This window comes from Pannonibacter anstelovis, from assembly GCF_036881715.1.
Taxonomy (GTDB): Bacteria; Pseudomonadota; Alphaproteobacteria; order Rhizobiales; family Stappiaceae; genus Pannonibacter; species Pannonibacter anstelovis.
The window spans coordinates 55,096-110,204 of the sequence record NZ_JBAKBF010000013.1 but is presented as its reverse complement, the minus strand read 5'-3'; the positions used below and the strand labels follow the sequence as shown (position 1 = coordinate 110,204).

The window sequence follows — 55,109 nt, the reverse complement described above, 5'->3', positions numbered from 1 at the left end:
AACCTGGCGTGTGACGCCAGGATCTGCCGGGACAGCGGGATAGGTCTTCAGCATGGGACAACCAGCCTCAATGGAAGAGTGAAGGGAGCCAGAGCGACAGTGCAGGCACGTATGTGACCAGCATCAGCACGGCGAGAGCAGCCCCGTAGAAGGGCCAGATGGTCTTGATCGCATCCCAGACGGAGATCCGCCCCACGGCACAGCCGACAAAGAGCACGGCGCCCACCGGCGGTGTGCACAGGCCGATGCCAAGGTTGAGGATCAGGATCACGCCGAAATGCACCGGATCGACACCAAAGGCGGTGGCCACCGGCAGGAAGATCGGCGTTGTGATGACGATCAGCGGCGACATGTCCATGAACGTGCCGAGGAACAGCAGGGCAACGTTGATCAGCAGCAGGATGACGATGGGATTATCGGAGATGCCGCGCAGCAGCGCGACCATTTCCGCCGGCACCTTCAGGAAGGCCATCAGCCAGCCGAAGGAGGCCGCGCAGCCGATGACCAGCAGCACCATGGCCGTGGTGCGCACCGCCGCAAAGGTAGAGGCGGTGAAGTTCTCCCATGTCATCGTCCGGTAGGCCAGAACCGTCACCACCAGCGCATAGACGGCGGCAATACAGGAGCTTTCAGAAGCGGTGAAGACGCCAGAGCGCACGCCGAAGAAGATGATGCCGATGAGCAGCAGTCCCGGAATGGCATTGGCAAAGAGCCAGCCAAGGGCCGCCCAGCCGGGGAAGCTTTCCGTCGGATAGCCGCGGCTGCGCGCCACCCACCACGCCGCCATCATCAGCCCGAGTGCCAGCGCAAAACCTGGGATTATGCCTGCCGTAAACAGATCGGCGATGGAGATGCGCCCGCCCGCCGAGATCGAATAGATGATCATGTTGTGCGAGGGCGGGATCATCAGGGCGATGATCGAGGACACGACGGTGACATTGACCGCATAGTCGACGCCGTAGCCGCGTTCCTTCATCTGCGGGATCATCAGCCCGCCGATGGCAGATGCATCCGCTGCCGCCGAGCCTGAAATGCCGCCAAACATGACGGAAGCTGCGATGTTCACCTGGCCGAGGCCGCCACGCATGTGCCCGACGGCTGCCCCCGCAAGGGCAACGAGGCGCCGGGCGATATCGCCGCGCACCATCAGTTCACCGGCAAAGATGAAGAAGGGGATGGCCATCAGCGCGAAGACGGAAACGCCCGAATTGAGCCGCTGGAACACGATCACCGGCGGCATGCCGAGGTAGAGCACTGTCAGCAGCGACGAGATGCCGAGACAGAAGGCCACCGGCGTACCGATGAGAAGAAGAACGGCAAAAGAGCCGAAAAGAACCCAGAGTTCCATCTCACGCCTCCTGCATGTCGGTTTCGCCGAAGCGTGAGGTTGGCAGGCCTGCTGCACGGCGCGCGATGCGCTCAAGCGAGAACAGGAAGACGAGGACGCCGCCGCCGACCAGCGGCATGAAGTCATAGGCTCCTGAAATGCCCAGCGAGGGCAGTTTCACATCCCATGCAGACAGAGCAAGCTGCAGCCCGTACCAGAACATGCCAGCCCCGAAGAGGGCGACCAGTGCATCCGATACGGTGTAGAGCGCCAGCTTGACTTTTTCCGGGATGACATAAAGCAGCACATCGAAGCTGAGGTGATAGCCCTCGCGGATGCCGACCGCCGCTCCAAAGAAGATGAACCAGCCCATGAGAATGACGGCGAGCGGTTCGCTCCAGATGAGGCTGTCGTTCAGAATGTAACGGAAGAATACCTGAGCCGAAATGATGGCGGTCATCAGGACGAGACCGGCGCCAGCCAGCCAGAGAGCGAGGCGAGCGATGAGGCCCAATGCCTGCGCGATTGATTTCATGGTGTCCTGCACCTGACGTCTCCACGCAAAAAGAAGGCCCGTGCCGCAGGGTGCGGCACGGGTTCGGGCTTCACATCACTCGGTTGCCTGAATGCGGGCGACCAGATCCTTCAGCTTGTCGGACGTCACGTGCTTCTCGTAGACCGGCTTCATCGCGTCGATGAAGGGCTGCTTGTCGATGTCCGTGATGATCTTGGCGCCAGCGGCGCGCACCTTTTCCTCGGAGGCCTTTTCACGGGCAGCCCACATCTCGCGCATCAGCGGTACGGAGTCCTTGGCGGCCTGACGGACGGCGGCCTGATCTTCGGCGCTGAGCTTGTCCCAGGATGCCTTGGACATCACCAGAACTTCCGGAACGATCAGATGCTCATCCAGAGTGTAGTAGCCTGCGACCTCGAAATGGCCTGAGGATTCATAGGACGGCCAGTTGTTCTCTGCCCCGTCGATGACGCCGGTCTGGATCGAGGAATAGACCTCGCCATAGGGCATCGGGGTCGCGTTGGCGCCAAGGGCAGACATCATGTCGACGAAGATGTCCGACTGCATGACACGGACCTTCATGCCCTTCAGGTCGTCGATGCTCTCGACTGGCTTCTTGGCATTATAGAAGCTGCGCGAGCCGCCGTCGTAGAAGGCGAGACCGACATAGCCATGCGGCTCGAAAGCCTTGAGGATCTCTTCCCCGATCGGGCCGTCCATCACCTTGTGCATGTGACCGGTCGAGCGGAAGATATAGGGCAGGGACACGACCTTGGTTTCTTCAACAAGGTTGTTGAAGGGGCCCATCGAGACGCGGTTCATGTCGATGACGCCGAACTTCGTCTGCTCGATGGTGTCCTTTTCCTGGCCAAGCTGGGCGGAATGGAACACTTCAACGCAGAGTTTGCCGCCGGTGCGCTCCTCAAGCAGCTTACCCATGGCCTTGACGGCCTCAACGGTCGGGTATCCGTCCGGATGGGTATCAGATGACCGGAGCGTTGTCTCGCAGGCCGTTGCAGCCCCGGTCATCATCACACTTGCCAGCAGTGCGGTCTTCGCAATCTTCATGAATGTCATTTGGTTCTCCTCCCAAGTGAACGGCCCTCCTCAGAGCCGGTAGGCTTGCTTGGCAAGCCTGTAGGACAGGTCATAGGCGACCTCTCCCGCCTCGTCCTGGTCCAGCCGCCCTGTGGCGACCAGATGGGCGAGGTAAGCGCAATCCACGCGCCGGGCCACATCGTGGCGGGCGGGGATGGAACAGAAGGCACGGGTGTCGTCGTTGAAGCCGACGGTATTGTAGAAGCCCGCTGTTTCCGTAACCTGCTGGCGGTAGCGCATCATGCCTTCCGGGCTGTCGAAGAACCACCAGGCGGGGCCCAGCTTCAGGGCCGGGTAAACGCCGGCGAGCGGTGCAAGCTCGCGCGAGTAGGTGGTTTCATCCAGCGTGAAGGCGATGATGGACACATCGTCCCGCATGCCGACCGCATCAAGCAGCGGCTTGAGCGAGCGCACGTAATCGGTGCGGCTCGGAATATCGAAGCCCTTGTCGCGGCCGAAGCTGTTCAACACCGGGCCGGAATGGTTGCGCGAGCTGCCGCAGTGGATCTGCATGACGAGTCCATCGTCAATGCTCATGCGGGCCATTTCGGTCAGCATCTGGCCGCGGAAGGCATCTGCCTCCTCTGCAGTGCATGCGCCGCGCAGCGCCTTGTCGAAAAGATGAGCGGCTTCCGCTTCGCTCAGATTCTCGGTGCGTGCGGTGGCATGGCCATGATCGCTCGAGGTGGCGCCGCCCTGCTCCTTGAAATAGGCGCGGCGGATGCGGTGCGCTTCCAGATAGCCGGACCACGTGGTGGCATCGGTGCCGCACAGCTCGCCCAGCTTCTCTACGGTCTCGGTGAAACCGGCATACTCCGGGTCAACAGCCTGATCGGGGCGGTAGGCGGTGACGACACGGCCCTTCCAGCCGCTTTCGCGGATCATGCGGTGCCACTTCAGGTCGTCCAGTGCGCCTTCCGTAGTGGCGATCACCTCGATGCCGAAGCGCTCGAACAGGGCGCGGGGGCGGAACTCGGGGCGCTGCAGGCAATCAGCGATCTGGTCATAGATCTCGTCCGCCGTTTCGGCCGACAGGCGCTTGGTCACGCCGAACACGTCCTGGAACGCATGATCCAGCCACATGCGCGACGGAGTGGCGCGGAACAGGTGATAGTTGGTGGCAAAGATCTTCCAGATCTTGCGGCCATCAGTCTCGGTCCAGCCGCCGTCAGCGCGTGGCACGCCGAGGCTTTCCAGCTTGATGCCCTGCGAGCAGAGCATGCGGAAGACGTAGTGGTCCGGAGTGACGAAGAGCTGGGCCGGGTCCGGGAACGGATTGTTTTCGGCAAACCAGCGCGGGTCCGTGTGGCCATGCGGGCTGATGATCGGCAGATCCTTCACGCCTTCGTAAAGGCCGCGCGCAATGCTGCGAACACCGGGTTCAACGGGGAACAATCTGTCAGAATCCAGCAGCGCCACGCTTGCTCTCCTCCCGAGTAATGACATAAGCCGGAGAACGGCTCTTTTCTTAGCGTATTTCAGCTAATATGCTAGTATCCAAAAGGAGTCAATGGGAGGACAAAATGCCGGATTCGCTTCACCTGCGAGCGCTTGAGCCCGTCGGAAGGCCACTCGTTGCCGATGCGGTCTTTGAACAGCTGCACCGGCAGATCCTGTCACTTGAGCTGCCACCGGGAGCCAAGATTTCGGAGATTGACGTAGCCAAGGCGATGGGCGTTTCCCGCCAGCCTGTGCGCGATGCCTTCTACCGTTTGTCCAAGCTCGGTTTCCTGCACATCCGGCCGCAGCGGGCCACATCCGTGTCTGTGATTTCCGAGCGCGCCGTCTTCCAGGCCCAGTTCATCCGCACCGCCATTGAGGCGGAAACCGTGCGTGTTGCCTGCGCCCAGCTGACAGAGGCGGACCACCAGGCGCTTGCAGATATCATTGAACAGCAGCGCGAAGCCGTCACTGGCCGGCGGCCGCTGGATTTCCATGCTCTGGACGATCTCTTCCACAAGGAGATCTGTGAACGCTCCGGTCACGCCCATGCCTGGGAGATGATCCGCGAGAACAAGGCTCATATGGACCGGGTGCGGTTTCTGTCGCTCGCCTTTGCCTCACAGGATGCCTTCGACGATCACTGCAAGCTGCTGGAGGCGATCCGCCAGCGCGATGCGGATGCCGCCACCGCCTTGATGCGCAGCCATCTGGCCCGCATCCGCCATCAGCTGGAACGCATCCGCGCCGGTCACATGAAATATTTCGCCCATGAGACGGGGGAGTCTTGAGGCTTCAAGCTAATAATGGAGAGGCCGCAGGGCCCTTACAGGCCCCGGCGCAAGGCCGGGGCGGTGCGGAGGAGGAGCTGTACTGCTTCCCTATGTTGGGCTAACGGCCTTGATTGCCTCTGGAAACAGACAAGATGTCCACGCCGTCCCGGCCTCCGTGCCGGGACCTGTGAGGGACGTGCCGCCTGACGATCAGGTTATCCCGTCCGCAATTCCGGCGGGATAAAACATCGGTGACAGACCCCGGCTCGGGCTCCGCTTCGCCGGGTGACACGGTGCCTGCTGCTAGTGTGTGCTCCACAGTACCGGCCTTTCGCCTCTCCTCCCGCTTCACCGCAATGAAAACGGCACGATACCGCGCGAGTCCCGTTCCACCTGGATCTCCTTGTCGAGAGCGGGGAAGGCCCGCTCCGGGCAGCTGGCGCGCGGGCAGATGCGGCAGTTGATGCCGATCCGGGCCGGATTGACCCGGTCGGTCAGGCCCAGCTCGTCGCCATAGACAAGCATATCCGCATATTTCAGCTCGCAGCCAAGGCCGAGGGCATAGCGCCGCTCGCGCTCGCCGAAGCGGGTGGCTGGCTTGGAGATGCTGCGGGCCAGGCAGAGATATTGCGTGCCATCCGGCATCTCGCCCACCTGCGCCGAGACGCGGCTCTCGTTCAGCTCGAAGGCCTCATGCACATTCCACACCGGGCAGGAGCCGCCGTAGCGGGCAAACTGGAAACGGGTGGCGCTGTGCCGCTTGATGACATTGCCGGCCCGGTCCACTTTCAGAAAATAGAAGGGCACGCCCTTTTCGCCTGACCGCTGCAGACTGGAAAGCCGGTGGCAGATCTGTTCAAGGCTTGCCCCTGTCGTCACCATCAGCCGGTCGAGGTCGTGCCGGTAGGATTTGGCGAGGGACAGGAAGGCGCCGTAAGGCAGCAGCAGGGCACCCGCGAAATAGTTGCGCAAGGCGAGGCGGCAGATTTCCCGTGCCGCCAGCGTCGAGAAACCGGCCTTCTCCACATGACTGGAAATGAGCTTTTCCGCCGTCAGGTCCGCGACGATACAGCCGAGCTGGAATTCCATGGCCGGGCGCGGCAAGCCCCGGTCGAGGGTGACGAGCTTCGCTCTGGCATCGAAGGCGACAATGGCACCATCTGCGGCCTGCCGTTCGGTGATGTCCACCCGCACGCCGTGGGTGTCCCGCAGCCAGGCGCTGAGCCGGCCGAAGCGGTCCGGCGTCCAGGCGAGTCCCAGCTTGCTGGCCAGTTCCTCAGCGCTCACATCCAGCGCATCGACGTAGTTGTCGATGTAGTGGAAATGGTCGCGTACCTGATCATAGGGCGGCGTCATGCGCGGGGCGCGGCCGCTGCTTTCCCCGTGAGCATCGATGGCATCGTCCAGCGAGGCCTGCTGTTCGCTCATGCGCCGGAGGGTGCCGTAGAGATCCAGAAAGGCGCGGGCGAAGTCCGGCGTGTGGGTGGCGACGCTCTTCAGGTCCTGCAACCCGACGCTGCCGTCATGAAAGCGGGTGTCTGCCAGCGCCTCGCCAAGGTCGGCCACCAGCCGGTCAAGGTCGCTTGCCTCGAAACTGGCAAGATCGGCGCCGAACTCGCGGCTGACAGCGATCAGCACGGAGGCGGAAACCGGGCGGATGTTGCTCTCCAGCTGGTTGACATAGGAAGGCGACAGATCCAGCCGGCTGGCGAAGGCCACCTGCGTGAGACCTGCCCGTTCGCGAAGCTTGCGCAACACGTGTCCGGCAAAAAGCTTTCTGGCCATCAGTTTCTCAAATTGCGAAGATTTTACAGTTTAACATAACACACTTTTGCATATCGCAGAAGGCCCGCCAAATGGCTATGGTCCCTTCATCACAAAGGCCCGGGAGGAGGTGGCTGCCTGGGAGGCGCCGCCGGACGGGTCTGAAACGAAAGGGAGCGAACATGCTGGATCAAGTCGTGGAGAGCTGGCACCACCCGGTCGAACTGCATCCGGTGATGCCGATGCCTGTTGCCGGGTTGACGGTTTCGCAGGAGCGGGTGGCCCTCCTGACCGAGCGCCAGAAGGACGTGATGCGGATGCTGGCCGACGGTCTCATCAACAAGCAGATCGCCCACCGCCTTGATATCAGCGTCGCCACGGTCAAGACGCACATTGCCGCTGCCGTCCGGCGCATGCGCGCCAAGAACCGCATCCATGCGGTCGCGATGCTCATCCGCGCTGAATCCGGCTGCTGAGCCTGCCGGGCAAACATCTTCTGGGAGGAAGCCGCCGCTCATCACTGATGGGCCGCGGACATCGCGGCGAGTTCCGCCGCGAAAAGAGGCCGGAGGGCGCTGGGCTCAATGAGCTCGGCGCCCGGGCCCAGCCAGCGCAGCAGCGGGAACAGCCGGGCCTGCGTTGTGTCCGTCAGGGTGATTCTCACCTTGCCATTTCCCGCCGGTGAAAAGACCGCGTGGCGGTAGTACCAGTCGCGCGCAAGTGTGCGGGCCTGTTCCTCATTTACCAGTATGACGCCATGCGGGTCTTCCGACTGCCAGCGCCGCACGGCGCGTGACAGCCATGCGCCATTCAACAGCGCCTGTACGGAGAATTCCTTGGGTGGGCGGAAGCGCAGGCCACTCACCTCCATGTTCAAGATACGGTCGGCCCGGTAGATCCTGAGGTCATCTGCCTCGACTGAGCGCCCAGCCAGATACCACAGGTCCCGGTCAAAGATGACGCCCAGCGGCTCCACCTCATGGGCCCGTGGCTCCTGCCGGCTCGGGTTACGGTGCTCGAAGCGCACGCGCCGGCCTTCCAGAAGCCCTTCCATGAACCGGTCCAGCGCTTCCTGCCAGCCTGCATTCGGCTCGATCGAGGGCGAATCATGAAAGATGTCCGGCGGCAGCGGTTCAACACCGACGATTCGCTCGCCGTTGGTCAGCAGCTCCTGCGCCGGGCGGGGCAGGGAGGCGATGAGCTTACGCTCCGCCGTCTCCAGATCGGCGGCCAATGGTGTGGTGCGCAGGCCGCGCGCCACTGAGAGCACGATCAGCAGCGCTGCTGTCTCGCGGCGCGTCAGGGCAACAGGGGGCTGTATATAACCTTTTGCAAGCCGGTATCCGCCTTCCGCCCCGCGCTCGGCCTCTACCGGAACACCCAGAGCAATCAGCCGGTCCACATCCCGGTAGATGGTGCGCAGCGACACCTGAAACCGCTCGGACAGAGCCGTTGCCGTCACCAGCTTGCCGCTGCCAAGCAGCAAGAGGATGCCCAGGGCGCGTTCGATCGGGTTCATCGGGGCCTGCCGGTTCTCAGGAAACAAAAAAGAATCAGAATGAGAACATAACAGGATCAAACCTGACTCGCAGCTGTCAGGATTGGGCTGGCATCCTTCTTTTTACGGGCCCTGCAGGAGGGGCTTGAAAGGAGGCAGGATCATGAATGGAAATGGCACGTCAGACCGCAAGGCATCCGCAGCATCAGGGCTTCTGCCATTTCTGGCAAGCCTTCTGGCACAGACCGGGAACTGGCTCCACGAGGAGCGCCTGCGCCGCAGACGGCGGCGGAATATCGCTCACTTGGACGAGCGGCTGCTCAAGGATGTCGGGCTCACCCCATCGGGGCACTGGATCGAGCCGCGTTCCAAAAAGCACAGGGGCGTCAAATGACGCCCCTGCAAAACTCAACCCTGTTGCGCAGCCCTTCGGGCCACCCGGAGTCTTTTATCTGCGTGGCCGTTCAGGCCACCCAGATCCTTTCCCTGCGTGGCCCTTCAGGCCACGCGGTGGGCATCATACTGCCCGTGCTCGCGGAAGCGGGTCAGGTAGGACGGCAGGATGGCCGCCAGTGAAGACGGGTTGATGCTGAGACCTGCCAGCGTGCGGCCTTCCGATTCGGCGGCAGCCGAAACAACGTTGTCCACACGCAGCATCCGCACCTGATCCACGGTCAGCGGCGGCTTGGGCAGCAGCTGCAGCATGCGGGCCTGCATTTCGGCCGCGCCGAAGGGCAGCGGCAGCAGCAGGCGCTTGCGGCGGGTGATTTCCAGCATCAGCTCAAGGCATTCCTTGAAGCTCTTCACTTCCGGGCCGCCCAGTTCGTAGATGGCGCCCGGCTTGCAGCCCCCATCCACAGCCGTGGCAACCGCATTTGCAACATCACCAACGTAAACCGGCTGGAATTTTGTGACCCCGCCGCCGACGAGCGGCAGAACCGGGGACATGCGTGCCATTGCGGCGAAGCGGTTGAAGAAGTCATCTTCAGGGCCGAACACGATGGACGGGCGCAGGATAACGCTGTCCGGGAGCGTTTCCAGAACACCAGCCTCACCCGCTGCCTTGGAGCGGGCATAGGCGGCAGGAGAGGCTGCATCCGCGCCGATGGCGGAGACGTGGACAATGCCATTCAGTCCGGCAGCGCGGGCGGCTTCCGCAATGGCGCGCGGACCGAAGCCCTGCACGGCATCAAAGCTCTGACGGCCGGACTGATAGAGAATCCCCACCAGATTGACGACCGCATCCGCCCCCTCGACGGCGCGGTCCACAGACCAGCGGTAACGCAGATTCGCCTGAACCGGCATGATCTGACCAACGCCGCCCAGCGGCTGCAGGTGCTCGGCCAGATCCGGACGGCGCACGGCCGCGCGAATCCGGTAGCCGCGGCGTGCCAGTGCAAGCACCACATGGCGGCCGAGAAAGCCGGAAGCACCGAAGACGGTAACGAGTTTTCCATTGAGCGCCGAATGCATGGCGGCCGGCTCCTTGTCGCGTCACTTGAAGCAATGGGCCGCCTGGATGGCGGCGCACCAAGGGTTCTTAGCCCTTTGATCCCCGCCTGTGAAGGCGGCATGTGTGCAAATGCATTTTTCTCTCAAAAGGATGATTGACAAGCTCTCGGAGCGCCCCTAAAAGCCCTCCTCACAGCCCAGGTGGCGGAATTGGTAGACGCACTAGTTTCAGGTACTAGCGCTCACAAGGCGTGGAGGTTCGAGTCCTCTCCTGGGCACCAAATTTCTGGATCACTACCAAGGTCCAGATCGAAAAGGTCCGCGAAAGCGGGCCTTTTTCGCATTCTGGCGCCCCTTGATACGATCCCGGATCTTGCCCCCTTCAAGGGAATGTGCTGAAAGAACCCGACGCAACTTCAGGATTTCCGCTCATGACCATCCGTTACCACAAGAACGACCTGCCTGACCTTTCCCACTATGAGGGGGTGGAGGCTGTCGCAGTGGACACGGAAACCCTGGGCCTCAATCCGCACCGCGACCGGCTGTGCGTGGTGCAGCTGTCGCCCGGTGATGGCTCCGCAGATGTTGTGCAGATCGCCCGCGGCCAGAAGTCGGCCCCGAATCTCGCCCGCCTCTTCACTGATCCGGCCAAGGTGAAGATCTTCCACTTCGCCCGGTTCGATCTGGCTGTACTCTATCAGTATCTCGGCATCACCGTGTCGCCGGTCTGGTGCACCAAGATTGCCTCCAAGCTGGTGCGGACCTACACGGACCGGCACGGCCTCAAGGACATCACCCGCGAATTGGTCGGCGTGGACCTGTCGAAGCAGCAGCAGAGCTCGGACTGGGCCGCCGAAACGCTGACGGATGCGCAGCTTGCCTATGCTGCGTCCGACGTGCTGCACCTTCATGCGCTGCGTGCCCAGCTGCAGATGATGCTGGAGCGTGAAGAGCGCACTGGCTTTGCGCAGGCCTGCTTCGAGTTCCTTCCCACCCGTGCGCGCCTTGATCTGCTGGGCTGGGAAGAGCAGGATATTTTTGCACATAGCTGAACAGGCGCTTCCGGCAGCCTGATTGGGTACTGCGTTGCATCTTTTTAACGTTCGGCGCATACCCCATATACGCTTGCGTGTTTGGAAGGCAGTGCGGCGCAATTCCCGTATGGCGTGCAATTGCGCAAGCGTGGTGCGATGAGCCTGTGGGCGGCCATGAAAACGGCTTAAGCCTGCGTCAGGTGAATGTGCCCAACCCCTTGCGGGCGGGGCTCGCATGACGGTGTGACGCGGCCGTGCGCCGGGAGAGAAGATGGATCAGACGACACAGCGCTCCGTAGATGCGGCAGATGGGCGGGTTAACAAGGCCCGTGCAAACGCACGCCGCCATTCAGGCCGTGTCCGCGCCCTCCGCATCCTGCTGCCTGTGCTCGGGCTTATCGTGCTGCTGGGCATGGGCGGTCTGATCTTCGTCTTCAATCTCCTGAATAGCCTTGGCATCGGCAATGTAACGCTGACGTCTGACGGCCTGGTCATGGACCGCCCTGAACTGTCCGGGAATGACGGTGAGCGCACCTACCGGGTTGTGGCGGAGCGGGCCATCCAGCGCCTGACAGATCCGCGTATCATCGACCTGGAAATGATCACGGCCGAGATTGTTTCCAATCCGGAAGACAAAGCGCAGATCACATCCGACAAGGGCACCTATGACAGCAGCGCAGAGACGCTGAAGCTCTTCGAGAATGTCAGGATCAACTGGAGCGGCAAATATGCCATCGAGTTCCAGAGCGTCGATGTTGACATGAAGACTGGCGCCGTCGTGACCGACAGGGCGATGCAGGTGCAGTCGGATGGCGGCGATATTCAGGCCAATGGCTTCACATATGATCAGGAAAATGGCATTGCCCGTTTCACTGATGGTATCAAGATGGTGCTGCGACCCGGCGCCGACAAAACGGAGAACCCGCAATGAAGGGTATCAGGACTTTGCTGACCCTCGCCGCACTGGCGATTGTACCCGTCGGGGCCTCCGCCCAGACCTTCAACAACGCGTTCCAGGGCTTCGGCCAGGACAACGACCAGCCGATCCAGATCGAGGCAAAGGAGCTTCAGGTCGAGGACAATTCCAAGGTGGCAACCTTCACCGGCGACGTGGTCGTGGTGCAGGGCGAGACCACATTGAAGACCCAGCGCCTGAAAGTATTTTATGATGGCTCGGCCACTCAGGGCGCCCAGCAGGATATTTCGCGCCTCGAGGCTTCGGGCCGTGTTTTCATTACCTCGAAAGACCAGACGGCAACGGGCGATGAAGCCGACTTCGACATGGCCACAAACATGATGGTGATGACCGGCCGTGAGGTCGTGCTGAGCCAGGGGCCGAATGTGGTTGTCGGCAACAAGCTGACGGTCAATCTGACCACGGGTCAGGCGGATCTCGAAGCGCCCAAATCCGGCCGTGTGAAGGTCCTCATTCAGCCCAACAGCCTGAATAACACTCCGCCGGCCGGAAACTGAGCTTTTCATCCGCCGCGATGGGAGAGCGGCGGATGGCTGGCCCGAAACGTGTGCAAGAGCTGTCTCTTACCGTCAGGATGTTTTCCGCGTGAAATGGTTGCCTTTCCCCTTCTCCGGCCGTGACGCCGCCGGACCTGAATCCGACGAAGCCTATGCCGGCGGCGCATTGACGGTCGAAGGCATCGGCAAAAGCTACCGCAAGCGCCAGGTGGTCAAATATGTCTCGCTGACGGTCAATCCGGGTGAGTCTGTCGGGCTGCTGGGACCGAACGGGGCGGGCAAGACGACCACGTTCTACATGATCACGGGCCTGATCCGCCCGGATCAGGGGCAGATCACCCTGTCCGGCTTTGATATCACCAGCTTGCCCATGTACCGCCGCGCCCGCCTTGGCATCGGTTACCTGCCGCAGGAAGCGTCGATCTTCCGCGGCCTCAACGTGGAAGACAACATCCGCGCCGTGCTGGAAGTGGTGGAGCCCGACAAGCGCCAGCGCGAAGCCGATCTGGATGAGCTTCTGGCCGAGTTCGGCCTCACCCATCTGCGCAAGTCTCCCTCCATCGCCCTGTCGGGCGGCGAGCGCCGCCGCGTGGAAATTGCCCGCGCGCTAGCAACCCGTCCGTCCTTCATGCTGCTCGACGAACCCTTTGCCGGTATCGATCCCATCGCCGTGGGCGATATCCAGCAGCTGGTCCGCCATCTCACTCAGCGCGGCATTGGCGTTCTGATCACCGACCATAATGTCCGCGAGACGCTTGGTCTGATCGACCGCGCCTATATCATCGCGTCTGGTGAAGTGCTGACCGAAGGCGCGCCGCATGACATCGTGGCGGACCCGGATGTGCGCCGTCTTTACCTCGGAGAGCAATTTACGCTTTGAACAGGGCGCTGGTGCTGGGTTATAAGCAAGAAACGGACCAAAAAGCACCAGGATAGGAAACGCCCCCCGCCCATGGCAATCTCGACCAAGCTTGAGATGCGGCAAAGCCAGTCGCTGATCATGACGCCGCAGCTCATGCAGGCGATCAAGCTGCTGCAAATGTCCAATCTCGATCTGGTTGCCTATGTGGAGGCGGAGCTGGAGCGTAACCCCTTGCTGGAGCGCACGGAAAACGGCGACGGCTCCGGTGCGGCAGACGGGCAGGGCGGCGATCATGACAGTGCTCATGATGCATCCGGTGGCGATGATTTCGAGGCTGGCGGCGGCGAATTCAGCAGCAGTGACGGCGCTCCCTCCGAATGGCTGAAAAGCGACCTTGAGCCGCAGGCCGAGGCCATCGCGTCGCAGATGGACACCGATCTGGGCAACGTATTTCCAGATGAGCCCGGCGTGTCCGCAGCGCCGGAACCGGCCTCGCTTCTGGGTATCGACAGCCACCGGGCCAGCAGCTCGGCCTCCTCCGAGGACTATAATCTCGAAGCCTTCGTGGCGGAGGAAGAATCCCTCATTCAGGTGCTGATGGACCAGATGCATCTGGCTTTCGCCGATCCTGTCGACAAGATCATCGGACAGCACCTGATCAACAGCCTTGATGAGAACGGCTATCTGCATCTCGATCTGGAGGAAACCGCTGCGCAACTCGGCATTCCGGCAGCGCGCATCGAGGCCGTTCTTGCCGTGATGCAGGGTTTCGAGCCTTCCGGCGTCTTTGCCCGCTCGCTGGCCGAGTGCCTCGCCCTGCAGTTGAAGGAGCGCAACCGCTTCGATCCAGCAATGGAAGCCATGATCGCTCACATCGAGCTGCTGGCGCGGCATGACTATCCGGCGCTGCGCCGCATCTGCGGGGTGGATGAGGAAGACCTTGCTGACATGATCGCAGAGATCAAGGCGCTGGACCCGCGGCCCGGCCGGGCCTATGGCTCCTCTATCGTGCAGCCCATGGTGCCGGACGTGCTTGTGCGCCCTGCCTCGGACGGGGGCTGGACGGTTGAGCTGAACACCGACACCTTGCCGCGTGTGCTGGTGAACCAGACCTATTTCGCCTCTATTACCCGCAACGCCCGCAACGAGACCGAGCGCAGCTATCTGACCGATTGCCTGCAGACAGCCAACTGGCTGGTGAAGAGCCTCGATCAGCGTGCCAAGACCATTTTGAAGGTGGCGACAGAAATCGTGCGCCAGCAGGACGGCTTTCTGACCTATGGCATCGAGCACCTGCGGCCGCTGAATCTCAAGACCATTGCCGATGCCATCGGCATGCATGAATCCACGATCAGCCGCGTGACGTCCAACAAGTACATGTCAACGCCGCGCGGCATCTTCGAGCTGAAGTATTTCTTCTCCTCCGCCATTTCGGCGACGGAAGGCGGCGATGCCCATTCGGCCGAGGCCGTGCGCCACCGCATCAAGCAGATGATCGACGCCGAATCGCCGGACGATATTCTGTCCGACGACACGATCGTGAAGCGCCTCAAGGACGACGGAGTGGACATCGCCCGCCGCACTGTCGCCAAATACCGCGAGGCCATGCACCTCGGCTCTTCCGTGCAAAGGCGCAGGGAAAAGAAGGGCTTGGCCTGAAGACAGCAAAAATTAATCGCGCTCTCTTCCAGGTGGTGCTCACAAAGCGGATTTGTGCTCCTATATGAATCAGACGGGACGGTTGATCCGCCCGGCTATCGAGGCTGTCAGAGCCGCCAATTGACTTTACGGGCAGTGCCGCCTATAGCACCGCCCGCGAAAGCAATGTCAGGGGTATGGCGCCGAAGTGCCGTATGGGTCATGCTGTACCGTCCGGGGCGAAAGCTCCGCGAGCCGGCTCCGGCCGGCAGGAAACGGCCCATGAAACAAGAAGAGGTCCCCCATGACATTGCGGATTTCGGGTAAGAACGTTGATGTTGGCGATGCAATGCGCGTCCATGTCAACGACCGGATCGCCGACGCGCTGTCGAAGTATTTCGACGGTGGTTTTAACGGGCATGTCACGTTGACCCGCGAAGGCGCGGGCTTCAAGACGGAATGCTCGTTGCATCTGGACACGGGGATCGTGTTGCAGGTGTCCGGAGAGGACCATGACCCGCGCGCGAGCTTTGACCGCGCTGCGGACAGGATTGAAAAGCGGCTGCGCCGGTACAAGCGCAAGCTCAAGGCGCATCACAGCGTGGCCAATGGCGCGCAGCGCGAGTTCTACGAGGCAGCGTCCTACGTGCTGGCCTTGCCTGAGGAGGAAGAGGAAGTTCCGGCGGACTTCAATCCGCTGGTCATCGCCGAGACCTCGGCACGGATCAAGACCCTCACCGTCGGTATGGCGGTCATGGAACTGGATCTGTCCGAAGCCCCGGTCGTCGTCTTCAAGAGTGCCGCAAATGGCGGCGTGAACGTCGTCTACCGGCGCCCTGACGGCAACATCGGCTGGATTGATCCAGCCTTGATTGGACAGCAGGCGGCCAACTAGGCCATCTTGTCTTCAAGTTCTGCACTCCCGGCGGGGCAACCTGCCGGGAGCGTTTTTGAGGACCAAACGGAAAAGAATGATGGATCTGAGCGATCTGATATCTCAGGAAGCGGTTGTCGTCGGGTTGAAGGCGAGCAGCAAGAAGCAGGCTATTCAGGAGCTGGCCACCAAGGCCGCGGAACTGACCGGCCTGTCCGAACGCGAGATCTTCGACACGCTGCTGCAGCGTGAGCGGCTCGGGTCCACCGGTGTGGGGCATGGCGTCGCCATTCCCCATGGCAAGCTGGTGAAACTCGACAAGCTGGTTGGATTCTTCGCAAGGATGGAGAAACCGATCGACTTCGATGCGCTGGACGACCAGCCGGTCGATCTCATCTTCCTGCTGCTGGCTCCGGAAGGGGCGGGCGCAGATCATCTGAAGGCCCTGGCCCGGATTGCCCGGCAGCTGCGCGACACCAAGATCGCGGGCGGTCTGCGCTCAGCACCGGATGCAGATACAGCCTTTGCGCTGCTGACTCAGCCGCAGTCGTCTTCGAACGCGGCCTGACCGGCCGGAAAACCGGCGGCAGGCGCGTCTGGCGTCTGGCGCAAGGACCGCAGAGTTTTCAAACACCCTGCCTGGGCATGCCCGGCAGGGTGTTTTCGTCTGATTTTCAGGCTGAGACATATTTTCCGTCATCAGAGCCTGTGCGAACTGCTCCAGTCTGTGCGAGCCTGCGTATGAGAAACAAGACATGCAAACTGCAGGACAGGCAGCAATGACAGCTGATGAGGACGCCGGGAACGGGCAGCAGACGGCCACGGCGCTCTGGTATGTGGACAGCGGTGTCTGCGAGTTGCGCCGCGAGCAGCTTCCGCCTGTGGAGCCCGGCAGGGCGCGGGTACGCACACTGGCAAGCGGCGTCAGCCGTGGCACGGAGCGGCTGGTTCTGGGCGGACAGGTTCCTGAGGCCGAGTGGCAGCGCATGCGTGCGCCACTGCAGGGCGGAGACTTTCCCTTCCCGGTCAAATATGGCTATGCCGCCGTGGGCCGGGTCGAGGCGGGGCCGCCGGAGCGGCTTGGCCAGACTGTTTTCTGTCTGCATCCCCATCAGGATGTTTTTGATGTGCCGCTTGAGATGCTGGTCCCGGTGCCGCAGGGCATTCCTGCGGAGCGGGCCATTCTGACGGCCAACATGGAAACGGCGCTCAATGCCCTGTGGGACGGAGCGCCCGCACCCGGTGATCACATCTGTGTGGTGGGCGGCGGCGTTCTCGGGCTGCTTTGCGTCTTTCTGGCCGCCGGCATTCCCGGCACCCGCGTGACGCTGGTGGATGTCGATCCTTCCCGCGCGAAGATTGCTGCCTCTTTCGGGGCTGGCTTTGCCTTGCCCGGTGAGACGCCCAGGGACCAGGATCTCGTTATCCACGCCAGTGCCTCGCCCGCAGGCCTTGCCACCGCGCTCAGCTGCGCCGGGGATGAAGCCACCGTGCTGGAGCTGAGCTGGTATGGCGCAAAGCCTGTATCCGTGCCGCTTGGGTCTGATTTTCACAGCCGCCGGCTGGTGCTGAAATCCACGCAGGTCGGGCGCATACCAGCTCAGCGCCGCAACCGCTGGAGCTTCCGCCGCAGGCTGGAGACGGCGCTGTCGCTGCTGGCAGATGACCGGCTCGATGCGCTGCTGCACCCCGTCCTTTCCTTTGCCAGCCTGCCCGGGCGCCTGCCGCATGTGCTGTTGCACGACCGTTCAGCGCTGGCGCCGCTTGTTGTTTATGACCAACCGGAGTGAGTGAATGTTTGCCGTTGAAGTCCGCGACCATGTGATGATTGCCCATTCCTTCAAGGGAGAGCTGTTCGGCCCGGCGCAGGCGCTGCATGGGGCAACTTTCGTGGTCGATGCCGCCTTTCTGGCGGACCGCCTGGATGCCAATGGTGTTGTGATCGACATCGGCCGTGCCCATGATGCACTGAAGGAAGTGCTGTCGCCGCTGAACTACCGCAATCTCGATGAAGTGCCGGAGTTCGCCGGGATCAACACCACCACCGAGTTCCTGACCAAGCATGTGCATGACCATCTGGCACAAGCTGCAAGGGACAACCGGTTGGGCCGTCCGGGCAACGAAATCCATGCAATCCGTGTGACCATCTCCGAATCCCATGTGGCCCGAGCCTGGTATGAGGCGCCTGTGGCATGAAAAGTGAAGCCTCTGCCCCCAAAGCCCCCGTTGTCTTTGCTTTCCCGGGCGATCTCGACACGCCGACCGGCGGGTATGGCTATGACCGGCGCATCATCGCCGGGCTGAGGGAACTTGGCAGAGACGTGAAACTGCTGGAACTGGGGTACGGTTTTCCCTTTCCGGAGCAGGAGGTGCTTAGCAACGCTGAAAGGGCCCTTGAGGCGCTGCCGGACGGCACACTGCTGGTGGTGGATGGTCTCGCTTATGCGCTGCTGGGTGCCGCCGCCGCGCGCCTCGCGCCACGGCTGACACTCGTATGCCTGCTGCATCATCCGCTGTGCCTTGAAAGCGGTCTGGATCCGCAGACTGCCAGCCAGCTTGAGGCGGCTGAACGCGACGCCTTGCGCCATGCCCATGAAGTGATCGTCACCAGTCACGCAACGGCGGAGCGCGTGCGGGTGCTTTTCGCCGTGCCATCAGCGCATCTGCACGTGGTTGAGCCTGGTACGGACAGGGCACCGCAGGCCATGGGCAGTGGCGGGCCGGTTCTGCGTCTTCTGGCCGTTGGCTCCATCGTGCCGCGCAAGGGGTATGACGTGCTGGTGGAGGCGCTAGCCGGGCTGACGCAGTTTGACTGGCAGCTGGAAGTGGCCGGCGGCATTCTGGATGAAGCCTGCCACGCTGCAATCCTGCAACAGATCGCGGCATATGGGCTGGAACAGCGGATCACCCTGCACGGCGCATTGTCCAGCACCGTGCTGGAGGCAGCCTATGCTGCGGCTGATCTTTTCGTGCTTGCCAGCCGCTATGAGGGCTTCGGCATGGCCTTTACCGAGGCGCTGGCCCGTGGATTGCCTGTCATCGGCAGTGGCGGCCCTGCGGTCGAGCGCAGCTTGTCCGGCGGCGGCGGGATCTATGTGCTGCCCGGCAGCGTAGAAGATTTACGTGAAGCACTGCGCAGGCTGATGACCGGCAGTGCCTTGCGCCAGCAGTTGGCCGCAGAAGCGCGCGCTGCGGCAGAGCGGATGCCGGACTGGACGGAGGCTGCGCGGCAGTTCTCGGATGCGCTTGATGCAGCCGGGATCCGCATCCCGGCGTGATCAGGAGAGAGGAAAGACGGATGGCCGGATTTTCGGCTGAATGGCTTGCTCTGCGCTCCCCCGTCGATGAGGCGGCGCGCAACACCGCCGTGGAAGCGGCATTTCTCGACGCCCTGCCGCAGGGGCGCCCGCCGCATCTGACGGATCTGGCCAGCGGCACGGGTGCAACCGTCGCCGCGCTTGCGCCCAGGCTTGCCCAGGGTCAAAGGTGGCTGTTGACCGATCATGATCCGGCCCTGCTGGCACAGGCCAAGATCCGGCTGGCGGGTCTCGCCGGAACTGCCATTGACTGTAGGGAGACGGATCTGGCCGCAGGTTTTGGCGTTCTGGATCTGGCAGCAACGGATGGGGTGACGACATCGGCCTTTCTGGATCTGGTCACGGCCGCCTTTGCTGATGCCCTTGCCGCTGCGGTCAGCGCTGCGGGCAAGCCCTTTCTCGCCAGTCTCACCTATGATGGCCGTGCGGTCTGTTTTCCGCCCCATCCGCTGGATGAAACCGTGCGTCTTGCAATGAATGCGCACCAGCAGACGGACAAGGGCTTTGGCCCGGCGCTGGGCCCGGATGCTGCGGCCTATACGATTGGCGCCTTCGAAAGGGCAGGCTACCGGGTGGTGCAGGGCACGTCCGACTGGCAGGCCGGGCCAGAGCAGGGTGCTTTTCAGGAAGAGCTTGTGCGCGGCTGGGCAGACGCCGCCCGCGATATGGGCATTGATGCTGCCGGTCTGGCGGGCTGGCTCGCCTTCCGTCTGGCTGAAATCGCTGCCGGCCGCTCAACTCTTCAGGTCGGCCATCTCGACATTGCCGCCTTGCCTCATTGAGAGCTGGTCAAGCCCGTGCTGCACATGAGCAAGTTCAAGGCATGAGGCACGAGCATCAAAGGCCCTGCTATCAGGAATAGACCGGGCAGGACCGCAGGTCGCAATCGAGCAACACCTCGTCTCCGGCCTGATGGGGCGTCATGCGCGGACGCAGGGCCTCCTGCAGGGTCTGGATTGGCGAAAGCTCCAGCCCCATTTTCCCCGCGCCGATGATCATCGGCGCTATGAGCAGGTGCAGCCGGTCGAGGCTGCGTGCGGTGATGAAACGTGAAATTGTCTGGCTGCCACCCTCGATCAGGATACGGCGCAAACCCGCCTTTGCCAGAGCCTGAACTATAGCCGATGGACAAAGCCCGCCACAGGCAAGCCGGGGCAGGCGCAGCACTTCCACCCCTTCGGGCCAGTCTCCCTCTGTGCCCACGGCGGTCACAGCCAGGTGCCGGGTGCCGTCATCTTCAAACAGGCGCAGGTCGCGCGGCACACGGCCATTCGGATCGATGATGGCCCGAGCAGGGTTCGGCCCTTCCACAAGGCGCACATTCAGCTGCGGATCGTCGGCGATGGCCGTTCCGGCGCCAACCACCACCACATCACAGACCGCACGCAACCGGTGCAGATGTGACAGGCAGCCGGGGCCGTTGATGTATTTTGAATGACCGCTGACCGTGGCGATGCGTCCGTCGAGGGATTGGCCAAGCTGGCCGACCACGCGCGTTTCATCCGGCCTCATGTGGATCAAAGGGCCAAAAAGGCTCTCCCACCGTTGCGGCAGGGGTTTTCCGGGCGCGCGGGCTGCGGCCAGCACTGACCGCCAATCCTCGTCTTCGGCAAAGGAAGTCAGGCGGAGCGCTGGATCCCGCTGGGGCCGATGCTTTGCCGCTTGCGTCGTTTGGCCTGCTGTCAGTGCCGCTGGCATCCGTGTTGACCTCACTTCGCGCCTCTCCACCCTCTGGTTTCAGGGCCAGTGATGCTGCGGCATTCTGGCCTGAAATACTCAAACACCGCCTGGCGCACCCTGGCCTGAAGTTCGCCCTCGAACCAATTTTAGCAGGGGTAAATAGGGTTTACCCTGTCTTTGTCGATTTTACGCACGCAGGAGGTGTTCCGATGCAGGCCTCACGTAATCGTGACAGGCCTTGCCTTCAGCGCCATGCATGCGATCCTGCGTGGCATAAAGGCAGCAGGGAGAGGCCGTGATGGGAAGCGATACGTTCCGGTATGGTGGCGGCGCCCGCCTGTTTCACTGGGTAACGGCGGGGCTTGTTCTGGCCATGGTGCCGGCGGGCTTCATCATGATCCGTGTCGGCCCTGGCAGTCTGCAGAACAGTCTGTTCGACTTTCACCGCTCGGTTGGCGTCGTGCTGATGGTGTTGACGCTGGCGCGTCTCTTCTGGCGGCTGCGCCATCCGCCGCAGCCTCTGCCTGCTTCCATTCCCATCTGGCAGCGCCGGGCGGCAGAGACGGTCCATGTGCTGCTTTATGGCTTTCTGCTCCTCAATCCATTGATCGGCTGGGTGGCGACGTCTGCCTATGGCGCAGCCATTCAGGTGTTCGGCCTGTTCACCCTGCCGCCGCTGACAGGGCAGGACCGGGAACTGGCGGCCAGTCTCTTCCGCCTGCATATGGTGCTGGGGCTGGCCTTCACCGCCCTCGTCTTCCTGCACATTGCAGCGGCGCTGCATCATCATTTCGTGCTGCGGGATGACACGCTGCGCCGGATGCTGGTGTAGGGCAAGGCAGCTTCCGGTCCACAAGCCCATGCAGACACGCTGCCTTGGCGGTTTCCTAAGGGAAAAGACCTGAGAACGCAGAGTAAGTTTATCGCTGGTTAATGAAATCAGACGAATTGCAGTCTTGATTTAACTGTATTGTATCTTTGCGCGTGCCATGATCCCCACGATTGCCTATCCTCGCTGCCAAGTTCCATCACTGGCTGGTGCGCAAGGACATGGCTGGCGTTGTTTGGGGTTGATAATTCATGACTGCTACGATCCGTGACCTGATTTCCCGGCATGGCGGATTGCCTGTGCCCGTCGATACGCTGCGCGATGAGGATGATCTGTACGAAGCCGGACTGTCGTCCTTTGCTTCCGTGCAGCTGATGCTGGGCCTGGAAGATGCCTTCGACATCGAGTTTCCCGAGACACTTCTGAACCGCAAGACCTTTGCCTCGATCGCGGCGATTTCTGCGGCCGTTGCCTCGCTGACAGCTGGACAGGTGGCGTGATGAACGAGTTGCGGCCGGTTCGTGCCCTGGCCCTCGCTGAGCGTGCAAGGCGCGCTGCGGCCGTGGCTGGCGCCCATGCGGATGATGTTGACGCTTCCGGCCGCTTCCCGCAGGAGGCGCTGGATGCCATGCGGGCGGAGCGCCTGCTGGGTCTGCAGATTCCTGTGTTTCTGGGCGGCGAAGGTGCCTCCACCGCAGAATTGGCGGAAGTCTGCTCCGTTCTCGGTCAGGCCTGTTCAGCTTCGGGCATGATCTTCGCCATGCACCAGATCAAGGTGTCGAGCCTTGTGGCGCACGGGCAGGGTGATGCGTGGCACGAAGGCTTTATGCGCCGGATCGCGGATGAACAGCTTCTGCTCGCCTCCGCCACCACCGAAGGCGGCATTGGCGGCAACCTGCGCAATTCCATCTGTGCCGTCGAGGTGGCGGACGGGATCTGCCGGCTGCAGAAGGACGCGACCGTCATCTCCTATGCGGAGGCAGCGGACGCCATTCTCGTTACCTCACGTGCGAAAGCGGACAGTGCGCCGTCCGATCAGGTCATGACGGTGTTTCTGAAAGGGCAGTACAGCCTCGACAAGACCCATCACTGGGACACGCTGGGCATGCGTGGAACCCGCTCGGACGGGTTCCTGTTCAAGGGTGAGGCGCCTGCCTGCCAGATCCTGCCCAAGCCCTTTGCCGAGATCGCGGCCCAGTCCATGCTGGTCTATTCGCACATCCTGTGGAGCGGCGTGTGGTTCGGCATTGCAGCTGATGCCTTTGCGCGGGCGCAGGCCTTCGTGAAGGCGGCTGCACGCAAGAGCCCCGGCACTGTTCCACCCGGCGCGCTGCGCCTGGCTGAAGCATCCAACCTGCTGCAACTGGTGAAGTCCAACATTCTGGCGGCCTTGCAGCAGTATGAGGCGGCGCGGGAAGACGAGACGCGGCTGTCTTCCATCAGTTTTGCCGTTTCCATGAACAACGTGAAGATCGCCTCCTCCCAGACGATCCTCGACATCATCAACCACTGCCTGCTGGTCTGCGGCATCATGGGCTACAAGAATGGCACGCCCTACAGCCTTGGCCGTCACCTGCGCGATGCCCATTCGGCGCAGCTGATGATTTCCAACGACCGCATTCTGGGCAACACATCCACGCTTCTGCTGATGAACCGGCAGGACACCAGCCTGCTTGGCTGAGACATTTCAAAAAGCGATTTCCGGGGGACACATGGACATGCAGGCTTCCCTTCTCGACCGGCTGTTTGCCGCCGGTCATCTCATCGACACGGGCGTTGACGGCCTTTATGGCCGCGGCGGCGTGTTCGAGGACGTGATCCAGCGCTTCGATGCGCTTGTGTCGGCCTTCGGGGCAGACCAGCAGGCCGAGGTCATCCGGTTTCCGCCGGGCATGAACCGCGCCCATTTCGAGGGCTCGGGCTACATGAAGAGCTTCCCGCAGCTGGCCGGCACGGTGCACAGCTTCTGCGGCTGCGAGCTGGACCATGTGAACCTGCTGCAGTGCATGGCCGAGGGTGGTGACTGGACCAAGGGGCAGGAGGCAACGGATATCGTGCTGACGCCGGCCGCCTGCTATCCGCTCTATCCCACCGTGGCGCGGCGCGGGCAGCTGCCGGAGCGCGGCGGTATCTTCGATCTTCAGTCCTATTGCTTCCGTCATGAGCCGTCGAAGGATCCGGCGCGCATGCAGCTGTTCCGGATGCGCGAATATGTGCGCATGGGCACGCCGGACGAGGTGATGGCCTTCCGCCAGTCGTGGATGGAACGCGGGCAGGAGCTGATTGCCAGCGTCGGCCTGCCGGTCGCCATCGATGTGGCCAATGACCCGTTCTTCGGCCGCGCCGGGCGCATGCTCTCCAACAACCAGCGCGATCAGAACCTGAAGTTCGAGCTGCTGGTGCCGGTGACGTCTACCGAAAAGCCGACCGCGTGCCTGTCCTTCAACTACCATCAGGACCATTTCGGCAAGACCTGGGGCCTGACCACGGCGGACGGTGAAGTGGCGCATACGGCCTGCGTCGGCTTTGGCCTGGAACGTGTGGCGCTGGCGCTGTTTGCTCACCATGGCCTCGACACCGGCAGCTGGCCGGCCGGGGTGCGCAAGGTGCTGTGGGGCTGAGATGGCCGTGACGGACAAGGTGTTTCCGGCGCTTTCGCCCGAGACCTATCAGCGCCATGCCTTGCATGACCTGTCGCGCGACTGGCCGGAAACCAACTGCTATCTCGACATATGGATCGAGGTTCTGGCTGCGCTCGGCCTGCCGCCTGAGGCAGCGCTGGGCTTTGCCATCACGCAGGATTTCGAGGGCGACCAGTTCACCTTCTTCAAGGTGCCGCTGGAGGATCTGGAAACGCTCTTCGGCCTGCGGGTGACGGAACTTGCCATCTATGACCGGGTGGAGCTGCATGTGGCAGAGCAGATCCTCCGCGGGCGGCTGTGTCTTGTCGAGCTGGACAGCTTCTTCCTGCCGGACACGCAGGGCACCGCCTACCGCAAGGAACACGGCAAGACGACGGTGGCCATCAACCGGCTCGACCTTGAAGCCCGGCAGATGGACTATTTCCATAACCTCGGCCTGCACCGGCTGGAGGGGGAGGATTTCGACGGCATCTTCCACCGCAACGCCGCGCCGGACGCGCTGCCGCTGCTGCCCTATACCGAATTCGTCAAGTTCCCGGTTGAGCTGCCGCAGGGGCCGGAGATTGCGCAGCGCGCCGCGAAGATCCTCGCCCGCCATGTTGCAGCAAGGCCTGAAGCCAACCCGGTGCGCAGCTTTGCCGCTGTCTTTGCCGGGCAGGTGGAGGCGTTTGCGGAGCGGCCCTTCGGTTTCTTCCACCTCTATGCCTTCAACACCCTGCGCCAGCTGGGTGCAAATTTCGAGCTGTTCGCCGCTCATCTTGACTGGCTCGCGGATCACCAACCGGAACTGGCCGGTCTCGCCCCCCTGTCATCTCATGCCAGAACCATTTCGTCCTGCGCCAAGTCCGTTCAGTTTCAGCTCGCCCGCGCCGTGATGCGCAAGTCCTTCGACCGGCTTACGCCTGCCTTGATGCCTGCAGCGGATGCCTGGGATGAACTGGCGGCAGGGCTGGTGGCGGTTTGTGATGACGTGCGTGGCTGAGTTGCCTAACATTTGGCTACAGTGCCCCTCTCCTGCCTTGAGCACATCGTGCAGAAAGACGTTTCAGGGATTTGGTACAAGGTGGCAGCCGTTTTTTATCCGGCACGGCCTATCTGCTCCCCTCCCCTCAAGGGGGAGGGGAAATGAGAGGCCTCAGCCAGAGGAGCGAGAATCTGGAACAGCTCATCTTTTCCACGATCAAATCTGTGTTTAGGGCGCATTCCGACGCCTTGTGTGGATGTTGCTGCCCACCAGGGCGAGGGGAGCGGAGAGGCCGTGCCAAGGAAACGGTCCTTGAGGCTGCCCATGAAGGTTCCGGCGTATGATGATGGCAGGGCGTAAGCTTCTCACCGCAGACTGGCGCATGGTGGTGCTGCCGGTTGGCTCTGCTGCAAGGCCAGAAGAGCTTGCCGGGCTGGAGAGCGTTCCCGCGCCCGTGCCCGGGACGGCGGCGGAGGCCCTTGCGCGGGCGGGGCGGTTTGATCCGGCGGCCCCCACTCCACTGCAGGACCGGGATATCTGCTACAGCGCTGAAGTCACAGTTCAACCCGGGCGTCACCGGCTCATCTTCGAGGGGCTGGCGACGCTCTGCGAGGTCTGGTGGAACGGCACCTGCGTTCTTGAAACGGACAACATGTTCCGCCGCCATGCGGTTGAGGTGGAGGCGCAGGCGCGGAATACTCTGGTTCTCGTCTTTCGGGCGCTGACCGGGCGGCTTGCCCGCAAGCTGCCGCGCGCCCGCTGGAAAACCATGCTCATTGATGAGCCCGCGCTGCGTGGCATCCGCACGGCGCTGCTTGGCCATATGCCCGGCTGGTGCCCGGAGATTGAGGCCGTGGGGCCGTGGAAGCCGGTGTGGATCGAAAAGGCGGATGCAGAAGCGCCGCAGGTGGAAGCCATCTCCGCGCTGCTCGATGAAGATGGCACCGGTCATCTCACTGTCAGCCTGCGGGGGCTTGCGGAAATGGCGGGGGCCATGATCCGCTGCGCCGGTCACACTGCGGAGTTGAAGCAAACTGGCCCCGCCACATTGACCGCGCATCTCCGGTTGCCCGGCATTGCCCCATGGTGGCCCGCACCCTACGGCGCACCGGTCCTGCATGACGTGGTGCTGGAGCAGGACGGCGTGGAGACATGGATTGGCCGCACCGGCTTCCGCCGCATTGAGGTGGAGCGCGGGCAGGACGGCAAGGGCTTCGGCCTAGTCCTAAATGGCCTGCCGGTCTTTGCCCGTGGCGCGGTCTGGACGAGTGCTGACCTGTTGGCGCTGCGTGATGACCGCGAGGCCTGCCGCCCGCATCTGGAAGCAGCCGTGGCTGCCGGGTTCAACATGATCCGCGTGCCGGGCTTGGGCGTTTATGCCAGCGATGATCTGCTTGATCTGTGCGATGAACTGGGGCTGATGCTCTGGCAGGATTTCCAGTTCGCCAATTTTGATTATCCGATGGCTGATGAGGCCTTTGCTGCATCCGTTAAGGTGGAAGCACGGCAGGCGCTGGCCCGTCTCAGCCCGCATCCCTGCCTCACCGTGTTGTGCGGCGGCAGCGAAATGCAGCAGCAGGCGGCGATGATGGGCCTGCCCGCAGAGCGGCGCGCCTGTTCGCTCTCGGGAGAATTGCTGCCGCGCCTTGCGGCGGAAGAGGCGCCGCGCATTCCCTTCATGCCCAACTCCCCCTCCGGCGGCAGCTTGCCGTTTTATCCGGGGGAGGGCATCGGCCACTACTACGGTGTCGGGGCCTACCGCCGCCCGCTGGAAGATGCCCGCCGTGCCAATGTCCGCTTTGCCGGAGAGTGCCTTGCCTTCGCCAATCTGCCGGATGACGCGGGCCTTGCGGGCCGCAAACCGTCAGATGCGGGCTGGAAGGCGCTGGCTCCGAGAGACCGCGGCGCCGATTGGGATTTTGCGGATGTGCGAGATCATTATCTGGCTAATCTTTACCGGATTGATCCGCAGGCTCTCGCGGTGGAGGATCTGGAGCGCTATCTCATGTTGTCGCGTGCTGTTAGTGGCGCCGTGATGGCGGAGACCTTTGCCGAGTGGCGGAGGATTGGTTCTTCCTGCCGGGGAGCGCTGGTTCTGGCTCTGAGCGACCTTGCATCCGGCTGCGGCTGGGGACTGATGGCGGCGGGCGGCGAGCCCAAACCTGCCTTGCAGGCCCTGGCCCATGTGCTGCGCCCTGTTCAGGTGCTGGCGCTGGATGAGGGTACCAATGGCCTCGACGTGCATCTTCTCAATGAGACGGCAGAGCCGCGCCGGGTGAAGCTCACCTTGCTGGCCCTGCGGGACGGGCATGTGCCGGTCGTAAGCGCTTTCCGTGAGATTGAGCTTGCTGCCCGGTCAGGGCAGATCATTCCTGCGGTTGATCTCATTGGCAGCTTCTTCGACATCACCTATGCCTACCGCTTCGGCCCGCTGCCGCATTCGGTCACGGTGCTGCGCCTCACGGATGCGGAGACGGGCGAACTCCTGAGCGAGGCGTTCCATTTCCCCGCAGGCCGCAATTTGCCGCCGCAGGATCTGGGTCTGACGGTGGCGGTAGAGAGGTGTGAGGACGGCAGCTGGGCGCTGGAGGTGACCTCCAGCCGCTTTGCGGAAAGCCTGCATGTGGAGGACCCGTGCTTCATCGCGGAAGACAACTGGTTCCACCTCGCGCCCGGAGCGCCACGCCGCATTCGCCTCAGGCGCAGAGCCTCTGCTCCGGCTGATGCGGCACCGCGCGGCCTGGTCTCGGCGGTCAATGCTCTGGAAGGTGTGCGTTACGAGGGTTGAGCCGCCTTCAGCAGATGATCGAGCCAGACAGCGCGTGCCTCAGGCGGTGTCAGGTTGTGATCGGCCTTGCCAAGGAAGGTGACGGACACGCCTGGAATACTGGCGGCCTTAGCGCCATCAGGTCCAAGCGCCCGTTCCAGATAGGGCAGGCCGGGGTCGCCGGGGCTGTAGATAAGGTCAATCACCTGTCCGCGTTCGCTGACAAGCGCCAGGTCTGCTGCGATCTGCCGCTGCAGGCGGGATGAAGGCGTCAGGCCCATGGCCCAGGGCGCCGTTTTCTCCTCGGCCTTTTGCAGCACCCGCCCAGCCATGTATTTCAGGAGCCGCCGCACCGGCACACCGCCGGACAACAGCTTGCGCAGCTTGTCAGGGTCCAGCAGCTTGCCCGCATAGCCGGCGGCATCGTCATGGCCAAAATGCAGCAGGTCGGCGATATCCTCGCGCCGGTCCCACAGCAGCCGTTGCAGGTTGACGCAGACGGCTGCCTTGATCCGTGTATCTGCCACGGCCCCGCGCAGTGCCAGATAGGCGCCGCTGCAGGCACCTGTTGCAATGACTTGGGAGTAGCCGTGTGCACTCAGCCAGTCGAGCGCATCCGTCACGTCCTGCATCTGGGGCGCGCTGTAATGCACCGGATAAAGCCCTTCGGGTGTGGCCACGCTGTCGCCAATGTCCGAGGCATCCACCCGCAGCGAGGCGATGCCTCGCGCGGCTAGCGCCCGCGCCATGTCCCGCATGCCATGCGCCCAGCCGGTGCGCGGCGTGCCGCCCGCGGAAAAGGCCAGAACCACTGGTCCGGCTGTCTCCGGCGGGCTGAAGGATGTGCACCAGGTTCCGGCCATCTGGCTGTACCGGCCCAGCATGACGGTTTCCTCGTAGAAGAAGGCAGTCGTCAGAACGGCAGGCTTTGCGGGCGCGGGCTCGCGGGCCGGGGCCTCAGCGGGGAGCGCATGTTCCAGCCACAGGGCGATCCCGCCCAGATCATCCAGCGGTGCCAGCGACAGGGTCGGGTCCGTCACCATGGCGTCATAGCCGGAAAAATCGAGCCGTGTTGCCTTGGTGTGCATGGCGGCAAGATCCGAGGCAAAGTCCTCTTCGGCCGTCCGTCCGGGACGGGGCATGACGAGGACGGGCAAGCTGGCCGGGATGTCCTGCGCAGTCATCCGGCGTGAGCGGATGGCGCCCGCCAGCCCTTCGGTCATGGCAATCCCGGCCACATGAAAGGCGATGCCCGGCACCGGCGGCGTGGAAACACCCGTGCGCTCCGCGATCATGGCGGCATTCAGCTGGTTCTCCCGCAGCCAGCTGCGGCCCGAAACGGGCGGGGCCATGAGGATCAGTGCGGCGGCACTCTGCGGCTGACGGGCCACCCGGTCCAGCGCCAGAAGCGCGCCGAGGCCAAGCCCTGCGAAGATGAAACGGTCGCATGCACGGGCAGCGCTCAAGGCTTCGGCGGCTTCATCAAGGGCCGTTGCAGCCTCTTCGAGGCTGCCAATGTCTTCCGGATTGCGCAAGGAGGCGCCCATGCCGGGCAGATCGAACCGCAGCACCGGATAGCCCGCCACGGCCAGCCGCTCGGCCAGCAGCCGCATGCTGCGCCGGGCGCAAAGGCCAGTGTAGCCCCAGTCTTCGATCAGGATCACACCGGTGCGTGCGGGTGGTCCCATGACCAGCGCGGGTTCATGCGTCAGCGCAACCGGTGCCTGCGTGGTCACAGTTTCAGCGTGCGGGGGCATCGGCGGAACCGGTTCCTTTCTGGCTCCCTTCCGGGCCGCGCAGCTGCCACGCACTGGCGGGCGCAAGGGAAGCGCAGGCCGGGATCTGCCCGGTTACGGGATCAAGGATATGGCGCTGCACCACCCGCATCTGCGGCCGCTCGATGCCATGGTCATCGGGCTGGATGGAGAGCGGATAGTCGCCCCACCAGTCACCGGCGGCCCAGTAGGTCCAGCCGATCCAGGTGTCCGGGTTGTCATTGACGAAACCGGCCATGCGGCCGATGGCATCCAGACAATCCGGGCTGGCGGTGCCGCCGAATTCGCCCAGCAGCGCCCGGTTGCCAGTGGCCTTCAGCCAGTCCGTCACCCGGCTGAGGGCCGCAATTGCCGTGTCTGTTGCCGGGCAGGTGCGGTTGGTGCCGGAAAAATCGTGGTCGGGGTACTGGTGGATGTCGAAGGCGAAATTGTTCAGCGGATCAATGACACCGGTCATCACCTCGGCATTGCTGCCGCCGTTCTGTTCCGCGAACCAGTGATAGGCGCTGGTCCAGATGGTGCCGGGCACGAGGATCATGTTGTCCGCGCCATTTTCCCGGATTGCCGCGATAGCCGCATTGACGGAGGGCAGCCAGAAGGCTGCATCCATGTAATCCGGCTCGTTCTGCAGCTCGAACATGACTTGCGGGTCGCCCGCGTGAAAGGCGGACATGCGGCGCCAGAAATCCACGAAGGCGGCGGTTGGCACTTCCGGCGAGCCGATCTGCTTGCCGGCGAAGCGGGCGTTGGTGTGCGGGTCCAGAATGACGGTGAAGCCCATCTGCCGCGCCATGGCGACGCTGGCCAGAAGCGGCGTCAGTTCCCGGTCATCCAGCGGGCCGTAAAGCTCCGGCTGCAGCCGCTCCCATTTGAAGGGAAAGCGGACGATGTTCATGCCCTTGCCGGCCAGATAGGTGAGGGTCTTCTGCGTCGGATAAAAATGGGTGGTGCCGAGCTTGCCGACCGTGTCGCCAAACTCTGCCCCCGCCACATTGGCGCCGCGCAGGCAGGTGAGGGTCTGCGCTGATGCAGGGGAAGCCGCAGGCAGGCACAAAATGGCGGCCAGCAGACTGGCGATGAGCCTTGCGGGCGCAGGCCCGGAAGCTGCGCGTTCTGCCATCACTGCCCGTCCCCGGGGCCGGGAGCGGAGCCGGTCACGCTGCCCTGGCGCCAGTTGCGCAGCACGGTGATGATGGTGCTTGCCATATTGTCCACCCCCATATGCTTCAGCGACCAGTTGCGGCAGAGGTAGAGCACGGCAACGCTGTGCAGCGTCCCGATGGCTGCAATGCCGGCCATGCCATAGACCGGGGCGGCCAGAGCGAGCACCCCGATATAGACGGCAAAGGCAACCGACCGCATCGCCAGGAAGTAGCGCTCGCCGCCGCCGATCATCAAAAGGCTGGTGCCGGGACCGAAGAAGGCATGCAGAACCGGCAGCAGGCAGAGGATCGCCAGAACATTGAAATGCTCGGCAAAGCTCGGCTCGAACAGTCCGAGTGCAAATTTGCCGATCAGCATCATGAACACATAGGCAAGCAGCGTTCCGGCAAAGCTCGCCGCGGAAAGGATCGAGATCAGATACTGTGCCCCTGCAGTGTTCCGCTCCTGCAGTTTTGCGGACACCATGGGCACGCCGACGGTATCGATGATGGTGACGGGCAGCATCAGCAGCGCGGCAAGGCGGAAGGCGACAAAATAGAAGGCAGCAGCCTCAAGGCTCAGGAATATGCCGATGAGGATGGTTTCAAGATAGAGCGAAGCCGAGACGAAGAAGCTGTTGGCGGCGAAGAAAAGGCTCTCCTGCCGCCATTCCCGCTTCTGGCCGGGGCTTCCCGTGCCCCGTGCCTGGCGCAGAAAGCCCCCGCCTTCCAGCGCCAGCATGCGCAGCACCTGATAGCCAACCACCAGAACCAGAAGGACAGTGGTGATCTCCATCGCCCTGGCCCCTGAATCCATGAAACCGGTCCAGGTGAAGAAGGGGAAGCAGAGGAGCGTCAGGATGCGCCAGATGTTTTCGCGCGGCGTCAGCGCCAGCCCGACATTGCCCTTCACCCGGAAATAATACTGCATGTACTCGCTGACGGAGAAAACCGCAGCGAACACGAAGGCCACGTGCAGGGCCTGATAATGCAGCTCAAGATTCTGCCTGAAGGGATAAATGAGCGCCGTGGCTGTTGCGAGGAACAGGGCGCCGCAGCCGAGCCAGACCGCATTCATCCGCAAGAGAGCGGCGTTGCCGGGCGCGTCTTCCGGCTTGCCGGTGTTGCGGTAATGCTTGAGCAGCAGCACGTTCTGGCCAAGCACCAGAACAAGACCCAGCGACGAGCCGACCGAAAAGAGGAAATTGTAGAGACCGTATTCCTCAATGGTCAGCATGCGGCTGGCCATCAGCAAGACGGAAAAGCTGAGCACGGGCGATGCCAGCCGGCTGGCCAGCGACCAGAGAAATTCCTTCACATTGACGCGGGACAGGGCCTGGCGGATCGCATTCATTCGGCGTCAGCCTCTGTCAGCACGGGCGCGGCTTCCATTTTGCGCCTGCGGATATGCTCAAGGAAACCGCTGAATTGCGGTCCGATCACCTCAGGCAGATAGGTCCTGGCAGCGGCCAGTGCGCCGGCACTCAGCGCGGCATAGCGGTCTGCACAAGCGGCAGTTTTCAGGATTGCCTCCTTGAGGGCAGCAGCATCAGCCGGTGGCACGTGGAAGCCATTGACGCCATCTACAATGTTTTCGGCCACGCCGCCTATATTGGTAGAAATGACTGGAACGGCATGAGCAAAGGCTTCGATCGACGACCGGCCGAATGCCTCACGCCCGATGGACGGATAGGCCAGAACGTCGATGCCCGCAAGGAACTCGTCTGCCTTCACCCATCCGTGAAACACCGTATTGTGCTGAGGAAAGCGTATCCGGACCTCCTCGGCGTAATTGTCCCGCGAGGCGCCTTCCCCGGCAATGTGAAATTCGATGCTGGGGTCGTCTGCAAGCAGACGGGCTGCATCGGCGAGATAGGCAAGTCCCTTGAAATGGCTGTGCAGCCCGAGAAAACCGACCCTGAGCGGCCGGTCTTGCGGGAAGGGGCGCGGCGCTGAGGCCTGAAGTCCGGGCAGCACGGCAGGAATGCGGCGCATTTCCGCATTGGGGAAATAGCCCTCCAGCCGGTGCCGGTTCAGCACGTCCTGTGACTCGCCCACCACCCCGTCGACAAAGCGGGTGAAGCCGCGTTTGCCCAGAGAGGTCAGCTTGCAGCTGGTACACTGGCGTGCGCAGTTCTCCGACCGCTTCTGCATCACTGAATTCCAGCAAATGAGGAAGGAGTTGAAGGCCGTATGCACCACCGGAATGCCGGCCATCTTCGCAGCTGCCCAGCTCGCCACATTGATGTTCTCGATGCTGACGGTCAGAAACAGGTCCGGCCGGGTTCGGGCGATCTGCCGGCGCATGGCGGCAAAGGCGAAGGGATTGCCGTTCTCCAGCGCATGCCAGACCGGCTTCTTCCAGGTAGCCTTGCGCTTCATATAGTCCCAATAGACATTCGGGCTGGAAATCCGGTGCACCCGGAGGCCGGACACGGTTTCCTCTGTATCCGTGTCACCCACATTGACGACGGTCAGATCGGCGCCCTGCGACTGCAGCATCTTCGCCAGCATGAAGGAGGACGTCTGGGCTCCGCCGGGCAGGTTGGGGGGGAAGGCGGCACAGGCCATCAGGATGCGCATAGTCTGGGCTCGTCGTCGTTGCTGTTGGCCCTCTTGATAGATGAGGAGTCTTGAGGAAACGTAAGGTCAAGCGCATGGCAGACGAGAATGGGCAGCCGGCAATGGCCAGATATGCCGTTGCGGCAAATGCGGGCGTGATCAAGCCCTTGTTAAAAGAACCATGCCATTCTGATTCCATATGACGGCAGCAGCTGGCAGCGGCAGATCGGAAACGGAAACAGGCCCTCATGACACCAGTCGTGCCCGGCATTCCCCTGAAAGCAAGGATCAGGGCGTCGGTTCTCTCGGGAACCGCGCGGTTTCTCCATGGCCTTGGTCTGGATACGGCCGTGGGCCGGCGCTATGGCGGCAGCGGCGTGGTGCTGATGTTCCATGAATTCGTTCGCGGCAGCGCGCAGACCCTGGGGCAGGGCTGCCGGATCGACGATTTTGATGCCATTCTCGCGGGGTTGAAGCTTCAGGGCCGTGAGTTCGTCACGCTGGACGAGGCGCAGAGGCGGCTCGAGGCTGGCGATACGCGCCCCTTCGCCGCACTGACCTTTGATGATGGCTACCGCTCCAATGTGGAGCTTGCCTTGCCGGTGATGGAGCGCCATGGGGCGCCTGCCACCATCTTCGTGCCGACGGACATGCTCAGCCGGTCCATCAATGCCTGGTGGCTGGGCCTGCGTGAACTGGCGCTGCGCCACGACAGGCTCGCCATCGAACCCATGGGTGAGATCATTCAAAGCCGCACCCAGGCCGAAAAACTGGCGGCGCTGGAGCATATGACGGCCTGGGTCTGGGCTGATTTCGCCAGAGCCTCCCTGCTGCCGGATGTCTTTGCGGCCCACGGGCTTGACATGCCGGGCCTCGTTGACCGGCTGGCCATGGGACCGGCAGAGATGAAGGCCATCGACCGGCATCCGCTTGTCGAGATTGGGGCTCATACCACCACCCATCGCGCGCTGGCGCTGCTGTCAGAGACGGACGCCGAGGCGGATATTGCCGCCAACAAGACGTATCTCGAAGCCCTGCTGGACCGTGAGATCCGCTGGTTTGCCTATCCCTATGGTGCGCCTTCGATCAGCGGCACGCGGGAAGCGGAAATCCTCCGCAGGCTTGGATTTCATGGGGCCGTGACCACCGAGCCGGGTTGCCTCTTTCCGCAGCATGCGCAGGCGCGCTGGCTCTGGCCCCGGCAGAATGGCGAGTTCTCCGCTCATGCCGTGCCCCAGGCGCTCAGCGGTGCCCATGGTGTTTTCCGGGCGCTGCGCAGCGGTTGGGGCGAGCCTGCCGTGCACACGAGCCCAACCTCAGGACCCTCTTCATGACGGCACCGCTTCCCGAGCCTGTTTCTCCCTTCGCAGACAAGACGATTGTCCACGTGGTGCGCCAGTTCTACCCGATGATCGGGGGTCTGGAGGATGTGGTGCGCAATCTGGCGGGCCGTCAGACAGGGCGTTTCAGCAAGGTCAAGGTGGTGACGCTGAACCGCCTGTTCATAGAGCCGGACCGTTTGCTTCCGAGGCAGGAAACCATCGACGGCTTCGAGGTGCGGCGCATTCCATTCCGGGGATCGCCACGCTATCCGCTGGCGCCGTCTGTTTTCGCTGAGCTTGGCGAAGCCGATCTCATCCACGTGCATGCGGTCGATTTCTTCTTCGACAGCCTCGCCTGGACATCACCTTTCCGCCGCACGCCAATGGTGGCGACCACCCATGGCGGGTTCTTCCATACGGCGGATCACAAGCGGCTGAAGACGCTCTGGTTCAACACCATCACCCGGCTTTCCGCCAGCCGCTACCGGGGCATTGCCTGCTGCAGCGAAAGCGATCTGGCCACCTTTGCCCGCATTGCGCCGTCCCGCGTCCGGCTGATCGAGAATGCGGCGGATCTGGAAAAATTCGGCAGTGCTGCCTCGCCTGTCCCTGTGAAGGGGCTGATGACGATTGGCCGCTTCTCCCACAACAAGCGTCTTGATGCGCTGCTGGACATGGTGAAGGTGCTGGCTGCACGCGACAGCGGCTGGCATTTGCATATTGCCGGCAGCGGCTCGGACTGGAGCGAGGCGGATGTGCGCCGAATGATTGCCGGACGCGGGCTCGAAGCAGCGGTGTCGCTGCACTGCAATCCGTCCAACGCGCGCATACGCGAAGTGATGGGCAGCTGCAGCCTGTTCGTCAGCGCCTCGAATTACGAGGGGTTTGGTGTTGCCATGATCGAGGGGCTCAGTGCCGGCCTTCTGCCAGTGGTGGAGCCAAACACGGCCTTCGTCTCACTCGCCCGCAAGCATCCGATGGTCCGGCTTGCCGCCTTTGCCGATGCAGACAAGGCGGCGCATGCGGTGGAAGAGGCATGGGCAGCGCTGGCGGCAGATCCTTCTGCCCTTCGGCAGGCGGCCATTGCCTCTGCGGCACAGCACGGCTGGGCCGGAACGGCTGGGGCCTATGAGCGTCTCTATGCGGATGCCTTGAGGCTGGCCTGAAACGTCCCTGATGGATTGTCAGGCCCTGCGGCCTTTCTCGAAGCCAGGCGGCAGTTTCCAGCGGCCTGTCACGGCTGGCCGCTCCGGCCTGCGGCGGCGGAACAGGGAAGGCAGGACGAGGCGGCTGGCTCCGGCAGGATGGCGCCCGTTCCAGGCGTCTGCCGCCCCGGCACAAAGCCAGAGCAGGCCGCCGGTCTTGATGGTCGAGAGCGAGTAGGACACGATCATCAGCAGGCAGATATAGACGGCTATCAGCACCTTGAAGCGCCAGCCGGCATCCGATGCCGCCGGGGCATAGATATAGAGCACCCAGAGGCCGAGAAGGCCTATGGCCCCTGTCTGGAACAGGGCAAAGGCATAGCCGCTGTCGGACAGGTACGTCTGCATGTTCGAAATGCCGAGAATGCCCTTCCAGTCAAGCTTCATCAGCAATTGGCCTGAATAGAGCCACCGGCCTGTCAGCGTATCGTCCCAGCCGAGCCTGTTGCTGGCGGCGGCGTAGATGATCAGCAGCAGCACGATCAGGATGGGCGCTGCCACCAGCACGGCGCGCGGGGTGATGCGGTTGAGCGGTGCGATGAGGAAGAAGCTCAGCGACACGAACATGCCGAAGCGGGCATCGCCGAGGATGATGACCGCAAAGGCCAGGGCAAACAGCAGCAGACGGCCCTGCATGTCCTGCCGGAACACTGCCCACATGACGAGAAAGGCGCCGAAATTGCCCATGGACACTGGCTCCAGAAACACCGATGAAACACGGTGGCTCCCAAGAAAGGCAAAGAAATTTCGTCCGCCGAGCCGGACACCGCTGTGGAACAGCGGGCTGTCCTCGCCGAGGAAGTTACTGTCTGCGGTGATCGTGCCGCGGGCGACGTAATAATCGAAGATGTTGATGTTCTGTAGAAACAGGTCGAGGAAGAAATACTCGATCAGTCCAACCGCGATGACGAGCAAGGCCGACCAGAGCACCAGCCGGTCCACCTGCCGGATGTCGTGGATCTGGCGGCCCATAAAATAGAAGATCACCGGTACCAGTGCGTCGCGCACCGATTTGGGATCAATGACCCCGCGCAGGGCCATGATCATCAGCATGTAGGCCAGATAGAGGCCGATGACCACGTAGAGGTTCGCTCTGCGCGTCATGGCCAGCAGCAGGGCGCAGGCGGTCAGCAGCAGCTCGCTCAGCACCACATGGTTCTGAGAGATGCCCATGACCCTCGTGTTGATGAAGGCAAGGCCGAGGTTGAAGATCAGCGTGCCGAAGATGACCGCATAAACGGCCAGGAGCCAGGCAGGGCTGCGCTCCTGCGGTGGTGCGGGCAGCAGCCTTGTGCCGCCTGCCGGGGGCAGGCGGAAACGGGCGTTGGCTGTCCCGTCAGGCCGCTTCAAGGACGACATTGCCGATCACCCGGTCCTGCCAGGGTTGGATATAGGCGAGTACCCGGTCGAGGTCCGCCATCCGCGTGGCACCGAGCTGACTGACCAGCACGATGGCATCGCAGTTCTTGAGAAGCACCGGCAGGATAGGGTTGCTCTCGGACGGGCCGCAGTCGATCAGCAGGAAATCCTGGCCTTCATCTGTCAGCGATGCCGGTCCGGCGTATTTGCGCCGTTCATTCACCCGCTCAACGCTGAGATAGCGTGACAGGGCGGCATTGCGCTCCGGTGCATCACCGGTTGTCCTGGCCAGGTCACCGCTGCGTGCCTTGGGACGGTCTTCCGGAGTGCCCTGATCTGACTGAGGCAAGGCCTGAGCCAGCAGCACGTCTTCGTTCATCTCGTGCAGCGCCTCGGCGATACCCCGGGCGACGGGCCGGGTATCCAGCATGTCAGAGGTGCGCAGGATCAGAATATTGGCAGGAAGCTCTTCCGACAGGGCATAGCGCAGGGCATAGGCGACACGGGTCATGCCCATTTGCGCCCCGTTGCGCAAGGCGGGTGGCGTGCTGCCACCTTTCCGGCCCAGAAGCTTGCGGGCGGGGGCGGCAGCCAGAACCGGGAGGTTTGTCAGCACGGGAGCGCCGGTCCAGTCCACGAGATCGCGCTCTGAGTTGAGCCGTCCGCTGACAATCTCGGCAGCAACAGCTCCACCTGCGGCAGCCGCAAGCCCAAAGATGGCTGCAGCAGCGATGATGATCATCGATGATGGCCCGTTGGCCGAAAGTGGCGGCTGGGCGGCGGAGAGGATGCGGGAATTGGTGGCGGTCACATTCTGCTGTTCGGCCAGTTCCTGGGCGCGCTTCATGAAGAGCTGATAGACGCCCCTGCGGGTATCGGCCTCTGCCTCAAGCTGCCGCAATTCGATCTGGGCCTGACTCTGGGTCGAGTTGGCAGATTTCAGCTGGTCGATCCGGGCCTCAAGCCCGTTGAGATTGGCCTGTGCCCGCTCGAAGTCACTGCGGATGTTGCGCTGAACGCGGGACAGCTCATCCGAGATCTGGCGGCGGGTGTTCTGCATCTGAGCGGCAATCTCGCGCATCTGCGGATGATTGGCGCCCAAGGTGGTCGAGGCACGGGCCTCCTGCTCGGCGAGGCTTGCATATTGCACTCGCAGAGAACTCAGCACCGTGTTGGCCACATCTACCGGGATTGCTCCGGCCTCGATGTCGGAGGGGCTCAGGCGGCGGATCAGTTCAAAGGTGTTCTTGGCCTTCTCCAGGTCCACCCGCGCCTGGGTCAGCTGGGTGTTGAGATCCTGCAGCTGCTGGTTCACCACAAGGCCGCCCTGCGTGGTGGAGATCAGGCCATTGTCGGCACGGTATTTCTCCACCGCAGCCTCCGCCTGCTGCACCTGTTCCTGAAGCTGGTCTGCTTGCACCTTCAGCGACTGGCTGGTGCGCTGGAAGCCTTCCGAACGGGCCTTGGCGGCCTCTTCCAGATAGGCGGCAGCGGTGGCATTTGCGATGTCGGCGGCCCGGTCCCTGTTGGGATGTGTCGCGGCAATCTGGAAGATGAAGGTCTTTTCAATCCGCTGCACCTGCAGCCGCTGGCGCAGCGCCTCGATCACCGCCATCCGCCTGCCTGCAGGATCGGGCGCTGAAAACAGGAAAGGCAGCAAGGTCTGCCGCAACCCCTTGCCGGAGAAGGCTGGATCATTTTCCAGTTCGAGCGAAGTCACCACCCGGTCCAGAACCGGGGTAGACATCAGCACGAAGGCCTGGCTGTCCACATCGAAGCCTTCGAGAGGCGATGCGCCTTCCCGGCCGGAGAATTCCCGCCCAAGGATCTGCAGGCTCGGCGGTTCCACAAGGAGTTCGGCTGCTGCCGTGTAGGCAGGAGCGCGTGTCAGGGCGAAGAGGACTGCGAGTCCGGTCAGGAGCGCCGGAACAAGAATGATCCACCGCAGGCGGCGCGCGAGAATGGCCGGAATATCAGAAACTTCAACCATGACTGAAAACCGTTGGCGAGGCGATGGCGGCAAACCTCTTGAGCTGAGCGGGACTGCGGGCATGCCCGAGGCGTAATGTTAGGAAAGATGAAGAGATATGATTAACATTTGGAAAATGAGGTGCTATCCCAGCTTCAGGCTACCCCAGCGTTTGCAAGGGACTGCATTTGTCATGGTAAATGAAATCATGACAAGAATGTAAGAATTCTTGGTGTGGTGTTGAGGATGTATAAGCTATAGAATGCCTTTCTCTTGGGAGTTAAGGCGTTGTTGATCTGTTTTGACCAACTTCCCTCAGTCAAAAGAACGTTGAAATGGGGCGCTGGGGATGTTGATGCCTGAATTGACCTTGGGGATGCCTTTGGGGGCTGGGGTCGCGCAAATTGGTCCGCTTGGTATCAACAGGTTATCGCGTGCGCAGGCCATCGATATGCTGCGTACATCCCACTTGTTGCGGATCAAGATGGACGTCGCCATCTGCAATGCGCATACAGTCCTGTTGGCTCTTGACCGTCCCGAATACGCGGAAACCTTGTCTCACATGACGCTGTTCAATGATGGCATTGGCGTGGACATTGCCGCAAGGGCCATCACGGGCAAGGCGTTTCCGGCAAATCTGAATGGCACTGACCTTGTCCCGGCGATTCTGGAGAACATCGGATTGCCATTGCGGATCTATCTGCTCGGGGCAAAGCCGGGTTCGGTCGCAGGAGCTGCACAGTTCATTGGTGCGCATTACCCGCAGCATCACGTCGCAGGATACCACGACGGCTATTTCGCGCGCGAAGACAGGGACGCGGTCATTGCGCGGATCAATGCTGCCAATGTGGATCTGCTGCTTGTCGGCATGGGAAATCCCACGCAGGAACGCTTCATTGTCGAGAACCGGGACAAGCTTAATCCGACGATCTGTATCGGTGTTGGAGCACTGTTCGATTTCCTGTCCGGAGAAGTGGTTCGGGCGCCGCGCTTTCTTCAGGCTGCTGGCCTGGAATGGCTTTTCCGCCTGATGCAGGAGCCGCGCCGCCTGGGCAAACGCTACACGGTCGGCATCTACCGGTTCCTTGCTGCTGTCTGGCGGCTGCGCGCCGAGGCCCGCCGTGCCCGGCCGGGTGGCCGCGCCATGCCCCTGCTGTAACGCCCGCTCCCGTTCATCCGGGCCGCAATGGCCGCTGCATCAGACATTCGGCGGAGACGGAAGCATCCGGCTTGGCCACTGGCGGCAAGGCAGGTAGAACGGTGGCATGACACGTGCTGCCACCTCCCTTGTGCTGCCCCTTGCCCTTCCGGTCTTCGAGCCCGGCTGGGTGTGGCTGGCGGGTGCGGGCCCCGGCGATCCGGGGCTCCTCACGCTTCACGCTCTCAATGGGCTGCAGCAGGCGGATGCGGTGGTTTATGACGCGCTGGTCGATACCAGCATCCTCGATTTTGCCCGGCCCGGTACCTTGCTGGAATATGCCGGCAAGCGCGGTGGAAAGCCGAGCCCGAAGCAGCGAGACATCACGCTGCGTTTGATTGAACTTGCCCGCGAGGGCAAACGGGTACTGCGGCTGAAGGGCGGCGATCCCTTCGTCTTTGGCCGGGGCGGGGAGGAGGCGCTGGGCCTTGCCGGCGCGCATGTGCCCTTCCGCATCATTCCCGGCATCACCGCCGGCATTGGCGGCCTGGCCTATGCGGGCATCCCGGCCACGCACCGTGACACCAATCAGGCAGTCACTTTCTTGACCGGGCACGACCAGACAGGTCTTGCACCGGAGGCCATCAACTGGAAGGGCATCGCCGAAGGCTCGCCGGTGATCATCATGTATATGGCGATGAAGCATCTTCCGGAGATTTCGCAGGCGCTGACAACCTGTGGGCGGCCTGTGGATGAGCCTGTGGCTATCGTATGCAATGCGTCGCAGCCGGACCAGAAGGTGCTGGTCACCGCGCTGGGCCGCTGCGCGCAGGATGCAGAGGCAGCCGGGCTGGAGCCGCCCGCCATCGTCTGTGTCGGCGAAGTGGTGCGCCTGCGTGACGGGCTCGACTGGATCGGCGCCATGGCGGGGCGGGTGCTCGTGTCCGATCCTCTGGGCCTGTCCGGCGATCCGCAGCAGGCTGCAGGATCAGGGGCATGAGCGAGTTTCTTCCGCCTGCACTCATGCTGGCTGCGCCGTCCTCCGGTTCCGGCAAGACGGTGCTGACCCTTGCCCTGCTCGCTGCCTTGCGGCGCAATGGCCTTGCCGTGCGCGGGGCCAAATGCGGGCCGGATTACATCGATCCGAAGTTCCATGAAGCAGCCTCAGGCGCGGTTTCCGTCAATCTCGATCCCTTCTCCATGCCGCCGCCCGTGCTGCGCCAGCTTGCAGCGCAGGCAGGGCAGGGGGCCGATCTGCTGCTGATCGAGGCGGCGATGGGCCTTTTCGATGGCGCTTCCGATGGCTCCAGCAGTGCCGCCGATGTGGCGGCTGCGCTGGGCGTGCCCGTGGTGCTGGTGATCGACTGCGGCCGTCAGGCGCAGTCGGTGGCAGCCGTGGTGCGTGGATTCCGCGATCACCGCGCCGATGTGGAGGTGGCGGGTGTTCTCCTCAACAAGGTGGGCTCTGCCCGGCATGGCGCCATGCTCCGGGCGGCGCTTGCCCCGCTTGGCCTGCCGGTGCTGGGCGAGGTTCCGCGCAGCGGGGCGCTGGTTCTGGCCGAACGGCATCTGGGGTTGGTGCAGGCCTCCGAGCGGGAGGATCTGACGCAGTTTCTTGAAGGAGCAGCGGATGCGGCTTCCCGCTCCGTTGACCTGGCCGCACTGGCCGCGCTTGCCCGTCCGTTTGCGGCAGCTGACGGCGTGCCGTCCGGCTGGCCCATTCTGCTGACGCCCCCGGGGCAGCGCGTTGCGGTGGCTGATGACACCGCCTTTGCCTTTGCCTATCCGCATCTTCTAAGGGGCTGGCAGGCGGCGGGGGCTGAAATCCTGCCCTTCTCGCCCCTTGCGGACGAGGCGCCTGATGTTAAGGCCGATGCAGTCTATCTGCCAGGCGGCTATCCCGAGCTGCATGCAGGTCAGCTTGCGGCAGCCTCCCGCTTCAAGGCCGGGATGCAGCAAGCGGCGGAACGCGGTGCCGCGGTTTACGGCGAATGCGGCGGCTACATGGTGCTGGGCGAGGGCCTGATCGATGCAGGCGGTGACAGGCATGCGATGCTAGGCCTGCTGCCGCTCGTCACCAGCTTTGCCGCGCGCAAGCTGCATCTGGGCTACCGGCGGCTGGCCGCGCTGGACGCTCTGCCCTTTGCGGGAGTGGAGAAGGGGGCGGCGCTTGCAGGGCACGAATTCCACTATGCCAGCATCGTCCATGAAGGCGAGGCGGAGCGGCTGTTTGCCGCCCGTGATGCGCTGGGGGATGATCTGCCTGCGATGGGGCTGCGGTGCGGAACGGTTTCGGGCTCCTACGCCCATCTGATCGCCCGCGTCTGATACGCTGGAGATGCAAAAGGCCACCGGTTTTGGCGTGAACCGGCGGCCTTTCATTTTTGTGGCTCCAGGCTCTTACTCGGCGCGCGGCTGCAGGGCAATCTGCCTGGCCACAGCCAGCGACAGCAACGTGCAGACGGCACCCGAGAGCAGATAGAGCCCTGCGGCAAAGAGGCCGAACCAGGTGGAGAGCAGCAGCGCGCAGAGTGGCGCAAAGCCTGCGCCGAACATCCACGACAGGGCCGAAACATAGGCCGATCCCGTGTAGCGGTTGCGCTGGTCGAACAGCGATGCCACGGCGCCGGAGGACTGGGCCAGATTGAAGCCGAGGATCAGGAAGCCGATCATCAGATAGGCCGTGACACCGGCCGATCCACCATTCAGCAGCAGCGGCGCGCTGAGGGCGAAGGCAGCAATGGCCCAGGCACCCCAGACGAGGATCTTCTGGCGGCCGATACGGTCAGACAGCCAGCCGGAGAACAGCATGGCGAGGATGCCAAGCCCGGCACCGGCAGCCTCGATCAGCAGGAACGAGCCAAGGGTTTCATCGGTATAGAGGAAGATCCACGACAGCGGGAACACCGTGACCATGTGGAACATGGCAAAGCTGGCAAGCGGCACGAAAATGCCGACCAGCATGGTGCGCCCATCCTGCGACAGCGTCGCTGTAAGGCGTGTCGGCGTCAGCTCGTTCGACTTGAACAGTTCGGTGAACTCCGGCGTATCGACAATGCGCAGACGGGCAAAGAGCGCCACCACGTTGATGGCAAAGGCCACGAAGAACGGATAGCGCCAGCCCCAGTCGAGGAAGTCGGCGGAGGACAGGGTCAGCACCAGATAGGCAAAGAGCACGGCTGCAACGGCAAGTCCGGCGACCGCACCGAGCTGCGGGATCATGGCGTAAAAGCCCCGGCTGTCCTTTGATGCGGTGATGGCAAGCAGCGGCGCCAGGCCGTCCCATGTGCCGCCAAGGGCAAGGCCCTGGCCGAAGCGCAGCAGCACCAGCATGCCGACGGCCCACCAGCCCGCAGTCTCGTAGGACGGCACAAGGCCCATGGCCACCGTTGATGTGCCGAGCAGGAAGAGCGCCACAGTCAGCTTGGTGACGCGGCCATGACGGCGGTCGAGTGCCATGAACATTGCCGTGCCCAATGGCCGGGCCACGAAAGCCAGGGCCACGAGGGCGAAGGACCAGAGCGTGCCGGTCAGCGGATCGACGAACGGGAAAATCCGTGCCGGAAACACGATGACCGAGGCGATGGCGAAAACGAAGAAATCAAAGAACTCAGACGTCCGCCCAATGATGACGCCGACCGCGATGTCAGAGGGGGAAACGTCATGCTCGTGCGTGCCCCGGCCGCTCGAGGAAGACTTCGTGGATGAGATATCGGCTGTGTTCGCCATCGGATCCGGCCACTTTCATGAGGACTGACGGAGTGCGGCTGCAAGCCTGCGGCCTGTTGCTGCACCGGTAAATACGTATTTAGGGCTCAATGACGCAGCGCGAAATTTTTTTACAGGTGACAAATTGTCGTATGTGCGCCTGCACAAATTCGCTCTACGTGCTTTGCGCAAGATCAAATCGCGTCAGTTTGCGTTCGGGGGGAGGCGGCTGACGGGTGCGGCAAACTGTCAGGGTAAACCATGTCGAAGCTTCGCCTTCCCAGAATACTCGCTGCATGTGGCGCCTTTCTGCTGCTCTCCGCATGCAAGGCCGAGGTCCTTGCACCGTCCGGTGATGTTGCAGCGCAACAGCGCGACCTGCTTGTCATCTCAACGCTGTTGATGCTGATCATCATCATTCCGGTGATGCTGCTGACCTGCTGGTTCGCCTGGCACTTCCGCTCTGCGAACAGGAAGGCTGCCTACGAGCCGGAATGGTCACACTCGACAAAGCTGGAACTGGTCATCTGGGCCATTCCGCTGCTGATCATCGTCTCTCTGGGTGCAATCACCTGGGTTGGCACCCATCTTCTCGATCCCTACCGCCCGCTGGACCGGATCGCAAAGGGGCAGCCGGTGAGCCCGGACGTGGAGTCGCTTCAGGTGCAGGTGGTGGCTCTCGACTGGAAATGGCTTTTCATCTACCCGCAGTATGGCGTGGCTTCTGTGAATGAGCTGGCTGCGCCGGTGGACCGGCCGATCCAGTTCACGCTGACGTCCTCATCGGTGATGAATGCCTTCTACATCCCCGCCATGGCCGGCATGATCTATGCGATGCCGGGCATGCAGACGACGCTGCATGGCGTCTTCAACGAGGAAGGCACCTATCAGGGCCTCGCCTCGCACTACTCCGGCGCCGGTTTCTCCGGCATGCGCTTCAAGGCCCATGCCAGCGATACAGCAGGTTTCGATGCCTGGGTTGAGGCTGCACGCGCAGGTGACAAGACGCTCGACCGGCCGTCCTATCTCGAACTTGAGCGCCCCAGCGAGAACGTGGCCCCGGCCACTTTCGCCAGCGTTGATCCGGAGCTTTTCCCGCGCATCGTCAACATGTGCGTCGAAAACGGCAAGATCTGCATGGCCGAGATGATGGCACTGGATGCGCAGGGCGGCACCGGCCTTGCAGGCACCGTCAACATGTCCTCCCTCATCTATGACAAGTATGACCGCCGCGGCACCCGTGAGCCGGTTCTTGGCTGGGCGCCGTTCCAGGTGGTTGGCTTCTGCTCCACCGAAGAACTGCAGCAGATGCTGTCGGTGAAGCCGGCCTGGGCAGATGCACGCCCCGTCATTTCCGGTCCGCTGCGCGGCCACGGGCTTTCCCAGCCCGCTTCGCTCTTCGGTCAGCGCGACGACCGTTCCATCACTTACGCACTGCCGTTCTCCGGCTCTGCGCCCCAGCTCTGACAGGATCCGGGCATGGCCACGATAGATCACTCGACCACATTTCTTCTGGGGCGCCTCAACTGGAGTGCAATCCCCCAGGACCCCATCGTCTGGGCAACCTTCGCCGTTGTGGCGGTGGGCGGCATCGCGCTTCTTGCGGGCCTGACCTACTTCCGCCTCTGGGGCTATCTCTGGAAGGAATGGTTCACGACCGTCGATCACAAGAAGATCGGCATCATGTATATCATTCTGGCGATCATCATGCTGGTGCGCGGCTTTGCCGACGCCATCATGATGCGCCTGCAACAGGTGCTCGCCTTCAATGGATCGGAGGGCTATCTCAACGCCCACCACTATGACCAGATCTTCACGGCCCATGGCGTCATCATGATCTTCTTCGTGGCGATGCCGTTCGTCACGGGTCTGATGAACTATGTGGTGCCGCTGCAGATCGGCGCGCGTGATGTGTCCTTCCCCTTCCTGAACAACTTCTCGTTCTGGATGACGGTGGGCGGCGCCGTGCTGGTGATGGCCTCGCTCTTCGTGGGTGAGTTCGCGCAGACCGGCTGGCTGGCCTTCCCGCCCTTGTCGGGAATTGGCTACAGTCCATGGGTGGGTGTTGATTATTACATCTGGGGCCTGCAGGTCGCGGGTGTGGGAACAACGCTCTCGGGCATCAACCTGCTCGTGACCATCATCAAGATGCGCGCCCCCGGCATGACCCTGATGCGCATGCCCGTGTTCACCTGGACCTCGCTCTGCACCAACGTGCTCATTGTCGCCTCCTTCCCGGTGCTGACGATGACGCTGATCCTGCTGACGCTCGACCGCTACATCGGCACGAACTTCTTCACCAATGACCTTGGCGGCAATCCGATGATGTACATCAACCTCATCTGGATCTGGGGCCACCCGGAGGTGTACATCCTTATCCTGCCGCTGTTCGGCGTCTTCTCGGAAGTCACGTCCACCTTCTCCGGCAAGCGGCTGTTCGGTTACAGCTCCATGGTCTATGCCACGGTCTGCATCACCGTCCTCAGCTACCTCGTCTGGCTGCACCACTTCTTCACCATGGGCTCGGGCGCCTCGGTGAACGCCTTCTTCGGCATCACCACCATGATCATCTCCGTGCCGACCGGTGCGAAGATCTTCAACTGGCTCTTCACCATGTACCGGGGCCGGGTGCGCTTCGAACTGCCGATGATGTGGACCGTCGCCTTCATGCTGACCTTCACCGTCGGCGGCATGACGGGCGTTCTGCTGGCCGTTCCCCCGGCTGACTTCGTGCTGCACAACTCGCTGTTCCTGGTGGCGCATTTCCACAACGTCATCATCGGCGGCGTGCTGTTCGGCTGTTTTGCCGCCATCGCCTACTGGTGGCCGAAGGCCTTCGGCTTCAAGCTGAACGTCTTCTGGGGCAAGGTGTCGTTCTGGTGCTGGGTTGTCGGCTTCTGGCTGGCCTTCATGCCGCTCTACATCCTCGGCCTCATGGGTGTGACGCGCCGCATGCGGGTGTTCGATGATCCGGACCTGCAGATCTGGTTCATCCTTGCTGCCGCGGGCGCTGCGCTGATTGCCGCCGGTATCGCCGCTTTCTTCATTCAGATCGGTGTTTCCATCTGGAAGCGGAAGGAAAACATGGACCTGTCGGGCGATCCCTGGGACGGCCGTACGCTGGAATGGGCAACCTCTTCGCCCCCGCCGGCCTACAACTTCGCCTTCACGCCTGTGGTGCATGACCTCGATGCCTGGCATGACATGAAGCAGGCCGGTCAGACGCGCCCGAAGGCAGCCTACTTGCCGATCCACATGCCGCGTTACACCGGCACAGGTGTCATCCTCTCGGGCCTTGCCACGCTCTGCGGCTTTGCTCTGGTCTGGTACATCTGGTGGCTTGCTGCCCTGTCCTTCCTGGCACTCATCGCCGTGGCGATTGCCCATACGTTCAACTATGACCGCGACTATTATGTTCCGGTCGATGAGGTCGAGCGGGTGGAAGCTGCCCGTGATCTCGAACTTGCGAAGATTGGAGCCTGAATCCGATGAGCACCACGGCCCATTCGGCAGGCGCTGCCGCAACCTACTGGGAAACCGAGCCGCATCATCATCCGGAAGGCGCGTCGACCAAACTCGGCTTCTGGATCTACCTGATGAGCGACTGCCTGATGTTCGCAGTCCTTTTCGCCTGCTTCGGCGTGCTGGGGCAGAGCTATGCGGCCGGTCCCGGCCCCAAGGCTCTGTTCGACCTGACCCTGATTGCCATCAACACGGGCTTCCTGCTCGTCTCGTCCATCACCTTCGGCTTTGCCATGCTGGCGATGTATGAAGGCCGTCAGGCCCGCATGCAGATGTGGCTGGCCGTAACGCTGGTCCTGGGCCTGGCATTCCTGGCGCTGGAAATCTACGAGTTCCACCATCTGATCCATCTGGGTGCCGGGCCGCAGCGGTCTGCCTTCCTGTCGGCCTTCTTCGCGCTGGTCGGCACGCACGGCCTGCACGTCGCCTTCGGCTCCATCTGGCTGGTGACGCTGATGGTTCAGATCAATCGCAAGGGTCTCATTCCGGCCAACACCCGGCGCATGGAGTGCCTCAGCATGTTCTGGCATTTCCTCGACGTGATCTGGATCGGTGTCTTCACCTTCGTCTATCTTCTGGGGATGATCTGATGTCCGCACATTCCATCAAACCCCACAGCCACCATGGCGATCATGCCCAGGGCAACACGGGCCATGATCATGGCAGCTACAAGTCCTATCTGATCGGCTTCGTGCTCTCGGTCATCCTGACGGCGATCCCTTTCGCCATTGTCATGACCGGCGGCTTTGAAAGCCGGGCGGTGACGGCGTTTATCGTGATCGGTTTTGCTGTCGTGCAGATCCTCGTGCACATGGTCTACTTCCTGCACATGAACAGCCGTTCGGATGAGGGCTGGACCATGCTGTCGATGATCTTCACAGTCATTGTGGTGGTGATCATGCTCGCTGGCTCCCTGTGGGTGATGTACAACCTCAACACCAACATGATGCCGCAGATGGATCACACCCAGATGCAGGGCTTCGGCTCCTGATCTGAGACTGATGCCTGCAAAGCGCATTTGCATTGCTTTTGGAAAGGGGGCTCCGCCCCCTTCCTCCGGCCAGCGCTGTTCTGGCCGGACTTCCAGCCAGAGGAAGCGTAATGTCTGCCGGAACCCGCAAATGGCTGCTTCTTGGCCCCGGCCTTCTGGCTGTTGTGCTTCTGGCAGGCCTTGGCATCTGGCAGGTGCAGCGGCTTGGCTGGAAGAATGCGCTTATCGCGCGGGTTGAGGCCGGTCTTGCGGCGCAGCCCGTTGCCGCGCCCGGTCCGGCGGACTGGCCGCAAGTCACCTTCGACACCGCCGAATACCGCCGCATCACCGCCCGCGGCCATTACCTGCCGGAAGCCGACCTGCTGGTGATGGCGGTTACGGCGCGCGGACCCGGCTTCTGGGTCATGTCACCCTTCGAGACGCAGGACGGCTGGCGGCTGTTCGTGAACCGGGGCTTCGTGCCGCAGGACCGGCAGGACCCGGAAGACCGGCCGCGCCCTGAGGGCGGGATTGAGGTATCTGGCCTTCTGCGCCTCAGCCAGCCGGATGGCGCCTTCCTGCGCTCCAATGATCCTGAAGGCGGGCGCTGGTTCTCGCGCGATACGGCAGCGATGGCGCAAAGCCTCGGGCTTGGCGAGACAGCGCCTTACTTCCTCGATGCGGGTGTGACGGAGGGTGCGGCTGACAGCCTGCCCATCGGCGGGCTCACCGTCGTCAGCTTCCCCAACAATCACCTGCAATATGCGCTGACGTGGTTTGCCCTCTCCGGAGGCCTTGCCTTCCTGCTGTTCTGGGCGTTCCGCAGGAGCGGGGAAGACTGACGCTTCCCCTGCCGTGGCGGCTCACTTGCGCGGTGCGTGGCGCAAAACGCGGTAGCTGTAGCCGTCGCCCTCGCAGCCGATCCATTTGCTGCCCGGCTCAGCCGCGATGCTGACCGCGACCCGCAGCGGCTTCTTGCGGTTGCCTGAGCGCTCGTAGGTCACCCTCTGCTTCTGCGCCGTGTTGTTGCGGATCACGATGCCGCCGGCATTGGCTGGGCATTGGCGGTCGAAGGCGGTGCTAGTGATCGCAACAGGCTGATCTGCGCCTTCCGCCCGCTTCTCGCCTGTCGTTGCGGCGCAGCCGCCAGAGGCGAGGGTGAGGGCGATCAGGGCGTATTTCGTCGCAGACATGTCTGAGGTTCCCATCATTCGCAAGGCGTCCCGTTCTTCTGGAAAGGGACCTGCAGTCCTTCTCTTGCCTATTCTTGTGGCAATGCCATGGCCGCAGCCAGAGCGATGGCCGCGCGTGCTGACTTGCGTCTGGCAAGCACCAGATGCCCGCCCGGCCCTGCGGCGGCCAGCGCCGCGCCCTCGCAGACGCTGTGGCAGCCGACAGCCGCAAAAACACGCTCCGAAGGGGTAGCCAGACGCGGCGTTTCCTGTTCCAGCCGCGCTGCGCCGAAAGCAAGCAGCGGCACGCCGAAATGCGCCGCAAGCGCGCCGATGGCCGCCTCCCCGGCCTTGAGATCCAGCGTGGCGACGGCGGCAACAGCTTCCGCCGGAAGGCCTGCCTCCTTCAATGCGGCGCCCGCCAGAGTGACCAATTCCGCAGAATCGCAGCCCTGGCTGCAGCCTGCTCCAATAATTATCCGCCGGGCTGTTTGCCCCTGCTGCAGGGATTTGGCAGCGCCAGTCATGGATCCAGTTTGTCCTGCGCCTTTTCTTCGCGCAGGGAAGGCAGGCGTTTGGGCCTTATGGAAAGATCGCCGGGCTTGGCGGCTGCGTCAGGAGCGGGCGGGGCCGTGATCACCTGCGTATGCATCTTTCGCCCCCGCGCCCGGCGTGGGGGCTCACCGGAGGCTGAACCGCCATGGGACAGGAAACCGAGGGACTTTAGCCCCTTCGAATTGCCAGACTTGCTTGCCGGCATGCCTTGAGGCGCCGCTGCTGAGCCACGGGTGGACCGCATGGGAGCGGGAGCCTCAGGTGCGGGGGAGGGCGCAGCCTGCCGGGGCAGAGGCCCCGCCTGATTGGCAAGCGCAGACACGCCCGCACGGCGTCTGGATGGCTGGGCCTCCCGTTTGCCCTCTGGCAGGCCGGAGCCATCAGGGCCATTGCCCAGTCCGCTGCCTTTTCCGCTCACCTCAATCTCTCCTGCTGCCGGGGGCCAGAGCCGCGCCGGATAACTCACACGCTGGAAATTAAAGAGCGCGCAAGTGCCGCAGCGCGCTGTCAAAATTGACCCTAGTTCAGCCATCCTGCTCTCGCAAGGTCCGGGTTTCCCCTATTGTTCCAAAGAAGGTGTTCGGCTAGAGAGCAACGGAGGAATGCCTGCATCGGGCGGGCTGGGGGCTTTACGCGTTTGTCTTCCGTGTGGGCAGATCTGCGCCATGATGCGCGCGTGCTGGCGGTGTGGATTGCACTGTTCGGCGTGCTGTTTCATGCCCTCATCCCAGCCGGTTTCATGCCCGGCCGTTCCAGTGGCGGCGAGTTTACGATCGTCATCTGCTCTCCATCCATGATGGAAGGGCTGCAAACCATGACGATGGATGCGTCTGGCGAGGAGAAACCCGCAGGTCCGGAAGACCAGCGCAAGGACAAGGGGCAGGCTGCGCCGTGTTCCTTCTCTGCCGTTCTGGCAATGGCCACTCCGGAAGCCTCTCCCGCCCTGCCTATGCAGGTTCTGTCCGGGGGGCGTCTTCTCTCTGTATTCGACAATGCAGGCCATGCGGCGGGCATATATGCCGGTGCCGGGGCGCGCGCGCCGCCCGTTCTGATCTGATCCCCCTTATTTCATTTTCAGAACACCCTGCCGGTTGACGCTGCGCGCCTTGAAGCGCGCGTCTCCGGCCATGAGGATCAGACCATGACCGATGTTGTTTCCGGCACCGCGCAGGACGCGGACCGCGCCGCCGATGCTTCTCTTCTCGCAGCTTTCTACCGTGCCGCCTGGCGCTGGCATTTCTATGCGGGCCTGTTTGCCGTGCCCTTCTTCTGCATTCTGGCCGTCACCGGCATGATGATGATGTACATCGGCTACTTCGATGGCCGGGATGGCGAGAACATCCGCGTGAGCGTGCCGCAGGGCGCGGTGGCGATGGCTGTCTCCGAACAGGCGGACAAGGCCGTTGCAGCGCTTGGGGGCGGCACCCTGGTGGAATGGCTCAGCCCGCAGGCTGAAGACCGGGTGGGCGTCTTCCGCATCCGCACCGATGCCGGACAGGAGATGGTGGCCATCAACCCCTACACTGGCGATGTGGTGGAGACCTGGGGCCGCCGTGCCGGCTGGTATGACATGGCCGACAACATTCACAGCGACCTTTTGCTGGGCACGCCCGGCGACAGGATGCTGGAGATCGCCGCCGGTTTCGGCATTATCCTGATCATTACCGGCCTTTACATGTGGTGGCCGCGTGAGGGCGGGCTCGGCGCGGTTCTGCTGCCGCGCTTCAACCAGAAGGGCCGCGCCTTCTGGAAGACGCTGCATGGCACCGTGGGCTTTTATCTTTCCGCCTTCCTGCTGCTCTTCCTGCTCTCTGGCATGTCCTGGACGGGTGTCTGGGGCACCAAGCTGACGCAAGCCTGGAGCACATTCCCCGCTGCCAAGTGGGACAACGTGCCCTTGTCTGATATCACCCATGCCGAAGCCCTGAACCATGACGGCGTTGCCAATGTGCCCTGGGCGCTGGAACAGACCCAGATGCCGGAATCCGGTTCCACTGGCGGTGTCATCGGTGTGGCGCCGGGTTTTGCCGTCGATATCGACAGCCTTGCCTCGCTGGCCAAGGCCGTAGGCTTCAACGCCCGCTACCGCATTTCCTATCCGAAGGGCGAAACCGGCGTCTGGACCATCAATCAGGACACCATGAGCTCGGATGCCAAGGATCCATTCTCGGACCGCACCGTGCATGTGGACCGCTATACCGGCCGCATTCTCGCCAGCGTCGGCTTTGAGGATTATTCGATCGCCGGTAAGGCCATGGCTGTCGGCATTCCGCTGCACATGGGCCTCACCGGTCTGTGGAACCTGATGCTGAACACGGTGATCTGCCTGTCGGTGATCTTCCTGTCCCTCAGCTCGGTGGTTCTGTGGTGGAAGCGCCGTCCTTCGCGTGGTGGCGCCCGTCTGTTCGCGCCGCAGGTGCCGTCCAACCTGCCGCACTGGCGCAGCGCCATGCTGGTGATGCTGGCCGTGTCCCTGTTCTTTCCGCTGGTCGGCCTGACGCTGATCGCGGTGCTGGCGCTCGACATTCTGGTCATCTCCCGCATTTCGCCGCTGGCCCGCGCCCTGCGCTGAGCCTGACCGCATGATGACCAAAGGGCGCGGCAAGGGACTGCCGCGCCCTTTTGTCGTGTAAGAGGCTGTTTCCCTGCCGCCGCAAAGCGGTCTAGTCTGACCGTCCAACGGGAGGACAAAACCACATGGCAACAGTGAAACTGATTTCCGATGCGGAGGCCGGGCCGCAGGTGGCGGCCGTCTTTGCCGATATCCGCAAGACGCGTGGAACGGATTTCATCAACAATTTCTGGCGCGCACTGGCGGCAGATCCGGCTGCGCTGGAGCGCACCTGGGCCGAGGTGAAGGCCATCATGGCGACGCCCGGTGCCCTCGATCCGCTCACCCGCGAGATGATCTACATTGCGGTGTCCGTTGCCAACGGCTGCTCTTATTGCGTCCACTCGCACACTGCCGCTGCCCGCGCCAAGGGCATGAGCGAGGCGCAATATGGCGAGCTTCTGTCCGTCATCGGCCTTGCCGCCAAGACCAACCATCTTGTTACCGCGCTGCAGGTTCCCGTCGATCCTGACTTTGATGTGGGGGCTGAAGCCCGATAGGCTTTGCCTCCGGCCTCGAGCATGCCTAAGGTGCAGGCAGAAGGGGCGGGCTGTGTGATGGCCTGCCGGACATGTCGAGAGGAAGAATAGCCATGGGCCGCCATATCGTTCTGACTGCCATCGCCAAGGACCGGCCTGGCCTTGTTGATGCGCTGGCCGGTGTCATCGCTGCATCGGGCGGCAACTGGCTGGAAAGCTCCATGGCCCGCCTCGGCGGCGAGTTTGCAGGCATCGTCAGCGTCGATGTGCCGGAAGACCGGGCGGCGGAGCTGGAAGTAGCCCTTGGTGCGCTGTCGGCCCAGGGCATCTCCGTCAATGTGGTCAGCGGCGGCGGTGGAAATGGTGCTGAAGGCCGCCGGCTGCGGCTGGATCTGGTCTGTCAGGATCAGCCGGGAATCCTGCGTGCCATCACCCAGGTGATTGCCGCGCAGGGCGCCAGCATCGAGACGCTGGAAACCATCGTCTCTCCCGGCTCCATGTCGGGTGAGCTGCTCTTCCGCGCCAGTGCCGACTTGATCCTGCCGGACAGCACAAGCGTCGCCAGCCTCGAAGCTGCCATCCAGGCGATTGCCGCCGACATCATGGCCGATATCGAGATGAGCGAGGATACGGAGGACTGAGCCTCCCGTATCCGCCTTATGCCGCCACAGCCCAGGCGGCGGCGTCTTCGCGGGCGCCGATGAGGGAGAGGCCCTTGGCGACGGAGGACATTTCCTCGCCGCCCGAGAGGCGCTCTGCTCCGAAGCGGTCTGCGAAGAGCCGGCGGATGGCTGGCACGAAGGATGTGCCGCCGGTCAGGAACACCTTGTCCACGTCCTTTGCCTCCAGATTGGCGCTGGTGAGCGTTGCGGTCAGCGCGTCGCTGATGCGGGTGAGGTCGTGGGCGATCCACTCCTCGAAGTCTGCCCGGCGCACGGTGGCGGCAAAGTCCTTGCCGATGGGGGCAAAGCGCAGTTCCGTTTCCTCATCGAAGGACAGCCGCGCCTTGCATTCCGACACGGCCTTGTAGAGCGGATAGCCCTGATCCGTATCCACCAGCTCGATGAAGAGCTCGATCTTGTCCTGATCGAGACAGGAGCTCAGCATCTTCTTCAGCTCGCGGTAGTCGGCGGACGCCTTGAAGACCGACAGCATGTGCCAGTGCGCAAAGTTGGAGAAGAGGTTCGGCGGCACTTCCAGCACCTTGCCCATGCTGCGGTACTGGCTGCCTTTGCCCAGCTCCGGCAGGATCACCTTGTCGACGATGCGGTAATCCAGCGTGTTGCCGGCGATGCCAAGGCCGCCGTGGCCCAGCGGCTCGGCGGTCAGGCCGCTGGCATTGCGGGCAAAGCGCATCAACGAAAAGTCGGTCGTGCCGCCGCCGAAGTCGGCGACAAGAACGGTGGCCTCACCCTCCAGCCGCTGCGCATAGGCAAAGGCTGCGGCTACGGGTTCATAGACAAACAGCACTTCCTCGAAGCCGAAGCGGGACAGGGCGGAGCGGTAGCGCTGCATCGCCAGCGCATCATCGGGGGCGCCGCCTGCGAAGGTCACAGGGCGGCCGATCACCAGCCGTCCGCCGCCCGTATCCAGCGCCTCGTCACGGTGTGCGCCCGCGCGCCGGAGGAAGGTCTCCAGCAGGTCCTCGAACTCGTAATGGGTGCCGAACACGCC

General features: G+C 62.9%; 53 protein-coding genes and 1 tRNA gene (2 of these 54 only partly in view). 35 read left to right on the top strand and 19 right to left on the bottom strand.

Features of this window, described 5'->3' with window-relative positions; all coding sequences use genetic code 11:
• From V6L75_RS18105 to uxaC, 5 genes are all read right to left on the bottom strand, one after another.
• On the bottom strand, positions 1 to 54 hold the beginning of the coding sequence (locus V6L75_RS18105; RefSeq protein WP_334252878.1) for a cupin domain-containing protein. 261 nt of this gene lie to the left of the window's left edge; 54 of the gene's 315 nt are visible here — the first part of the coding sequence; its start codon is at positions 52 to 54; the stop codon falls past the left edge of the window.
• Positions 55 to 67: 13 nt separating this feature from the next.
• Complete coding sequence (locus tag V6L75_RS18100; protein WP_334252877.1) at positions 68 to 1,348, bottom strand: TRAP transporter large permease; 1,281 nt, start codon at positions 1,346 to 1,348, stop codon at positions 68 to 70.
• Between the two features lies 1 nt (position 1,349).
• The gene (locus V6L75_RS18095) at positions 1,350 to 1,862 is read right to left on the bottom strand and encodes a TRAP transporter small permease (protein WP_334252876.1); all 513 of its coding nucleotides are present in this window, start codon (positions 1,860 to 1,862) and stop codon (positions 1,350 to 1,352) included.
• 75 nt (positions 1,863 to 1,937) lie between these two features.
• A complete protein-coding gene (locus tag V6L75_RS18090; protein WP_334252875.1) occupies positions 1,938 to 2,918 on the bottom strand; it encodes a TRAP transporter substrate-binding protein in 981 nt (326 codons plus the stop codon).
• Positions 2,919 to 2,948: 30 nt separating this feature from the next.
• The gene (uxaC, locus tag V6L75_RS18085) at positions 2,949 to 4,358 is read right to left on the bottom strand and encodes a glucuronate isomerase (RefSeq protein ID WP_334252874.1); all 1,410 of its coding nucleotides are present in this window, start codon (positions 4,356 to 4,358) and stop codon (positions 2,949 to 2,951) included.
• Positions 4,359 to 4,462: 104 nt separating this feature from the next.
• Here uxaC and V6L75_RS18080 point away from each other — a divergent pair, with 104 nt between their 5' ends.
• Positions 4,463 to 5,170 carry a GntR family transcriptional regulator gene (locus V6L75_RS18080; protein WP_334252873.1) on the top strand — a complete coding sequence of 236 codons (708 nt, stop codon included), beginning with the start codon at positions 4,463 to 4,465 and terminating at the stop codon, positions 5,168 to 5,170.
• A 330-nt stretch (positions 5,171 to 5,500) separates the two neighbouring features.
• On the opposite strand, the gene V6L75_RS18075 is transcribed toward V6L75_RS18080, so the two are convergent.
• Complete coding sequence (locus V6L75_RS18075) at positions 5,501 to 6,937, bottom strand: helix-turn-helix domain-containing protein (RefSeq protein ID WP_334252872.1); 1,437 nt, start codon at positions 6,935 to 6,937, stop codon at positions 5,501 to 5,503.
• 161 nt (positions 6,938 to 7,098) lie between these two features.
• Between V6L75_RS18075 and V6L75_RS18070 the strand changes: the two genes are divergently transcribed.
• Positions 7,099 to 7,392, top strand: a complete 294-nt coding sequence (locus tag V6L75_RS18070) for a response regulator transcription factor (protein ID WP_334252871.1) — start codon at positions 7,099 to 7,101, stop codon at positions 7,390 to 7,392.
• A gap of 41 nt (positions 7,393 to 7,433) precedes the next feature.
• Here V6L75_RS18070 and V6L75_RS18065 read toward each other — a convergent pair whose 3' ends face one another.
• Positions 7,434 to 8,435, bottom strand: a complete 1,002-nt coding sequence (locus tag V6L75_RS18065; protein WP_334252870.1) for a helix-turn-helix transcriptional regulator — start codon at positions 8,433 to 8,435, stop codon at positions 7,434 to 7,436.
• Between the two features lie 142 nt (positions 8,436 to 8,577).
• On the opposite strand from V6L75_RS18065, the gene V6L75_RS18060 reads away from it, so the two are divergent.
• Positions 8,578 to 8,808 (top strand): YjiS-like domain-containing protein, encoded by a 231-nt coding sequence (locus V6L75_RS18060; protein ID WP_334252869.1) that lies wholly within the window; start codon positions 8,578 to 8,580, stop codon positions 8,806 to 8,808.
• A gap of 104 nt (positions 8,809 to 8,912) precedes the next feature.
• Here V6L75_RS18060 and V6L75_RS18055 read toward each other — a convergent pair whose 3' ends face one another.
• Positions 8,913 to 9,887: a complex I NDUFA9 subunit family protein gene (locus V6L75_RS18055; protein WP_334252868.1), complete on the bottom strand. Its 975-nt coding sequence runs from the start codon at positions 9,885 to 9,887 to the stop codon at positions 8,913 to 8,915.
• Between the two features lie 174 nt (positions 9,888 to 10,061).
• Here V6L75_RS18055 and V6L75_RS18050 point away from each other — a divergent pair.
• The 12 genes from V6L75_RS18050 (at position 10,062) to V6L75_RS17995 (ending at position 19,846) form a co-directional block, all read left to right on the top strand.
• Positions 10,062 to 10,147: transfer RNA gene (locus V6L75_RS18050), tRNA-Leu, on the top strand.
• Between the two features lie 150 nt (positions 10,148 to 10,297).
• On the top strand, positions 10,298 to 10,918 hold the full coding sequence (locus V6L75_RS18045; protein WP_334252867.1) for a ribonuclease D: 621 nt from the start codon (positions 10,298 to 10,300) through the stop codon (positions 10,916 to 10,918).
• Positions 10,919 to 11,171: 253 nt separating this feature from the next.
• A complete protein-coding gene (gene lptC, locus V6L75_RS18040) occupies positions 11,172 to 11,831 on the top strand; it encodes an LPS export ABC transporter periplasmic protein LptC (RefSeq protein WP_334252866.1) in 660 nt (219 codons plus the stop codon).
• A complete protein-coding gene (lptA, locus tag V6L75_RS18035; protein WP_334252865.1) occupies positions 11,828 to 12,373 on the top strand; it encodes a lipopolysaccharide transport periplasmic protein LptA in 546 nt (181 codons plus the stop codon). Before lptC ends, lptA begins: the two co-directional genes overlap by 4 nt.
• A 97-nt stretch (positions 12,374 to 12,470) precedes the next feature.
• Positions 12,471 to 13,253, top strand: coding sequence for an LPS export ABC transporter ATP-binding protein (gene lptB, locus V6L75_RS18030; protein WP_019963591.1), 783 nt, complete (start codon positions 12,471 to 12,473; stop codon positions 13,251 to 13,253).
• A gap of 72 nt (positions 13,254 to 13,325) precedes the next feature.
• Positions 13,326 to 14,894 (top strand): RNA polymerase factor sigma-54, encoded by a 1,569-nt coding sequence (rpoN, locus tag V6L75_RS18025; protein WP_334252864.1) that lies wholly within the window; start codon positions 13,326 to 13,328, stop codon positions 14,892 to 14,894.
• A gap of 283 nt (positions 14,895 to 15,177) precedes the next feature.
• Positions 15,178 to 15,768 carry a ribosome hibernation-promoting factor, HPF/YfiA family gene (gene hpf, locus V6L75_RS18020; RefSeq protein ID WP_334252863.1) on the top strand — a complete coding sequence of 197 codons (591 nt, stop codon included), beginning with the start codon at positions 15,178 to 15,180 and terminating at the stop codon, positions 15,766 to 15,768.
• 79 nt (positions 15,769 to 15,847) lie between these two features.
• Positions 15,848 to 16,315 (top strand): PTS IIA-like nitrogen regulatory protein PtsN, encoded by a 468-nt coding sequence (ptsN, locus tag V6L75_RS18015; protein WP_334252862.1) that lies wholly within the window; start codon positions 15,848 to 15,850, stop codon positions 16,313 to 16,315.
• Between the two features lie 211 nt (positions 16,316 to 16,526).
• Positions 16,527 to 17,537, top strand: a complete 1,011-nt coding sequence (locus V6L75_RS18010) for a zinc-dependent alcohol dehydrogenase (RefSeq protein ID WP_334252861.1) — start codon at positions 16,527 to 16,529, stop codon at positions 17,535 to 17,537.
• A 4-nt stretch (positions 17,538 to 17,541) separates the two neighbouring features.
• A complete protein-coding gene (locus tag V6L75_RS18005; RefSeq protein WP_334252860.1) occupies positions 17,542 to 17,943 on the top strand; it encodes a 6-pyruvoyl trahydropterin synthase family protein in 402 nt (133 codons plus the stop codon).
• Positions 17,940 to 19,025, top strand: coding sequence for a glycosyltransferase family 4 protein (locus V6L75_RS18000; RefSeq protein ID WP_334252859.1), 1,086 nt, complete (start codon positions 17,940 to 17,942; stop codon positions 19,023 to 19,025). The genes V6L75_RS18005 and V6L75_RS18000 overlap by 4 nt, the downstream gene beginning before the upstream one ends.
• Before the next feature lie 20 nt (positions 19,026 to 19,045).
• Complete coding sequence (locus V6L75_RS17995) at positions 19,046 to 19,846, top strand: class I SAM-dependent methyltransferase (protein WP_334252858.1); 801 nt, start codon at positions 19,046 to 19,048, stop codon at positions 19,844 to 19,846.
• Between the two features lie 70 nt (positions 19,847 to 19,916).
• Here the strand turns inward: V6L75_RS17995 and V6L75_RS17990 are convergent, their stop codons facing one another.
• Positions 19,917 to 20,576, bottom strand: coding sequence for a RibD family protein (locus V6L75_RS17990; protein ID WP_334252904.1), 660 nt, complete (start codon positions 20,574 to 20,576; stop codon positions 19,917 to 19,919).
• A 466-nt stretch (positions 20,577 to 21,042) separates the two neighbouring features.
• Between V6L75_RS17990 and V6L75_RS17985 the strand changes: the two genes are divergently transcribed.
• The 6 genes from V6L75_RS17985 to V6L75_RS17960 all read left to right on the top strand — a co-directional run bounded on the left by V6L75_RS17985 (position 21,043) and on the right by V6L75_RS17960 (position 27,967).
• On the top strand, positions 21,043 to 21,576 hold the full coding sequence (locus tag V6L75_RS17985) for a cytochrome b (RefSeq protein ID WP_334252857.1): 534 nt from the start codon (positions 21,043 to 21,045) through the stop codon (positions 21,574 to 21,576).
• 248 nt (positions 21,577 to 21,824) lie between these two features.
• Entirely contained in the window at positions 21,825 to 22,073 is a 249-nt protein-coding gene (locus V6L75_RS17980; protein WP_019963581.1) for an acyl carrier protein, read from the top strand.
• Positions 22,073 to 23,254: an acyl-CoA dehydrogenase family protein gene (locus tag V6L75_RS17975; RefSeq protein WP_334252856.1), complete on the top strand. Its 1,182-nt coding sequence runs from the start codon at positions 22,073 to 22,075 to the stop codon at positions 23,252 to 23,254. The genes V6L75_RS17980 and V6L75_RS17975 overlap by 1 nt, the downstream gene beginning before the upstream one ends.
• A 31-nt stretch (positions 23,255 to 23,285) precedes the next feature.
• The gene (locus tag V6L75_RS17970) at positions 23,286 to 24,194 is read left to right on the top strand and encodes an amino acid--[acyl-carrier-protein] ligase (protein WP_334252855.1); all 909 of its coding nucleotides are present in this window, start codon (positions 23,286 to 23,288) and stop codon (positions 24,192 to 24,194) included.
• Position 24,195: 1 nt separating this feature from the next.
• Positions 24,196 to 25,197 carry a DUF1839 family protein gene (locus tag V6L75_RS17965; protein ID WP_334252854.1) on the top strand — a complete coding sequence of 334 codons (1,002 nt, stop codon included), beginning with the start codon at positions 24,196 to 24,198 and terminating at the stop codon, positions 25,195 to 25,197.
• A gap of 328 nt (positions 25,198 to 25,525) precedes the next feature.
• Positions 25,526 to 27,967 carry a glycosyl hydrolase 2 galactose-binding domain-containing protein gene (locus tag V6L75_RS17960; protein ID WP_334252853.1) on the top strand — a complete coding sequence of 814 codons (2,442 nt, stop codon included), beginning with the start codon at positions 25,526 to 25,528 and terminating at the stop codon, positions 27,965 to 27,967.
• Here the strand turns inward: V6L75_RS17960 and V6L75_RS17955 are convergent.
• The 4 genes from V6L75_RS17955 to V6L75_RS17940 are packed head-to-tail and all read right to left on the bottom strand — an operon-like array spanning position 27,955 to position 33,446.
• Positions 27,955 to 29,703: an alpha/beta fold hydrolase gene (locus tag V6L75_RS17955; RefSeq protein WP_334252852.1), complete on the bottom strand. Its 1,749-nt coding sequence runs from the start codon at positions 29,701 to 29,703 to the stop codon at positions 27,955 to 27,957. The genes V6L75_RS17960 and V6L75_RS17955 overlap by 13 nt on opposite strands.
• On the bottom strand, positions 29,687 to 30,841 hold the full coding sequence (locus V6L75_RS17950; protein WP_334252851.1) for a glycoside hydrolase family 5 protein: 1,155 nt from the start codon (positions 30,839 to 30,841) through the stop codon (positions 29,687 to 29,689). The genes V6L75_RS17955 and V6L75_RS17950 overlap by 17 nt, the downstream gene beginning before the upstream one ends.
• Positions 30,841 to 32,217, bottom strand: a complete 1,377-nt coding sequence (locus V6L75_RS17945) for a lipopolysaccharide biosynthesis protein (protein ID WP_334252850.1) — start codon at positions 32,215 to 32,217, stop codon at positions 30,841 to 30,843. The genes V6L75_RS17950 and V6L75_RS17945 overlap by 1 nt, the downstream gene beginning before the upstream one ends.
• Positions 32,214 to 33,446: a glycosyltransferase gene (locus V6L75_RS17940; protein ID WP_334252849.1), complete on the bottom strand. Its 1,233-nt coding sequence runs from the start codon at positions 33,444 to 33,446 to the stop codon at positions 32,214 to 32,216. The genes V6L75_RS17945 and V6L75_RS17940 overlap by 4 nt, the downstream gene beginning before the upstream one ends.
• 227 nt (positions 33,447 to 33,673) lie before the next feature.
• Here V6L75_RS17940 and V6L75_RS17935 point away from each other — a divergent pair, with 227 nt between their 5' ends.
• Together V6L75_RS17935 and V6L75_RS17930 are read left to right on the top strand one after the other, a co-directional pair.
• Entirely contained in the window at positions 33,674 to 34,759 is a 1,086-nt protein-coding gene (locus V6L75_RS17935; protein WP_334252848.1) for a polysaccharide deacetylase family protein, read from the top strand.
• Positions 34,756 to 35,913, top strand: coding sequence for a glycosyltransferase family 4 protein (locus V6L75_RS17930; RefSeq protein WP_334252847.1), 1,158 nt, complete (start codon positions 34,756 to 34,758; stop codon positions 35,911 to 35,913). The genes V6L75_RS17935 and V6L75_RS17930 overlap by 4 nt, the downstream gene beginning before the upstream one ends.
• Before the next feature lie 18 nt (positions 35,914 to 35,931).
• Here V6L75_RS17930 and V6L75_RS17925 read toward each other — a convergent pair whose 3' ends face one another.
• Together V6L75_RS17925 and V6L75_RS17920 are read right to left on the bottom strand one after the other, a co-directional pair.
• Positions 35,932 to 37,311, bottom strand: coding sequence for a UDP-phosphate alpha N-acetylglucosaminyltransferase (locus V6L75_RS17925; protein ID WP_334252846.1), 1,380 nt, complete (start codon positions 37,309 to 37,311; stop codon positions 35,932 to 35,934).
• Entirely contained in the window at positions 37,289 to 39,301 is a 2,013-nt protein-coding gene (locus V6L75_RS17920) for a GumC family protein (protein ID WP_334252845.1), read from the bottom strand. Before V6L75_RS17920 ends, V6L75_RS17925 begins: the two co-directional genes overlap by 23 nt.
• Positions 39,302 to 39,731: 430 nt before the next feature.
• On the opposite strand from V6L75_RS17920, the gene V6L75_RS17915 reads away from it, so the two are divergent.
• From V6L75_RS17915 to V6L75_RS17905, 3 genes are all read left to right on the top strand, one after another.
• Positions 39,732 to 40,439: a WecB/TagA/CpsF family glycosyltransferase gene (locus V6L75_RS17915; RefSeq protein ID WP_334252844.1), complete on the top strand. Its 708-nt coding sequence runs from the start codon at positions 39,732 to 39,734 to the stop codon at positions 40,437 to 40,439.
• A gap of 106 nt (positions 40,440 to 40,545) precedes the next feature.
• Positions 40,546 to 41,418, top strand: a complete 873-nt coding sequence (gene cobA, locus V6L75_RS17910; protein ID WP_334252843.1) for a uroporphyrinogen-III C-methyltransferase — start codon at positions 40,546 to 40,548, stop codon at positions 41,416 to 41,418.
• Positions 41,415 to 42,746 carry a cobyrinic acid a,c-diamide synthase CobB gene (locus V6L75_RS17905; protein ID WP_334252842.1) on the top strand — a complete coding sequence of 444 codons (1,332 nt, stop codon included), beginning with the start codon at positions 41,415 to 41,417 and terminating at the stop codon, positions 42,744 to 42,746. The genes cobA and V6L75_RS17905 overlap by 4 nt, the downstream gene beginning before the upstream one ends.
• Before the next feature lie 72 nt (positions 42,747 to 42,818).
• Here V6L75_RS17905 and V6L75_RS17900 read toward each other — a convergent pair whose 3' ends face one another.
• A complete protein-coding gene (locus tag V6L75_RS17900) occupies positions 42,819 to 44,147 on the bottom strand; it encodes an MFS transporter (protein ID WP_334252841.1) in 1,329 nt (442 codons plus the stop codon).
• A 240-nt stretch (positions 44,148 to 44,387) separates the two neighbouring features.
• On the opposite strand from V6L75_RS17900, the gene cyoA reads away from it, so the two are divergent.
• The 5 genes from cyoA to V6L75_RS17875 all read left to right on the top strand — a co-directional run bounded on the left by cyoA (position 44,388) and on the right by V6L75_RS17875 (position 49,460).
• Positions 44,388 to 45,593: a ubiquinol oxidase subunit II gene (gene cyoA, locus V6L75_RS17895; protein ID WP_334252840.1), complete on the top strand. Its 1,206-nt coding sequence runs from the start codon at positions 44,388 to 44,390 to the stop codon at positions 45,591 to 45,593.
• Positions 45,594 to 45,605: 12 nt separating this feature from the next.
• Positions 45,606 to 47,609, top strand: coding sequence for a cytochrome o ubiquinol oxidase subunit I (cyoB, locus tag V6L75_RS17890; protein WP_334252839.1), 2,004 nt, complete (start codon positions 45,606 to 45,608; stop codon positions 47,607 to 47,609).
• Positions 47,610 to 47,614: 5 nt separating this feature from the next.
• Positions 47,615 to 48,238: a cytochrome o ubiquinol oxidase subunit III gene (cyoC, locus tag V6L75_RS17885; RefSeq protein ID WP_334252838.1), complete on the top strand. Its 624-nt coding sequence runs from the start codon at positions 47,615 to 47,617 to the stop codon at positions 48,236 to 48,238.
• Positions 48,238 to 48,639, top strand: a complete 402-nt coding sequence (gene cyoD, locus V6L75_RS17880; RefSeq protein ID WP_334252837.1) for a cytochrome o ubiquinol oxidase subunit IV — start codon at positions 48,238 to 48,240, stop codon at positions 48,637 to 48,639. The genes cyoC and cyoD overlap by 1 nt, the downstream gene beginning before the upstream one ends.
• A gap of 110 nt (positions 48,640 to 48,749) precedes the next feature.
• Positions 48,750 to 49,460 carry an SURF1 family protein gene (locus V6L75_RS17875; protein ID WP_334252836.1) on the top strand — a complete coding sequence of 237 codons (711 nt, stop codon included), beginning with the start codon at positions 48,750 to 48,752 and terminating at the stop codon, positions 49,458 to 49,460.
• Positions 49,461 to 49,481: 21 nt separating this feature from the next.
• Here the strand turns inward: V6L75_RS17875 and V6L75_RS17870 are convergent, their stop codons facing one another.
• The gene (locus V6L75_RS17870) at positions 49,482 to 49,811 is read right to left on the bottom strand and encodes a hypothetical protein (protein ID WP_334252835.1); all 330 of its coding nucleotides are present in this window, start codon (positions 49,809 to 49,811) and stop codon (positions 49,482 to 49,484) included.
• 68 nt (positions 49,812 to 49,879) lie between these two features.
• Entirely contained in the window at positions 49,880 to 50,317 is a 438-nt protein-coding gene (locus V6L75_RS17865; protein WP_334252834.1) for a cobalamin biosynthesis protein, read from the bottom strand.
• A 674-nt stretch (positions 50,318 to 50,991) separates the two neighbouring features.
• On the opposite strand from V6L75_RS17865, the gene V6L75_RS17860 reads away from it, so the two are divergent.
• The 4 genes from V6L75_RS17860 (at position 50,992) to V6L75_RS17845 (ending at position 54,076) form a co-directional block, all read left to right on the top strand.
• Positions 50,992 to 51,402 carry a DUF2946 family protein gene (locus V6L75_RS17860; protein ID WP_334252903.1) on the top strand — a complete coding sequence of 137 codons (411 nt, stop codon included), beginning with the start codon at positions 50,992 to 50,994 and terminating at the stop codon, positions 51,400 to 51,402.
• Between the two features lie 84 nt (positions 51,403 to 51,486).
• Entirely contained in the window at positions 51,487 to 52,917 is a 1,431-nt protein-coding gene (locus tag V6L75_RS17855; RefSeq protein WP_334252833.1) for a PepSY-associated TM helix domain-containing protein, read from the top strand.
• A gap of 125 nt (positions 52,918 to 53,042) precedes the next feature.
• A complete protein-coding gene (locus tag V6L75_RS17850) occupies positions 53,043 to 53,456 on the top strand; it encodes a carboxymuconolactone decarboxylase family protein (protein WP_334252832.1) in 414 nt (137 codons plus the stop codon).
• A gap of 92 nt (positions 53,457 to 53,548) precedes the next feature.
• Positions 53,549 to 54,076: a glycine cleavage system transcriptional repressor gene (locus tag V6L75_RS17845; protein ID WP_334252831.1), complete on the top strand. Its 528-nt coding sequence runs from the start codon at positions 53,549 to 53,551 to the stop codon at positions 54,074 to 54,076.
• Positions 54,077 to 54,092: 16 nt separating this feature from the next.
• Here the strand turns inward: V6L75_RS17845 and V6L75_RS17840 are convergent, their stop codons facing one another.
• Positions 54,093 to 55,109, bottom strand: partial view of an Hsp70 family protein gene (locus tag V6L75_RS17840; RefSeq protein WP_334252830.1) — the 3' portion only. 282 nt of this gene lie beyond the right edge of the window; only the last 1,017 of its 1,299 coding nucleotides appear in the window; the start codon falls outside the window, past its right edge — the gene reads right to left on this strand; the stop codon is at positions 54,093 to 54,095.

What these genes read in the sequence shown, in the direction of transcription:
- V6L75_RS18100 (WP_334252877.1), bottom strand. Translation starts at nt 1,348, where the DNA reads ATGGAACTCTGGGTTCTTTTCGGCTCTTTTGCCGTTCTTCTTCTCATC.
- V6L75_RS18095 (WP_334252876.1), bottom strand. Translation starts at nt 1,862, where the DNA reads ATGAAATCAATCGCGCAGGCATTGGGCCTCATCGCTCGCCTCGCTCTC.
- V6L75_RS18090 (WP_334252875.1), bottom strand. Translation starts at nt 2,918, where the DNA reads ATGACATTCATGAAGATTGCGAAGACCGCACTGCTGGCAAGTGTGATG.
- V6L75_RS18080 (WP_334252873.1), top strand. Translation starts at nt 4,463, where the DNA reads ATGCCGGATTCGCTTCACCTGCGAGCGCTTGAGCCCGTCGGAAGGCCA.
- V6L75_RS18075 (WP_334252872.1), bottom strand. Translation starts at nt 6,937, where the DNA reads ATGGCCAGAAAGCTTTTTGCCGGACACGTGTTGCGCAAGCTTCGCGAA.
- V6L75_RS18070 (WP_334252871.1), top strand. Translation starts at nt 7,099, where the DNA reads ATGCTGGATCAAGTCGTGGAGAGCTGGCACCACCCGGTCGAACTGCAT.
- V6L75_RS18065 (WP_334252870.1), bottom strand. Translation starts at nt 8,435, where the DNA reads ATGAACCCGATCGAACGCGCCCTGGGCATCCTCTTGCTGCTTGGCAGC.
- V6L75_RS18060 (WP_334252869.1), top strand. Translation starts at nt 8,578, where the DNA reads ATGAATGGAAATGGCACGTCAGACCGCAAGGCATCCGCAGCATCAGGG.
- V6L75_RS18055 (WP_334252868.1), bottom strand. Translation starts at nt 9,887, where the DNA reads ATGCATTCGGCGCTCAATGGAAAACTCGTTACCGTCTTCGGTGCTTCC.
- V6L75_RS18045 (WP_334252867.1), top strand. Translation starts at nt 10,298, where the DNA reads ATGACCATCCGTTACCACAAGAACGACCTGCCTGACCTTTCCCACTAT.
- lptC (WP_334252866.1), top strand. Translation starts at nt 11,172, where the DNA reads ATGGATCAGACGACACAGCGCTCCGTAGATGCGGCAGATGGGCGGGTT.
- lptA (WP_334252865.1), top strand. Translation starts at nt 11,828, where the DNA reads ATGAAGGGTATCAGGACTTTGCTGACCCTCGCCGCACTGGCGATTGTA.
- rpoN (WP_334252864.1), top strand. Translation starts at nt 13,326, where the DNA reads ATGGCAATCTCGACCAAGCTTGAGATGCGGCAAAGCCAGTCGCTGATC.
- hpf (WP_334252863.1), top strand. Translation starts at nt 15,178, where the DNA reads ATGACATTGCGGATTTCGGGTAAGAACGTTGATGTTGGCGATGCAATG.
- ptsN (WP_334252862.1), top strand. Translation starts at nt 15,848, where the DNA reads ATGGATCTGAGCGATCTGATATCTCAGGAAGCGGTTGTCGTCGGGTTG.
- V6L75_RS18010 (WP_334252861.1), top strand. Translation starts at nt 16,527, where the DNA reads ATGACAGCTGATGAGGACGCCGGGAACGGGCAGCAGACGGCCACGGCG.
- V6L75_RS18005 (WP_334252860.1), top strand. Translation starts at nt 17,542, where the DNA reads ATGTTTGCCGTTGAAGTCCGCGACCATGTGATGATTGCCCATTCCTTC.
- V6L75_RS18000 (WP_334252859.1), top strand. Translation starts at nt 17,940, where the DNA reads ATGAAAAGTGAAGCCTCTGCCCCCAAAGCCCCCGTTGTCTTTGCTTTC.
- V6L75_RS17995 (WP_334252858.1), top strand. Translation starts at nt 19,046, where the DNA reads ATGGCCGGATTTTCGGCTGAATGGCTTGCTCTGCGCTCCCCCGTCGAT.
- V6L75_RS17990 (WP_334252904.1), bottom strand. Translation starts at nt 20,576, where the DNA reads ATGAGGCCGGATGAAACGCGCGTGGTCGGCCAGCTTGGCCAATCCCTC.
- V6L75_RS17985 (WP_334252857.1), top strand. Translation starts at nt 21,043, where the DNA reads ATGGGAAGCGATACGTTCCGGTATGGTGGCGGCGCCCGCCTGTTTCAC.
- V6L75_RS17980 (WP_019963581.1), top strand. Translation starts at nt 21,825, where the DNA reads ATGACTGCTACGATCCGTGACCTGATTTCCCGGCATGGCGGATTGCCT.
- V6L75_RS17975 (WP_334252856.1), top strand. Translation starts at nt 22,073, where the DNA reads ATGAACGAGTTGCGGCCGGTTCGTGCCCTGGCCCTCGCTGAGCGTGCA.
- V6L75_RS17970 (WP_334252855.1), top strand. Translation starts at nt 23,286, where the DNA reads ATGGACATGCAGGCTTCCCTTCTCGACCGGCTGTTTGCCGCCGGTCAT.
- V6L75_RS17965 (WP_334252854.1), top strand. Translation starts at nt 24,196, where the DNA reads ATGGCCGTGACGGACAAGGTGTTTCCGGCGCTTTCGCCCGAGACCTAT.
- V6L75_RS17960 (WP_334252853.1), top strand. Translation starts at nt 25,526, where the DNA reads ATGGCAGGGCGTAAGCTTCTCACCGCAGACTGGCGCATGGTGGTGCTG.
- V6L75_RS17955 (WP_334252852.1), bottom strand. Translation starts at nt 29,703, where the DNA reads ATGCCCCCGCACGCTGAAACTGTGACCACGCAGGCACCGGTTGCGCTG.
- V6L75_RS17950 (WP_334252851.1), bottom strand. Translation starts at nt 30,841, where the DNA reads ATGGCAGAACGCGCAGCTTCCGGGCCTGCGCCCGCAAGGCTCATCGCC.
- V6L75_RS17945 (WP_334252850.1), bottom strand. Translation starts at nt 32,217, where the DNA reads ATGAATGCGATCCGCCAGGCCCTGTCCCGCGTCAATGTGAAGGAATTT.
- V6L75_RS17940 (WP_334252849.1), bottom strand. Translation starts at nt 33,446, where the DNA reads ATGCGCATCCTGATGGCCTGTGCCGCCTTCCCCCCCAACCTGCCCGGC.
- V6L75_RS17935 (WP_334252848.1), top strand. Translation starts at nt 33,674, where the DNA reads ATGACACCAGTCGTGCCCGGCATTCCCCTGAAAGCAAGGATCAGGGCG.
- V6L75_RS17930 (WP_334252847.1), top strand. Translation starts at nt 34,756, where the DNA reads ATGACGGCACCGCTTCCCGAGCCTGTTTCTCCCTTCGCAGACAAGACG.
- V6L75_RS17925 (WP_334252846.1), bottom strand. Translation starts at nt 37,311, where the DNA reads ATGTCGTCCTTGAAGCGGCCTGACGGGACAGCCAACGCCCGTTTCCGC.
- V6L75_RS17920 (WP_334252845.1), bottom strand. Translation starts at nt 39,301, where the DNA reads ATGGTTGAAGTTTCTGATATTCCGGCCATTCTCGCGCGCCGCCTGCGG.
- V6L75_RS17915 (WP_334252844.1), top strand. Translation starts at nt 39,732, where the DNA reads ATGCTGCGTACATCCCACTTGTTGCGGATCAAGATGGACGTCGCCATC.
- cobA (WP_334252843.1), top strand. Translation starts at nt 40,546, where the DNA reads ATGACACGTGCTGCCACCTCCCTTGTGCTGCCCCTTGCCCTTCCGGTC.
- V6L75_RS17905 (WP_334252842.1), top strand. Translation starts at nt 41,415, where the DNA reads ATGAGCGAGTTTCTTCCGCCTGCACTCATGCTGGCTGCGCCGTCCTCC.
- V6L75_RS17900 (WP_334252841.1), bottom strand. Translation starts at nt 44,147, where the DNA reads ATGGCGAACACAGCCGATATCTCATCCACGAAGTCTTCCTCGAGCGGC.
- cyoA (WP_334252840.1), top strand. Translation starts at nt 44,388, where the DNA reads ATGTCGAAGCTTCGCCTTCCCAGAATACTCGCTGCATGTGGCGCCTTT.
- cyoB (WP_334252839.1), top strand. Translation starts at nt 45,606, where the DNA reads ATGGCCACGATAGATCACTCGACCACATTTCTTCTGGGGCGCCTCAAC.
- cyoC (WP_334252838.1), top strand. Translation starts at nt 47,615, where the DNA reads ATGAGCACCACGGCCCATTCGGCAGGCGCTGCCGCAACCTACTGGGAA.
- cyoD (WP_334252837.1), top strand. Translation starts at nt 48,238, where the DNA reads ATGTCCGCACATTCCATCAAACCCCACAGCCACCATGGCGATCATGCC.
- V6L75_RS17875 (WP_334252836.1), top strand. Translation starts at nt 48,750, where the DNA reads ATGTCTGCCGGAACCCGCAAATGGCTGCTTCTTGGCCCCGGCCTTCTG.
- V6L75_RS17870 (WP_334252835.1), bottom strand. Translation starts at nt 49,811, where the DNA reads ATGTCTGCGACGAAATACGCCCTGATCGCCCTCACCCTCGCCTCTGGC.
- V6L75_RS17865 (WP_334252834.1), bottom strand. Translation starts at nt 50,317, where the DNA reads ATGACTGGCGCTGCCAAATCCCTGCAGCAGGGGCAAACAGCCCGGCGG.
- V6L75_RS17855 (WP_334252833.1), top strand. Translation starts at nt 51,487, where the DNA reads ATGACCGATGTTGTTTCCGGCACCGCGCAGGACGCGGACCGCGCCGCC.
- V6L75_RS17850 (WP_334252832.1), top strand. Translation starts at nt 53,043, where the DNA reads ATGGCAACAGTGAAACTGATTTCCGATGCGGAGGCCGGGCCGCAGGTG.
- V6L75_RS17845 (WP_334252831.1), top strand. Translation starts at nt 53,549, where the DNA reads ATGGGCCGCCATATCGTTCTGACTGCCATCGCCAAGGACCGGCCTGGC.